A 41,599-nucleotide genomic window follows, 5' to 3' on the forward strand; every position below is an offset into this window, starting at 1 on the left:
ACCCGATACCAAGTTCGAAGGAGAACGCATGGACCTGACGAACGCCTCGGCCCTCGTCACCGGCGGCGCCAGCGGCCTCGGCCTCGCCACCGCGCGACGCCTCGCCGCAGCGGGCGCGACGGTGACCATCGTCGACCTCGCGACCTCGGCCGGCGCCGACGTCGCCGCCGAGCTCGGCGGGTCGTTCGCCCCCGCCGACGTCACCGACCCCGAGCAGGTGGCCGCGGCCGTCGCGGTGGCGGCGGCATCCCGTCCCCTGCGCGTGGTCGTGAACTGCGCCGGAATCGCGCCGCCCGCGAAGGTCCTCGACCGTGACGGCAACCCGTCGCCGCTCGACGCGTTCGAGCGCATCATCCGCGTCAACCTCATCGGCACCTACAACGTCATCGCGCAGGCATCGGCCGCGATCGCCAAGGCCGAGCCCACGGAGTCCGGTGACCGCGGCGTCATCGTGAACACCGCCAGCGTCGCCGCGTTCGACGGGCAGATCGGCCAGCCCGCATACTCGGCCAGCAAGGGCGGCGTCCACGCCATGACGCTGCCGATCGCGCGCGAGCTCGCCCGCTACGGCATCCGCGTCGTCACGATCGCCCCCGGCATCATGGAGACCCCGATGCTCGCCGGCCTTCCCGAGGCCGCACAGGAGAGCCTCGGCCAGCAGGTGCCGTACCCGCAGCGCCTCGGCAAGCCCGACGAGTACGCGCGCCTGGTGATGTCGATCGTCGACAACGGCTACCTCAACGGCGAGACCATCCGCCTGGACGGCGCCATCCGCATGGCCCCGAAGTGAACCCGGAGACCCCTATGAGCGACTCGATCCTCGTCACGCGCGACGGCGCCCTTGCGCGCGTCACGTTCAACCGCCCCGCGAGTCTCAACGCGATGGGCTTCGAGATGGGCCGTCGCTGGCGCGACGTCGCCCACGAGCTGACCTCGGACGACACGGTCGGCGCGATCATCCTGGATGCCGCCGGCCCGGCGTTCTGCGCGGGCGGCGACGTCATCGAGATGGCGACGTCCGGGGCTTCGGGCGCCGACGTCACCGGCGCCGCGCACACGATCCACGATGGCATCCGTAGGTTCGTGGAATCCGACAAGCCGATCGTGGCGGCCGTGCAGGGCGCGGTCGCCGGCGGCGGCCTCGGGCTCATGCTGACCGCGGACTACATCGTCGCGTCCGACCGGGCGAAGTTCGTGAGCCGGTACGCCAACATCGGCCTGACGCCCGACCTCGGCGTCTCGACGCTGCTGCCGGCCGCGGTCGGCCAGCGCCGCGCGCTGCAGCTGCTGCTGCAGGACGTCACGATCGACGCCGACACCGCCCTGGACTGGGGCCTGGTGACCGAGGTCGTGCCCGCCGACGACGTCGCCGCGCGCTCCGAGGCCGTCGCACGGTTCTGGCTCGACAACGCGACCGCCGCGTTCGGACAGGCCAAGCGTCTCGTCCGCTCGGGCGCCCATCGTCCCTTCGCCGAGAACCTGGACGACGAGGCCCGCTCCATCGGCGCCCGTTTCGACACCGACGAGGCCCGGGCGCGCGTGCAGGCCTTCGCCGCGGCATCCCGATCCCGTTCCTGACCCCTCCCACGTCGAGAGACCACGATCCCGACACCCGAAAGGACCCGAGATGAGCGACAAGCCCCTCGCCGGCAAGACCATCCTGATGTCGGGCGGCAGCCGCGGCATCGGCCTCGCGATCGCGCTGCGCGCGGCTCGTGACGGCGCCAACATCGCCCTGCTCGCCAAGACCGACACCCCGCATCCGAAGCTCGAGGGCACGGTGCACACGGCTGCGGAGCAGATCCGGGATGCCGGCGGCAACGCGCTCCCGATCGTCGGCGACGTGCGCAACGACGACGACATCACCGCGGCGGTGCTGAAGACGGAGGGCGAGTTCGGCGGCATCGACATCGTCGTCAACAACGCGTCGGTCATCGACCTGTCGCGCTCGCTCGACCTCGAGGCGAAGAAGTACGACCTCATGCAGGACGTCAACGTGCGCGGCACGTTCATGCTCTCGCGGGCCGCCGTGCCGATCCTCAAGGAGGCGCCGAACCCGCACATCCTGTCGCTCTCGCCGCCGCTGAACCTGTCGCCGAAGTGGCTGGGCGGCCACACCGGGTACACCCTCGCGAAGTACGGCATGACGATGGCGACGCTCGGCCTCGCCGCCGAGTTCGCGAAGGACGGCATCGCCGCCAACACGCTGTGGCCGCGCACGACGATCGCGACGGCCGCGGTGCAGTTCGCCCTCGGCGGCGACCGCATGATGAAGGTCAGCCGCACGCCGGAGGTGTACGCCGACGCGGCGTACGAGATCTTCACGCGTCCGGCGCGCGAGTACACCGGCCAGACGCTCATCGTCGAGGACGTGCTCGAAGCGGCCGGCGTGACGGACTTCTCGGGGTATGCGGCAGTGCCGGGGACGCCCGACTCGGAGCTGTTCCCCGACATCTTCCTGGACTGAGCGCGCCGACGTAGGGTGGGGCTCATGGCGGTGCAGAGCCTGTTCCCCATCCTGCTGACGCGAGAGCTGCCGGGGCTCGTCCGGTTCTACGTGGACGCGCTCGACGCGCAGGTCGTGTACCGGTTCGGCAGCGGAGACGAGGACGACTACGTCTCGCTGAAGCTCGGCGAGACCTCGCTCGGCATCGGCCGCGACCCCGACGCCCTGCCGCCGTCGGTCGGGGACCGCGCGGCGCTGTGGTTCTACGTCGACGACGTGGATGCCACCTACGCGGCGTGGCTCGCGGCCGGCGGCCATGCGGAGCAGCCGCCCGCAGACATGCCGTGGGGCGAGCGGGTGGCGCAGGTGCGCGACCCCGGCGGCAACCTCGTCAATCTGGGTGCTGAGACGCGGCGGCCGGCGCAGGGCTGAGAGCGGGTCAGGCGAGGCCGAGGCGCGCGAAGGCGTTCGCGATGCCATCGTCGAGCACGTCGGTCGTGACGAAGTCGGCGAGCTCCTTCAGCTCGGGGTGGGCATTGCCCATCGCGACCGCCACACCGCACACCTGGAACATCTCGATGTCGTTCCAGCTGTCGCCGATCGCGACGGCGTCCTCGGCGTCCATGCCGAGATGCGCCAGCAGCAGCTCGATCGCCGACCCCTTCGTCACGTCGGCCTCGTTGATCTCGCCGTTCGAGCCGCCCGGCAGCGGCATGCTGCCGGGAACGACGAGGAACTCGTCGCCGAGGTCGGCGCGCAGCTCGTCCATGCCCTCGGCGTGGTCGCTCACGAAGACGGCCTTGTCGATGCGTGTGAGGTCCGCCTCATCGGCGCTCGGGAAGGTGCGGTGCGCGAGCCCCACGAGCGAGTCCTCGGGCCGCACCGCCTCGCCGGCCGCCTCACGGGCGTCGAGCGCCGCGGCGTACTCGCGCATCAGCTCGGCCATGTCGTCCGACGCATAGACGCCGTCGCGCGTCTGCAGGAAGTAGCGGATGCCGCGACCCTTGAGCGCCGCGATCAGCCGGCCGGCGGCGGCCTCCGACAGGGGGCGGTCGACGACGACCTCGCCGCCCGAGGTCACCAGGGCGCCCGAGTTCGTCACCGCTCCGTCGAAGCCGATCTCGGCGACGCTCGGGTGGATGTCGGCCGCCGAGCGCCCGGTGCTGAGGTACACCAGGTGACCCGCGGCGCGCGCGGCGCGGATGGCGTCGGGAGTGCCGGGCGCCATGTGCGCACCGTGCTCGAGGATCGTGCCGTCCACGTCGAGGAAGATGATGCGCCGGCGGGGCGTGGGGATCATGGCGCGGTCCTTCAGTGCTTGTTGCCGGTGAGGAGGAGGATGCCGCCGAGGCCGATCATGAGACCGCCGCCCGTCGCTGACAGTGTGGCGATGCGCTTGGGCGAGCGGCCGAACCACGACCGCGCCGCCGCCGCGACGAGCGCCCACGCGCCGTCCGACACGAGGGCGATCGCGAAGAACACGAGGCCGAGCTCGATCATCTGCAGCGGCACCGAGCCGTGGTCGAGGTCGACGAACTGAGGGAGCACGGCGACGAAGAACGCGATCGTCTTGGGGTTGGTCACGCCGACGACGAACCCCTCGCCGAGCTGGCGCCAGGCCGACCGGGGGAGCGCCGCGGCGGTCGCGGCCGCGGCCGTGTCGTTGCGGTGCCGGATCGCCTGGATCCCGAGGTACATGAGGTACAGCGCGCCCGCGATCTTGAGGATCGTGAACAGCACGATGGACTGCGCCACGATGCCGCCCACGCCGAGCGCCACGAGCCCGATGATGGGGAGCAGTCCGAGCGCGTTGCCGAGCACGCTCAGCAGGCCCCCGATCCGGCCCAGTGCGAGGGCGCGGCCGATCGTGAAGAGCACGCTCGGACCGGGGATGACGATGAGCACAAGCGCGGCCAGCGTGAACGCCAGCAGGTTCTCGACGGGCACCACGAGTCGAGCGTAGCCGGGGCGGCGGATGCGCGCCGGGCGGCGGCATCCGTCCCGTCAGCCCGTGAGCAGGAAGCCGACGACGATGAGCGCCACGCCCACCCCCGCCAGGGTCATCGACAGGCGGATCGCACGGTACTTGCGCTGCACCACGGACGACAGCACGAGCAGCTGCTGGAACGTGCGCTCGGGCGGGTGGACTCCGCGCTCCGTGAGCGCCTTCTCGACGTCGGCGGGCGTGCCGAGCCCGCGGATCTGGCCCCAGTAGGTGATGGCGCCGGGACCGGGCCCGCGGCTGAGGCGCGGCCAGACGGCGGCCGCCGCCGCGACCACGGAGGCCCCCGCCGCGACGACGCCGAGCACCCACACCGTCGCCCCGAACGGGCTGAGGGTGCCGGGGGTCCAGTCGCCGCCGATCATGCCGCTCAGCAGGATCGTGAAAGCGATGCCGAGCGAGCCGATCAGCAGCGACGCCTTCTGGTCGGCACGGTCGATCTCGTCGCGCACCTCGGCCAGCATGGCGGCCGCGAGCGCGGCGGTGTCGGGAGCCGGTGTGCCGGCCGCGACCTCGTCGCCGGCCATCAGCGGAGTCCGAACGTGAGAGTAAGCGAGGTGCCGTCGCGCAGGTCGACGCGGTACGTGTACCGGTAGCCGCTCGCGAGCTTCGACGTCTGGATCGTGCCCGACCAGACGCCCGTCGCCTTCGCGTACGTGAACTTGTCAGCGCCGCCCGAGATCGGCGGAGTGAAGTTCTCGTTCGCCTTCGCCGACGGCTCCAGCGCCGTCTTCGACACCTGGGTCACCGACTTCACGAAGTTCTTCGTGCCGATCGGGCTGCCCGCGGCGTCGCACGCGATGAACCGGATCGGAACCCCGGACGGCCTGGTGAAGACGCTCGAGCCGTCGAGGTCGAGCGGGTCGAGGGCGACGCGGTCGAGCTGCCCGCCGCAGCGCGGCGGCTCCGGCGGGTTCACCGTGTAGTCCGCCGTGCCGGTCGCGCGGTTGCCGGCGACGTCGGTCGCCTCGCACGCGACGCTGCGCAGGCCGGGCGTCGACGTGTCGGGCGTGGCGCACGACTGCGAGGCGACGCCCGAGCCGGCGTCCGTCGCGTTCGCGGCCGCGGTGGCCGTCGCGCCGACCTGGACCGGGTTCGGCGTCACGACGGGCGCGACGACGGGAGCGGTGGTGTCGACCTTCACCGCGACCGCAACGGTCGCGGTGTGGCCGAGCACGTCGACGACCGTGCCGGCGATGGTCGTGCCGTCAGGGCCGGTGTCGTGCGTCTGGACCGGCGCCGGACAGGACGCGACACCGATGAGCGACGAGCACGTGAACGTCACGGTCACGTCGCTCCGGCTCCACGCGCCCTCGTCGTAGGGACCGTCGGCGTTCGTCGCGGCCGCGGTGATCGTCGGCTCGGCTGTGCGCTCCTCGACGACGACCGAGGCGCTCCCGGCGTGGCCGAGCGTCTTGCCGTCGTCGGGGGTGACGGTCACCGAGATCACGTCGCCCGGCTGGGCGATGCCGGTGAGGGCGAGTGTCTCCCCGGTCTGGCCGGGGATCGTGACGCCGTTGCGCTGCCACGTGAACGAGGGGGTCACGTGATCGTCGTCGTCGTCGGTGAGCGTGGCGTCCGCGGTGAGGATGCTGCTGGCCAGGGTCGGATCCGTGTCGGAGTGCAGCACGACCTCGGCGACAGGAGCGGTGTTGGGCGCCGGCGTGGCGAGGCCGAACGAGACCGTGGTGCACGCGCGGCTCCGGCAGACCGTGAGGACGACGGTGTAGCTGCCGGGCTGTGTCACCGGCTGGTCGATCAGCACCCTGGTCGTGCCGTCGGCGCCCCTCTGCACGACCGCGTCGGAGCGCGCGATGACCTCGTCGTCTGCGGTGCTCTCGGTGCCGCCGTCGGCGACGATCTCGGCCTTCGCCGACAGCCGCTCGCCCGGTGCCGCGTCGGTCACCTCGACCGCGCGCAGCAGGCGACCGCCGACGGCCACCGTCGCATCCTGCCCGGGGTCGCCGAGGGCCGGCGGGGGCGCCGCGGCGACATCGAGGTGCCCGCGGGCGGTGTCGACCGCGACGTTGCCGGCGGCATCCACCACCTGCACCATCCACCGGAACGGGGTCGTGGGCACTGCCGCCCTGTACAGGTGGCTGCCGGCCGTGGTCGGCGGTGTGACCGTCGCCCGCTGCCAGGTGGTCTGCCCCTCGGGCTGCACCAGCACGATGACCGCAGCGATGGAGCTCGCCGCGTCGGACACCGTCAGCTCCATCTGCGAGCCCCCGGGTGAGGGCGGCTCGATCGATTCGATGGACGGCGGCGTGGTGTCGGTCGAGGCGGCGTCGCCGTAGACGACCTGTGCGGTGAAGCCGGTGAACCGTTCGGTGCGTCCCGCGCCGCCGGCCGGCTTCTCGACGCGGGCCGGCGTCAGCACCAGCAGGTCTCGCGGCCCGTCGGGTGTGCTCTGGTGCGTGATCGTGCCGAACGACGACGGGAACGCCACGCCGGTGCGCGAGGCGGTCGGCTCGGGGACGCCGACGCCCGGCACCGCGACGGCGGGGGTGCCCTCGGTGTCGAACTCCGAGGTCAGCGCGGTGAGCACCACCCCGCGGGCGGCGAGCCCCGCCGGAGCCTCGGGCAGCGTCCGCACGATCGCCGGCAGCACCGGCTGGCCGGCGACGGCGAGCGGCCCCTGGTCGTCGACCGTGAGGTACTCGGTGCCGTCGGGGCCGCTGTGCTGGCCGAACGCGGGAGTGAAATCGAGGGATGCCGACGTCAGGCCGTCGGCCGTCGACACCGTGAGGTCGGGCGTCTCGGGGAGCGGCATGTCCTTGGCGGGCGCGGCGAACGTGTACATGGGCAGGCCGTAGTAGACCGCCTCCATGAGCGCCTTCTCGTCGTAGCCGGAGTACAGGCCGAGGCCGCCGAGGTAGGACTGCTTGGCGTAGGCCAGTGCGTCGGCCGCCGACACCGCCCGTCCGTCGACCTGGACGCCGATCCAGTCCGCATACAGCGACAGCAGGCGTTCGCCGAGCGCGGTCGTGGTGTTGTTCGCGAGCCCGTAGCCGGTGTTGCCGATGTAGCCGCCGGCCTGTGAGAACACGTCGACCCAGTCGGTGACGGCACCGTAATACGCGGCGGGCAGGTTGTTGCCGGCGTGGCATCCGATCCCGAACAGGAGCGAGCCTGCCAGTTGCGGCTGCGTCTCGTGGCCCGCCGCGACGAGCAGGTCGTCCTCGACGAACGAGCCGGTCTCGGCGCCGGGAACACCCGGGAGCATGCGGGTCTCGTCGGCGTGGGTGTTCACCGAGACGACGCGCGGGGTCTTCCCGGGCGCCGCGGGTGTCCCGGGGAAGAGGGCGCCTTCCAGCGTCGTCTTGTCCCAGTCGCCGGTGAGCATGTCGGCGGCGCCCGAACGCCATGCGAGGTCGTCGGTCACCTCCTGCGGCAGCTCGCTCCAGGCGCCGTAGCCGCCGGTGAGCGTCGAGTCCGCCGCGAGGATCCCGTCGGCCGACACGAATCGGCCGATCGTGGCGATCGTCGCCGCGGGATCCTGCGCGAGTCGTCCGGTGCCGACGGTCGGCACGTAGAGGCGGCCGCCCAGCGACTCGTATGCCGTCGCCAGCCCGTACGGGTCGTCCGTGAGGATCCGGGATGCCGCTGCCGCCGCCGAGAGCGGCGTCTCGCACGGGTCGACCACGGCCCCGACAGGGCACGGCTGGTGGTCCGGCGTCTCTGCGAGCCGAAGGTCGGCCGCATGGCTGGTCTCGGTGAACTGCGAGGTGTGCTGCGCGACCGGGGCCATCGGCACGATGTCGTCGCCGCCGACGATCACGACGGAGTGGATCTGCGATCGGTGCGGCCCGAGGGCGCCGGACACGAACGTGTTGATCGCGCTGGTGAGGGCCTCGCGGGCGGCCATGGAGCAGGGGTTGCCGTCCAGCGCCGTCCGCGCCGCGACGACCTCCGGCGACGAGTCGAGAGCCAGCACGGCGCCGTCGACCGCACCCGTGCCGACGTGGCCGGTGCCGGTGAGCGTCGCGAGCGCGTCGCGCACCGCCGCGGCGGCCGTGGCGCCGTAGGTGTCGCCGTAGCGCTTCTGGTCGAACAGGTACACGGTGTTCGTCGTGTCGGTGATCGGATCACTGGATCCCTGGATGCCGGGGTCCGCGGCCTGCGCCGGGCTCCAGCTCGTGCACTGCCTCTCGGCCTCCTCCTGGACGTACTGCACGCGCAGCGAGTAGAGGGCGGCACTGGGATCGCCGTTGCCGCTGGTCACCCGGACCAGCAGCGGCTCGCCGGGTGCGGCATCCATCGACGCGGCCTCGACCGAGGCCAGCCCGTCCCCGCCGACGACGGCCTGGTCCACGAGGGTCTGGCCGGCGACGGGGACCCCGGCGTCAGCACCGGCCTCAGCCGGCTGATCCGCGGTGCCGCTCTGCTCGGTGACGGGGGTGCCTGGTGCGGGGCCGGCACTCGCCGCTCCGAGCGCCGACGCGGCGCCTTCGGGCGCGTACAGCGACAGCGAGATCTGCCCGTCGGTGGCGTTCGTCGAGACGATGGCGCGCCAGCCCGCGGGGGGTGCGTTGACGATGTAGTAGTCCTCGTCCTGCGCCGCCCCCTCGACCATCTGGCCCGCCTCGTTCAGGTCGCGCCAGGCCGGCGAGATCCACTCGTAGTAGACCTGGCCCGCGGCCATCGCGCCCGGATAGGACTCCCACACGCCGTTGACGTAGTTGTGGGTGGGGTCGTCGAACGACGACAGGGGAGCGTCGCCGAACACCTGGTGCGATGCCGACAGCGTCCCGCTGGTGAGCTCGCCGGTCGCGGTCGTCTCACCGGGGAGGGTCGTCACCGAGTACCACGACATCAGGGTCATGACCGTGCCGCCCGGCGTCTCGGGCAGGGGGAGGCGCACGGTGGCGCCGTCGCGCTGCTTCGGGCCGGTGTACGGCGCGGTCAGCGTCGAGGTGCCTGCCGGACCCGAGCCCCACGCGTACTCGAGGTACGACCGCGTGCCCGCTGGGACGGTGATCGTCGCGGTGGGCGCCGCGAACACGTCGGGCTCACCCGGGCCCGGGTCGAACGTGTACTGGAACCGCACGTTGCGGCCGCAGTGCTCGGTGGCGCCGTCGCAGCCGGTGTCGGTGGTGCCCGACTCGGCGAGGTACGGGTCCAGCGAGCTGGCCGAGATCTGCTCCCACGGATACGACCGCGCGTCGAGCATCGACATGAACAGGATGCCGAGGGTCGCGCTCTCGGGTGCGCCGGCGGCCAGGTCGGCCACGGTGGCGCCGTCGCGGTACGAGGTCGACGGTGCGGCCAGTGTGCCGGTGACGTCGGCGGCGCCGAAGAGCGCCATCCGGGCCGATTCGTCGAGGGTGGCGACGTCGACCGAGCCGAGCGGGGTGCCGTTGAGGAACAGCTCCGACATCAGGAGGTACCGCATGAGGGTCTGCGCGACGGGAAGCGTGCGCAGTGGCACATCGGAGACCCCTGACCGCTCGATGTCGAGGCCGGCGAGGTCGAGGTCGGCGAGGTACCAGTCGGGCTCGACGGTGAAGCCCAGCCCCTGCCCGTCGACGAGCGACTGCCACCCGTCCAGCGTCGTGCCGGTGCCGGTGCCGGTGCCGGTGCCGGGGAGGGCGATTCCCGACACCGGTGCCGATCCGAGCACGTACGACGCGAGGGTCAGCGAAGAGAGGTAGCTGTCGTCCACGTCGAGGTCGCCCAGGGTGAGCCCCTGGATGCGCTGCGCGGCGGCCTTCTCGGCCTCGGTCGCGGTGGATCCGCCCGCGAGCGCCTGCGCCGCCCACGCCAGGACGTCGTTCAGCGTTACGGTCTGGATCAGGTCGCCGGCGAAGGGGGTGTCCGCGAGCACGTCCGCCCAGCCGCCCGGGTAGGCCAGCTGGTGGATCGGGAGCTGGTGGATCGGGAGCTGGTGGATGGGCAGCTGGTGGATGGGCAGCTGGTGGATCGGGAGCTGGTGGATGGGCAGCTGGTGGATCGGGAGCTGGTGGATCGGGAGCTGGTGGATCGGAGCGTTCGCGATCGTCGAGGCGTAGCCGCGCAGCGAGGTCAGGTCGATCGAGAGGGTCTCGATGGACGTCATGAAGCCGGGGTTGACCAGCCGACCCTGCGTGCTGCTGACCGAGAGGCCGTTGTTGCTGTGCGTGTCCATCGCGAAGACGGTCGATGGCGCGGGGCCCGGCGCCGCGAAGGCGACCGTGCGTCCCGACGCTGAGAGGACGGGCTGTGTTCCCACCGCGAGGTCCACCGGGTCCGGGGTGAACGAGGGGGCGCACTCGCCCTGCGTGGAGGCATCCAGCCACCCGATCCCCTGCTCCCGCACCACGGGAGCCGGAAGCTCCGTGGCAGGGGTGACCTTGTCGTAGGCGGGCACGGTCGTCTGCCACGTCACATGGCTGCCGTCGGCCGAGATGACCGGGTCGGCGACATAGCCGACCCGGCGATCGGTCTCGATCGTGCCGAGCGCCACGCGATAGAAGTTGCCGTCGAGCGTGGCGGCGACGACCGCCGGCAGCCCGGCGCAGAAGGCGTCGTCGATATAGGCGAAGGTGTCGCCGGTGGCGTCGATGGTCGGGTTGTGGGCGTTCGCGGCGACCAGGCTTCCCGTCCCGGGTGAGTTCGGGAACGTGCGGTAGACGTTCGTGGCATCGCCCGCTTCGTGGAAGCCCACGGTGGTCACGAGGATGCTCGCTCCGTTGCCGCTGATGCGAGCCTGCTGGGCGGTGCCCTGGATCACCTCATCGCTGAGCAGCCTGTGGATGGCCAGGTCGCCCAGCACGCCGTCGCCGTTCACATCGAGGTCGGCGACGAACGAGCTCGGGCCGCCGTTGCCGCCCGGCGGCAGGTTCGTCGCCATCGACGTGAAGACGAGATAGCGGCCGTCGTCGGTCATGTCGGGGTCGTACGAGGGACCGTCCGGCTCGACGCCGTCGTCGATGCGGAACGTGCGGCCCAGCAGCGTGTCGCGCACGTAGATGCTCGTGCGCCCCGGCGTCGCGCCGGCCGCGACCAGGTTCGTGGCGGCGCTCGTGAACGCGACGTAGCGGCCGTCCGCGCTCGACACCGGCTCCGTGCTCGGGCCGTCCGCCTGCGCCGCGCCGACCGCGTCGGCCGGCACGCTGACGAGAGACGCCGCGCCCGAGAACGGGTCGGAGCTGCCCTCTTCGGCGACCGACACGAAGACGTCCGATACGCCGTTGGTGTCGCCGGGGACGAGGTCGGACGCGGTCGACGCGAAGAACACCTGCTGCCCGTCGGGCGTGAGGAACGGGTCGGCCGACGAGCCCGACGACGTCTGCGACACGGTGAAGGTCTCGGCGGCGGCGAGCGGAGCGACGGCGGCGACCGCGGCCGTCGGTGCCACGGCGACGAGCCCTGCCGCGACCAGGGCGAGCACGGTTCCCGCGGCGATCGGGCGCGGCACGCGGGTGAGGAGGGGCCCTGCGTTCATGATGCCTGCTCCGCTTCGGTGAGGAGGGGGGAGAGATCGAGGATGCGGGCGGCGTTGGTGACGCCGAGCCCCGTGAAGAGCCGTTCGGCCTCGTCGCGCACCGCGGTGTCGGGCCTCAGGTGGTTGAGCTGCGCGAGCGAGAGACCCCGTTCGAGCGGCGTGGCGAGGGGATCGTCGACCGCCGCGAGAGTGAGCACGAGCGCCTGCGCGCTGTCGCCGCGGGCTGCGGAGAGGCGGGCGCGCTGCCGGGTGAGTCGCGCGCCGCCGGGCGCGCCGGCGAGCGTGTCCGCGAGCGCGGCCGCCTCGTCGACGAGACCGGCGTCGAGGGTCGCCTCCAGCAGACGCACGCGGGCGTCGAGCGCGGCATCCATCTCGTCCAGCCGCTCGAACCCGTCGACCGCGACCCGGAACGCGGCTCGGGCCGCCGCAGCATCGCCGGTCTGCTGCGCGATGCGCCCCGCGAAGCCTGTCGTGAACGCGACGAGATAGGGATTCCCGGATGCCTCGAACACGCGCAGGGCCTCGCTCACGAGCGGGCGCGCCTCGTCGACGCGACCCTGGTCGATGAGCACCTCGGCGGCATTGGCCGACTCGATGGCGGCTCCGACGACGTTGCCCGCCGCCTCGTGCGCGGCGCGGGCCTGGTCGTACAGCGCCGCGGCCGTGGTCCAGTCGCCTCTGTAGTAGGCGCGGATGCCGAGCAGATTCAGGACCTTCGACTTCGACAGCTCGTCGTGCGTCTCGTCGTAGAGCGACAGCGCCCGCGAGAGGTGGACCATGCCGGCGTCGCCTTCCAGTTCGCTCGCCGCGATGTCGTGGTAGCGCAGCGCATCGGCCAGCACGCGCTTGGCGGTGTCGTCCGGGGTGTTCCCGTCGATGAGTGCGATCGCCTCCTCCGACAGCGCGCGCGCGTCGGTCCAGCGCGACTGGCGCAGCCGCAGCCCGGCCTCGGTGACGGCGACCGCGGCGAGCACCCGCCTGCCGGCGTCGCCGGCGCCCGTCAGGGCGCGGCGCGCGGTGCGCAGGGCTCGCATCGCCTCGTCGTGCTGGCCGAGGATGTTCAAGGCGTACGCGCGTTCATGGTCGAGACGGGCGCGGTCGACGGCGTCCGAGATGAGCTTGCGGGCGCTCGAGAACGCCTCGAGCCCCTCTTTCGCCCAGCCCCCGGCCACCGACACTCGGCCCAGGGCCTCGAGCAGGGCGGGCAGATCGCTCGTGTCGCTGGAGCGACGCGCCGACTCCACCGCCAGCCGGTAGTTGCGCACCGCCTCTTCGAGCGCGAACGCGCGTTCGGCGGCCGTGGCCGCGGCGACCGCCGCACGGTGCGCCGCCTCCCAGTCTCCGGCGGCCTCGTAGTGGGCGGCCAGCATGACGTCGCGCGCGGAGCCGCCCAGCGCCGGGTCGGCTTCGAGCACGGCCGCGGCGGTGCGATGGAGCTCGCGACGCAGCTGGAAGCTCAGCTGGTCGTAGGCGACGTCGCGGAACAGCTCGCTGCGGAACGCCACGCCGTCGGGCCCCAGTTCCAGGAACGCGCCGAGCCCGCCCGCGATGAGCGGCATCCCGACGCACTTCACATACAGCCCGAGGGGGATGCGGACGCCCAGCACGGCCGCGCGCCTCAGTGTCGTGCGCTCCGCCTCGCTGAGGGCGTCGATGCGCTCGCCGATGAGCTGTTCGATGCCGAGCGCGTCCTCGCCCGAGTCCAAGCCGGTCGCGAGCTCGATCGCGTACAGCGGGTTGCCCTGGGCGCGCGAGAGGAGCGGCCGGGCGTCGGCCGGCAGCAGGCGGCGTCCGGCGACGGCCTCGACGATGTCGCGGATCGCGGAGTCGGCGAGTCCGTCGATGACGAGCTCGTCGCCCAGCGGACCGAGCCCTCCCGAGCCCGGACGCCGCACGATGATGACGGCGTGGCGCGTGTCGCGGCCGACGAGGTCGGCGAGCACGGCGGCCGATGCAGGGTCGATCCACTGCGCGTCGTCCAGCAGCAGGCAGCCGGGAGCGTCGGTCAGCGACCCGACGAACTCGGCCACCACGTCGGCCGTGCGCTCGGCGCGGAAGGCGTCGTCGAGCGCGAGGCTCTCGGGCGTCGGCTCGGCCCGGGCCCCGACGGCGGGTGCGAGCAGCGGCAGCCACGGCATCAGGTGCGGGAACCGCTCGGCGACGGCTTCGCCCAGTCGCACCCCCGCGTCGACGGGCGTCGCGGTGGGCTCGATCCCCAGCATCGGGCGCAGCAGGGTCTGCATCGTGCGGTACGGCGTCGTCGCGCCGTACAGATCGCCGTATGCCCGCAGCACCGTCAGCGGCGTCTCGGCGAGTGCGTGCTCGACGAGGCGGGTCTTGCCGATACCGGCGGCGCCGCTCACCGTGAGCGTCGAACCGGCGCCGGCGGTGGCGTCCGTCAACATCGCCCGCAGTCGCTCTAGTTCGTCCTGTCGACCCACGAACGGGGTGCGCTGCGTCGCGAGCGTCGTCGCGCCCCCGTGCCCGGTCACGACCGCGACCGGGATCCCGGCCGCCTTGCCCTTGACCGTCATGACGCCCGCGTCGTCCGACGCGAACGGGCGCGCCGTGCGCTCCAGCACCGACCGGGCGGCCAGCACCGTCCCGGGCTGCGCGCGGGCCGCGAGCCTGGCGGCGAGGTTCGTGGGATCGCCCATGACCGTGTAGGTCTGCCGGTACGTCGCGCCGACGAAGCCGGCGAACACGCGGCCGCTGGTGACCCCGGCGCGCACCGCGTAGTCGCCGGCGCCCTCCTGCACGATGCGCAGCGCCGCCGTGACGAGTCGACCTTCGGGGTCCTCCAGGGTGGTGGGCGCGCCGGCGGTCAGGAAGTAGCGATACCCGCCGGGCGCCGGGTCGACGTCCAGCAGCGTCGCTCCGGTGTCGGCGCACGCCTCGTCGACGAGACGCGTCAGACGGTCCATGCGCGCCAGGTCGGCGGCATCCGGCTCATCCGGCACTCCCGACACCTGCACGAACGCGATGGCAGCCCATCGGTGGTCGGGGTCGGCGCCGAGCAGGTCGGGGCGCTGGGCGAACGCCCGCGGCAGGAAGTGCTCGGCGGCCTCGCCGCGTCCGGCATGGAGCGAGAGGAGGGATGCCGCGGCCACCGAGCCGCCCTTCACGAGACGCCGCGCGCCGGGCGCGGCGTCCGACGCCGCGGCTGCCACGAGCGAGGCGGGGAGCAGCGCAGCGGTCTCGTCGCTGACGAGGATCTGGCCCGGCCGGGCTGCGGACTGGAGCTCGAGGACGCGCCCGACGTCGCGACCGGCGAGCACGACGCTCATGGATCCCTCTCCGGTGAGGAAGAACGCGAACGTTCCCGAGTGGCCCCCGACCGACATGCGCAGGCGCGTCCGGGCGAGGGGGAGGTGGATGTCGCCGATCGCGGTGAGCACGCGGTTCATGTTCCAGGCGGCATGGGCGGCATGCCGGGCGTGGTCGGCGCCCGTGAACAGAACGAAGAGCGCGTCGCCGGCGAACTTCACCACATCGCCGCCGTCGTCGGTCGCCGGCAGCAGCACGGTGAAGATGCGCGACAAGGTCGCGATGAGCTGCTCGGTGCCCTCGCGGCCCGCGGCCGCCAGCTGCTCGGAGAGCGTCGTGAAGCCCGAGATGTCGACGACGACGGCCGTGCCGTCGACGCGCAGGACACGCTTCGCCGGGTCTCCCAGGCCATGCAGCAGGCGGGGCGTCAGCGCCGCCGCCGTCACGTGCGCGCTCAGTGCCGTCCCCTTCCCCAGCGCGGGTCCGGTGCCGTCTCCCCGGACGGCGTCCCCAGGCGGACCGTTGGGGTCAGGATGGCACCAACTCGCCCCGTGCGCCAGAGGCTGCTCACTGCAGCATCCCCTTCTCGGATTCGTCCAGACTGCCCGCGTACGCTTGATGGCATGACCGAGTCCTCGCCCGTGCGTTCCGCCAAGCCGAAGCAGGTACGCCCGGCGACCGAGGGCTGGACCCAGCAGAAGGATGCCGAGGGGCGTCCGCTGCTGCAGTTCGCGAGCCCCAAGCGCGGCAAGCCGCCGGTGCACCTCGCCGACCTCACCCCCGAGCAGCGCGTCGAGAAGGTGAAGGAGCTCGGCCTTCCGGGGTTCCGGGCGAAGCAGCTCGAGAAGCACTACTTCCAGCACTGGACCCATGACCCGGCGGACATGACCGACCTCCCGGCCGAGGGGCGCGAGGAGCTCGTCCACGGGATGCTGCCTCCGCTGCTCACCGAGGTGCGGCGCCTGGAGACGGACCGCGGCGACACGATCAAGTTCCTGTGGAAGCTGCACGACGGCGCGCTCGTCGAGTCGGTGCTCATGCGCTACCCGGGCCGCATCACCCTGTGCGTGTCGTCGCAGGCGGGATGCGGCATGAACTGCCCGTTCTGCGCGACCGGGCAGGCCGGCCTCACGCGCAACATGTCGGCGGCCGAGATCGTGGAGCAGATCGTGCGCGCCAACCGGCTCATCGCCGACGGCGGGCTCGGCGGCAAGAAGAAGGACGACCACTCCGCCGAGCGCGTCTCGAACATCGTCTTCATGGGCATGGGCGAGCCGCTCGCCAACTACGCCCGCGTCATGCAGGCCGTCCGGGTCATGACCGACAAGATCCACGGCCTGGGCATGAGCGCCCGCGGGATCACGGTGTCGACCGTCGGCCTCGTGCCGGCGATCACGAAGCTCGCGAACGAAGACATCCCGGTCACGTTCGCGCTTTCGCTGCACGCGCCCGACGACACGCTGCGCGACGAGCTCATCCCGGTGAACTCGCGCTGGAAGGTCGACGAGGCCCTCGACGCCGCACGGGCCTACTTCGACAAGACCGGCCGCCGCGTCTCGATCGAGTACGCGCTCATCAAGGACATGAACGACCACGCCTGGCGTGCGGACCTGCTGGCGAAGAAGCTCAACGACCGCGGTCGCGGCTGGGTCCACGTGAACCCGATCCCGCTGAACCCGACGCCCGGGTCGATCTGGACCGCGTCGGAGGTGAGCGTGCAGAACGAGTTCGTGCGCCGCCTCAACGACGCCGGCATCCCGACGACGCTGCGCGACACCCGGGGCAAAGAGATCGACGGCGCATGCGGCCAGCTCGTCGCCACCGAGGAGGACGAGGCGGTCGCCGCGGTCACCCCGCTCGAGGTCTGAGCCGGGGCCCGCTGCCGCCGCTCCGCCGGGCTGCGCTGGGCATTCACCCACCTGTCGTCCAGGTGGCCCTCATACGGTGTTCGGATGTCTTACTCCGCACACCGGCCGGGCAGGTTCGGGTCCGACGGCCGCATCGAGTTCGAGACAGCCGACTCCGAGACCGAGGAGCTGTACGTCGACGACGTCCGCGCCGCACAGGCGCGCGCCGCCCAGGACGAGGCCGCTGAAGCCCCCGACGCCCCCGCCGAGACCGAGGGCCCCGAGGACCCGTACCCCGTCACCCAGGACCTGCTCGACGACGCCCTCGCGATGAACCCGACGCAGCCCGTCGCCGTCGCCGCGCCCGCCGCCGCGTCGCAGGACGACACCCTCGTGATCCCGGCCTCGGCCGAGTGGGGCGCGATGGGCGAGGCATCCGCTCCCGTCGCCGAGCCCGTCGAAACCGTCGAGGCCGCACCCCCGGTGGCTCCGACGAAGCCTCCGAAGGCGCCCAAGCGGCCGCGGGTGAAGCCGGCGCGCGTGCCCGGCTCGGGATGGCGGCGCCTGGCCATCCTCGGCGGCGCCGACGGCGTCGTGCTCGACGAGGTGCCGAACGAGACGCCGCGCTTCGTGCAGATGTTCTTCGTCCTGGCCGGCACGGCCCTCGTGTCGGCCATCTCGATGATGTTCGCCCTCATGACCGGTGTGCGGGTCGCGGCGTGGTTCGCGGTGCCGCTCGCGGTCCTGTGGGCGCTCATCATCTTCAACCTCGACCGGTTCCTCACCTCGACGATGCGCTCGACGCGCAACGTGTGGAAGCTCATCGGGATGGCGATCCCCCGGGTGATCATGGCCGCCATCATCGGCCTGGTCGTGGCCGAGCCGCTCGTGCTGCAGATCTTCCACAACGACATCGCCCGCGAGGTGAACGCGACCAACCTCGTGCAGGCCCAGTCCGATCAGGACGCCGTGACTTCCGGCCCCGAGAAGAAGGCGCTGGATGCCGCGAGCGAGCGCGTCTCGGCGCTCGAGAGCCAGGCGGCCAGCGGCGTGGTCGCCGGTGCCGACACGACCTCGGCGGCGACCTCGTCCGCGCAGGCGACCGTCGACGACCTGACCGCCAAGCTCGCCGCCCAGCAGAGCGTCATCGACCAGGCCCGCGCGATCTACCAGTGCGAGCTCACCGGCCAGGGCGCCGGCGAGGTCCCCGGCTGCACCGGCGTCGCGGGGGAGGGCGCGAGCTCCGACGCGGCGAAGGACCAGCTCGCCGCCGCGCAGGCGTCGTACGACGACCTCGCCGCGAAGCTGAGTGCCGCACAGGCTGACCTCGCCGATGCCCAGGCGGCCGGCACGGCCGACGCCGGGACATCCGAGGCGCAGAACAAGAAGCAGGCGAAGGACGAGCTGCCCGCCGCCCGCGAGCAGTACCAGTCCGCGCTCGCCGCCTACAACGCGCGGGCCGCCGAGATCGCAGGCGGCAACGCCGGGGCGACCGGTCTGCTCAGCCAGATCAGCGGGCTGGAGCGGCTGTCGCAGCGGGAGCCGACTCTGCTGTGGGCGCACTACCTCATCGCTTCGCTGTTCTTCATGATCGAGCTGCTGCCGGTGCTCGTGAAGGTGCTGACGAGCTACGGCGACCCGACGCTGTACGAGAAGGCCGACGCGCTGCGCAAGCAGGTCGCGCTCGACCGCGTCACCGCCCGCAGCTGGCGCGAACGCGCCGACATCGCGCAGGGCGGCGGGGCCTGACGCGCTGACGCCGTGAGAGAAGGGGTGCCGCGAGTCGCGGCATCGCTTCTCCCGTCCGTTCGTTCGTCGTGAATGCGCGCCGAATCCGTGATTCCGCGTACATGTTCGACGAACGAGCGGGGACAGGGGGTGGGGCCGGAGGTGCCGCCGGTCAATCGGTGGGGGAGACGAGCCAGCCGCGCACCCGGGCGAGCACGTCGGGGCCGGAGTCCTGGTCGACCGTCGCGACCAGGTCGGCGACCGTCACACCGCGCAGCGACGTGCGCCATGCCTGCTCGGCGGCGAGCATCGCGCGGTGGACGGCGCACGCGCGCAGGCAGTCCTCGGGGGATGCCGCCAGCGGGCCGCGCTGGCGGACCTCGGTGCAGGTGAACTGCGGCTCGGGCCCCTCGATCGCGAGGACGACATCGAGCACCGAGATCTCGTCGGCGGGACGCGCGAGCACGTAGCCGCCGGACTTGCCCTGCACGGAGTGGACGAGGCCGGCACGCGCGAGGGCCTGCATCTGCTTGGCGAGGTAGGTCATCGAGACGTCGTTCAGGCGTGCGAGCGTCGCCGCGGGGACGGGCTCGGTCACGCCCGTGAGGGCGACGCAGCAGTGCACCGCCCACTCGACTCCGCCCGACATCTTCATATCCGTCACACTACTTGACTCGGACAGTAGTTGTCCGAGTAGATTTAACCCGGACAACATCAATCCGGGTTTGGAGAGACGTATGAAGATCGTGGTGCTGGGTGGAACGGGTCGGATCGGCGCACGCGTGGTGGCGCTGCTGGCGGAGCGCGGCCACGAGGCCGTGGCGGCCTCGCGCTCGACCGGAGTGGACGCCGTCGCCGGGACGGGTCTGGACGCCGCATTCGCGGGAGCTGATGTCGTCGTCGACGCGACCGAGTCCTCGGCATGGGACGAAGCGGGCGTGATCGACTTCTTCACGGCCGCGACCGGCAACGTGCTGGCCGCCGAGGAGCGGGCGGGCGTCGGCCACCACGTCGCGCTGTCGATCGTCGGGATCGACCGCAACCCCGAGGCCCGCGGGTACCTCGCGGGCAAGGTCGTGCAGGAGCGGCTGATCGGCGGGGGCGCGGTGCCGTCGACGATCGTGCGCGCGACCCAGTTCTTCGAGTTCCTCCCGCAGATCGCCGACGCGAGCACCGTCGACGGCGAGGTGCGCATCGGCACGGCGCTGATGCAGCCCGTCGCGGCAGAGGCCGTCGCGCGCGCCCTCGCCGACGCGGCGGAGGCGCGGACCGCCGGCGCCGTCGAGATCGCCGGACCCGAGCGCGCCCCGCTGGCCGAGTTCCTCCGGCGCGACCTGTCGGACCGCGGCGACGCGCGCGCCGTCGTCGTCGACCCGGCTGCCGGCTACTTCGGCCGCGTGGTCGGCGAGACCAGCCTCGTGCCCGTGCGCGACGACGCGGTGATCGACGCCGTCGGCTACGAGGCGTGGCGCGCGGCGAGCTGACGTGGACGACAGGATGCCGCTTCCCTGGGCGCACGCGGGGCCCGGGGAAGCGGCATCCGGTCTTCTCATGACACGATATATCGTGTTACAGTGACGGGCGGATGCCACCGGGAAAGGGCATCCCGCGTCCACCGTCCGCCCTCCGCGAACGAGCCTGCCGTGATGTCGGCAGCCCGTGCCAGGGTGAGATCACACCTTCTGCGCGCTCGTCCGCGTGCCCTAACGCGCCTCAGGGGAACCTCGTGCTGGCAAAACTCCTCGTCCGATATCTCAAACCGTACGGCTGGCTGCTGCTGGGGGTGCTGCTGTTCCAGTCCGCCTCCGCCATCGCCTCGCTCTACCTGCCGAGCCTCAACGCCGACATCATCGACAACGGCGTCTCGAAGGGCGACACCGACTACATCTGGCGCACCGGCCTGGTCATGCTGACCGTCTCGCTCGGCCAGATCGTCGCCTCCATCATCGCGACCTGGTTCGCCGCGCGCGCTGCGATGAAGCTCGGCCGCGACATCCGCGATGACATCTTCGAGCGCGTCTCGGGCTTCTCCGAGCGCGAGGTCACCGGGTTCGGTGCGGGTTCGCTCATCACCCGCAACACGAACGACGTGCAGCAGGTGCAGATGCTCGCGATGATGGGGGCGACGTTCCTCGTGACGGCGCCGCTGCTCGCGATCGGCGGCATCATCCTCGCGATCGAGCAGGCCGCGAGCCTCGCATGGATCATCGCGATCGCGGTGCCCGTGCTTCTCGTCGTCGCGGGCCTCATCATCGCCCGCATGGTGCCGCTGTTCCGCAGCTACCAGGGCAAGCTCGACGGCGTGAACCGCGTGATGCGCGAGCAGCTGACCGGCATCCGGGTCATCCGCGCGTTCGTTCGCGAGCCCATCGAAGAGGAGCGCTTCCGCGAGGCCAACACCGACATCATGGTGGTCGGGCGCAAGGTCGGGTCGCTCTTCGTGGTGCTGTTCCCGGCCGTCATGCTCATCCTCAACATGACCGTGATCGGGGTGATCTGGTTCGGCGGCCAGCAGGTCGACAGCGGAGAGATCCAGATCGGCACGCTCTTCGCCTTCATGCAGTACGCCATGATCATCCTCTCGGGCGTGATGATGGCGAGCTTCATGACGCTGATGATCCCGCGCGCCGCCGTCTCGGCCGAGCGCGTCGGCGAGGTGCTCGGCACGGATTCGTCGCTGGCGCGGCCGGCCGAGCCGGCGTCGGAGTTCCCCGCGCCGGGCACCGTCGAGTTCCGCGACGTCGCGTTCACCTACCCCGGCGCCGAGCATCCGATCCTCTCGGGCATCAGCTTCCGCGCGGCGCCCGGTGAGACCGTCGCCGTCGTCGGCTCCACCGGCGCGGGCAAGTCCACCCTCGTGTCGATGATCCCGCGCCTGTTCGACGTCACGGACGGCGTCGTCGAGGTCGGCGGGGTCGACGTGCGCAAGGCCGACCTCGAAGCCCTGTGGAGCACGATCGGCCTCGTGCCGCAGCGTCCCTTCCTCTTCACGGGGACGATCGCCTCCAACCTCCGGTTCGGCCGGGAGGATGCGACGGACGCCGAGCTCTGGCGCGCCCTCGAGATCGCGCAGGCCAGCGACTTCGTGAGCCAGATGGAGGCGGGGCTCGATGCGCCGATCGCGCAGGGCGGCACCAACGTGTCGGGCGGGCAGCGTCAGCGGCTCGCCATCGCGCGCGCCATCGTGCACCAGCCGCAGGTGCTCGTGTTCGACGACTCGTTCTCGGCCCTCGACCTCACCACCGACGCGCGGCTGAGGCAGGCGCTGTGGCGGGAGCTTCCGGACGTCACCAAGATCGTCGTCGCCCAGCGCGTCTCGACGATCACCGACGCCGACCGCATCGTGGTCCTCGATGACGGCGGCATCGTGGGGATCGGCACGCACGAGCAGCTGCTCGAGACGAGCCAGACCTACCGCGAGATCGTCGAATCCCAGCTCGGAGCGGAGGTCGCCCGATGAGTGCCGAACAGCCCCAGACCGAGAAGAAGGCCCGCCGGCGGGCGCGCCAGGCAGTGGCCGAGCTGAGCGCCGAAGAGAAGGCCGAGATCGAGCTCGGCGAGCAGGCGCGCATCGCGGCCGACGACTGGAGCGGCGCCGTCGCACCGGGCAAGGCCGCGCACTTCTGGCCGTCCTTCCGCCGTCTCATCGGCCTGCTGCGTCCGAACGCGTGGGCGTTCGTGTTCGTGTCGATCCTCGGCTCGATCGGCGTGGTGCTCGCCGTGCTGTCGCCCAAGGTGCTCGGCGAGGCCACGAACATCCTCTTCGAGGGCGTCGTGTCGTCGATGGTGCCCGCGGATGCCACGAAGGAGCAGGTCGTCGCCGGCCTGGAGGCGCAGGGCCAGCAGGACCTCGCCAACATGGTGTCGGCGATGGAGCACTTCGTCCCCGGGGCGGGCGTCGACTTCATGGCGCTCAGCCGGGTGCTGCTCATCGTGATGGCGCTCTACTTCGCGTCGTCGCTGCTGATGTGGCTGCAGGGCTACGTCATCAACGTCATCATGGTGCGCGGCATGTGGCGCCTGCGCGAGCAGGTCGAGGCGAAGATCAACCGCCTGCCGTTGCGCTACTTCGACCGCGTCCAGCGCGGGGAGCTCATCTCGCGCGTGACGAACGACATCGACAACATCACGCAGATGATGCAGCAGTCGCTGTCGCAGGCGCTCACGAGCGTGCTCACCGTCATCGGCGTGCTGATCATGATGCTGACGATCTCGTGGCAGCTCACGCTCGTCGTGCTGGTCAGCTTCCCGCTCATGGGGGTGCTGTTCGGTGTCATCGGCCCTCGGTCGCAGAAGGCGTTCGGCATCCAGTGGCGCAAGGTCGGCCGTCTCAACGCGCGGGTGGAGGAGTCGTTCTCGGGTCATGCCCTGGTCAAGGTCTACGGCCGAGAGCAGGCGTCGCGCGAGGCGTTCCGCGACGAGAACGAAGAGCTCTACCAGGCCTCGTTCAAGGCGCAGTTCCTCTCGAACATCATGATGCCCGCGATGATGTTCATCGGGAACCTGACGTACGTGGGCATCGCGGTCTTCGGCGCGCTCATGGTCGCGAGCGGCCAGCTGCGACTCGGCGATGTGCAGGCGTTCATCCAGTACTCGCAGCAGTTCACGCAGCCGCTGGCAGAGCTCGGCGGCATGGCCGCGGTGGTGCAGTCCGGCACCGCATCGGCCGAGCGCGTGTTCGAGCTGCTCGACGAGCCCGAACAGGAGCCCGACGCCGAGGACGCCCCGGCACCGGTGGAGGGCGACGGCACGATCGAGTTCCAGGACGTCGCGTTCTCGTACTCGCCGGACCGGCCGCTCATCCACGACCTTTCGTTCCGGGTCGAGCCCGGCCAGACGGTCGCGATCGTGGGCCCCACGGGCGCCGGCAAGACGACGCTCGTCAACCTGCTGATGCGCTTCTACGAGTTGGACGGCGGTCGCATCCTGCTGAACGGGCAGAACATCGCCGACCTGACACGCCGCGACATCCGCGCCGAGACGGGCATGGTGCTGCAGGACCCGTGGCTGTTCGCCGGGACCATCCGCGAGAACATCCGTTACGGGCGCGCCGACGCCACCGACGACGAGATCCTCGCCGCCGCCCGGGCCACGTACGTCGACCGCTTCGTGCACTCGCTGCCCGACGGGTACGACACCGTCCTCGACGAGGACGCGTCGAACATCTCGGCCGGCGAGAAGCAGCTGATCACGATCGCCCGTGCCTTCGTGGCGCAGCCCTCGGTGCTGATCCTCGACGAGGCGACCTCATCGGTCGACACCCGCACCGAGCTGCTGCTGCAGCACGCGATGGCGGCGCTGCGTGAAGGACGCACGTCGTTCGTGATCGCGCACCGTCTGTCGACCATCCGCGACGCCGATCTCATCCTCGTGATGGAGAACGGCGGGATCGTCGAGCAGGGCACGCACGACGAGCTCATCAGCAGCCAGGGCGCGTACTACCGTCTGTACAACTCGCAGTTCGAGCAGGCAGCGACCGACTTGGACGAAGAGGCGCGTGCGCTCGCCGAGACCGCGCAGGCAGACGAGTCCGGAGAACCGGTCGAGGACGCCACCGAAGGTGAGACCGCTCCGGTCGGCTGATCCGCATCGGATCCTCGCTACCCGCCCCGGCTCTCCCGCCGGGGCGGGTAGCGTTTTCTCATGGTCAACTACCGATATCTCGGAAACAGCGGTCTCAAGGTCAGTGAGATCACGTACGGCAACTGGGTCACCCACGGCTCGCAGGTCGACGACTCCGCGGCGATCGCGACCGTGCACGCGGCGCTCGACGCCGGCATCACGACCTTCGACACCGCCGACACCTACGCGAACACCGCCGCCGAGGTCGTGCTCGGCAAGGCCCTGGCCGGGCAGCGGCGAGAGTCGCTCGAGATCTTCACGAAGGTCTACTTCCCGACCGGCCCGCAGGGCCCCAACGACACCGGCCTCAGCCGCAAGCACATCTTCGAGTCGATCAACGGATCGCTGGGGCGCCTCGGCACCGACTACGTCGACCTGTACCAGGCGCACCGTTTCGACTACGAGACGCCGCTCGAAGAGACTTTCCAGGCTTTCGCCGATGTGGTCCGCCAGGGCAAGGCGCTCTACATCGGCGTCTCGGAGTGGACGGCCGAGCAGCTGCGCGAGGGCCACGCGCTCGCCAAGAGCTACGGCGTGCAGCTGATCTCGAACCAGCCGCAGTACTCGGCGCTGTGGCGCGTCATCGAGGGCAAGGTCGTGCCGACGTCGGAGGAGCTCGGCATCTCGCAGATCGTGTGGTCGCCGATGGCGCAGGGCGTGCTGTCGGGCAAGTACCTTCCCGGGCAGCCCGTCCCCGACGGGTCGCGCGCGACCGACGAGAAGAGCGGCGCGAACTTCATCAAGTCGTTCCTGCGCGACGAGGTGCTCGAGGCCGTCCAGCGCCTGAAGCCCATCGCCGAGCAGGCCGGTCTGTCGATGCCGCAGCTCGCGATCGCGTGGGTGCTGCAGAACAAGAACGTGGCGTCGGCGCTGGTCGGGGCATCCCGTCCCGAGCAGCTGGCCGAGACCGTCAAGGCCTCGGGCGTGGTGCTCGACGCCGACACGCTCGCCGCGATCGACGCCGCGCTCGGCGATGTCGTCTTCAGCGACCCCGAGAACACCTACACGGTGTCGCCGAAGTCGCGTCTGGTCTGACGCCATGGTGACGACCAGCGCCGGCATCCTGCTGTACCGGCTCGTGCCCGACCTCGAAGTGCTCATCGCGCATATGGGCGGGCCGTTCTGGGCGAGCAAGGATGCCGGCGCCTGGTCGATCCCGAAGGGCGAGTACGCCGAGGGCGATGAAGGCGCGATGGATGCCGCGCGGCGCGAGTTCCGCGAAGAGCTCGGCATCGATCCGCCGGAGCCGCCGTACGCCGAGCTGGGCACGTTCGCCTATTCGTCCGGCAAACGGGTGACGGTGTTCGTCGCCGACGGCACGGACCTGTCGCTCGAAGGCCTCGAGTTCGGCGAGTTCGAGCTGGAGTGGCCGCCGCGCTCGGGGCGCACAGCACGGTTCCCCGAGGTCGACCGCGTCGAATGGACCCGTGTGGATGCCGCCCACGAGCGTCTCGTAAAGGGTCAGCGCCCCGCGCTCGACGCGCTGCGGAAGCAGCTCGACGAGGCCTGAGCCCCCTTGTGCCCCTCCCGGCGGAGGCGGAGACTGACCGGGTCGAACCGCACGAGAGGACCCACCATGGCTCACGGCGACATCACCCACATCGACATCCCGGTCAGCGACTTCGCGAAGGCCTCGGAGTTCTACTCCGGCCTGTTCGGCTGGCAGATCGCGGAGATCCCCGGCTACGAGGGCTACCCCATGTGGCAGGCGCCCAACAAGATCTCGGGCGGCGGTCTGGCGCCCCGCGAGGAGGGGTTCACACAGCCCCGTTCCTACGTCGAGGTCGACTCGATCGACGAGACCCTCGCGAAGGCCGAGGAATCCGGCGGCAGAGTGGTGAAGGGCAGGACCGAGATCTCACCCACGAGCTGGTGGGCCGTGATCGAGGATCTCGACGGCAACACCATCGCCCTGTACGAGGGCGTCACCGACGCCGGCTGACGGGCCGGGTCGAGGCATCCGGTCCACGCAGGTCAGCGCGGGCTCTGCCACTGAGCCGGCGTGCCCGGCTCAGGAGAGGATGCCGCCGCCCGCGCCACGACCGTGTGCCGGGGTGCGCGCGATGCGTGCGCCGCGGTCCGGCCGGGTGCGACGTCGCCCACGCGCCGCTCGCCGGTCGCGGGCTCGGCCCGCAGGCGCGCGGCGACCGCCCGCACGAGGGCCACGGTCGACGTGGGGCGGAGCAGTGAGCCGGGCCGCGCGGATTCGGCGACGGCGGTGAGGACGGGCCGGAGCGTCTCGTCGTGGCAGCGGGTGTCGTCGGCCGCGATCCACGCCATGAGCTCGCGAATGGTCCAATCGGGAGCAACTGGACTGACCGTCTGCGGAACGCTGGTGTGAGTGCGGAACATTGGACCAGAATGCGATGTCATGACGACGATCGACAGGGCCAATGAGCGGCTGGTGGACCACCGGGTGGCCCTCGGCGGCACGGTGGAGGCATCCCGTCTCGTGTCCCGGCTCGGCAGATGGGCGCACGGCGAGGGGACGCTGACTGTGCGGCTGGCGCAGGCGATCGCCGCGCTCGTCGAAGGCGGCGAGCTGCGTCCCGGTGACCGGCTGCCGCCCGAGCGGGGACTCGCCACCGCGATCTCGGTCTCGCGCGGCACGGTGGTCGCGGCGTACGCGCTGCTGGCGGAGGACGAGCTCGTCGAGCGCCGCCAGGGGAGCGGCACGCGCATCGCCGGGCACCTGGGTGCGGCGCTGCCCGCGAGAGAGCGAACGGCACGCGGCGAGAGCCTGTTCTCGGCGCTCCCGTCGGGGATCGACCTGCTGCGGGCGGTCCCCGCCATGCCGCAGCTCGCCCTCGACATCGTGAGCGCCCACGCGCCGACTCTCGATCCGGTGACGCTCGCCGAGACGGACCCGGCCGGGCTGCCCGTCCTTCGGGCGCGCATCGCCGCACTCTTCGAAGAGGAGGGTACGCCGGCCACGGCGGCGCAGATCCTGGTGACGCACGGCGCCCAGCAGGCGATCAGCCTCGTCGTCGACGAGCTGGTGTCGCCGGGCGACGTGGTGCTCACCGAATCCGTCACGTGGCCGGGCCTCGCGGACTCGGTGCGGCGTCGGGGCGGTCGCGTGCACGGCATCACGATCGGCCCGGACGGGATCGACGTCGATGAGCTCGAAGCGGCCGTCGCGGCTCTGCGCCCCGTGCTCATCGCCGTGAACCCGCATCACCACAACCCCACGGGCACGCGCCTGCCCGGACCCGATCGGCAGCGGCTCGCCGACCTCTCGGCCGAGTACGGCGTGCCCGTGCTGGAGGACCGCGTGCTCGCGCACGTCTCGTTCGACGGCGTCGTGCCGCCGACGCTCGCGGCGCTGCGACCCGATGCGCCGATCATCGTGGTCGACTCGCTGTCGAAGTGGTGCTGGTCGGGCCTGCGCGTCGGCTGGCTGCGGGCGGACCCCGTGCTCGTGCGCCGCCTGCGCGGCGTGCGCCAGCTCGTCGATCAGTCGACGAGCGTTCCGGCCCAGCTGCTCGCGCTCGACCTCGTCGAGCAGGCGCGGGTGCTGCGCCTCGACGTCAGCGCCACCCACGCGGCGGCCGCCGGGCAGCTCGCGGACGCGATCGCCGCGCACCTGCCGGGGTGGCAGGCCGTCCCGCCGCGCGGCGGGCTCGCGATGTGGGCGCGGCTGCCGGTGGGTTCGGCGACGGCGTTCGCACGGGCCGCGGCGATGCGCGGCGTCTCTGTCGCCGGCGGCACCGAGTTCACGGCATCCATCACCTACGACGACCACATCCGGCTCCCGTACACGGCGCCCGAGGCGGTGCTGCACGAAGGCGTGCGCCGCCTCGGCGAGGTGTGGCGGGAGTACCGCGCGCAGCTCTGAGGCGTCAGCGCCCGTTCTTGGGGCGCGTCGACACGTCGATGCGGTCCTGGGCGCCGAGCGACGACCAGGCGCTCGCGATGCCCTTGGCGGCGTGCTCGGACGCGCGCACGGCGCGCTCGTCTGCCCACGCGTTCAGCACGTGGCCGGAGTGGCCGCGGACGTGCTAGAGCCCGACGTCGGGGAGGACGGCGGCCCCGCGGGCATCGCGGGCGGCGATGAGCTGCTCGAGCAGGTCGACGTTCTTGGTGGGCGCGCCGGTGGTGGTCTTCCAGCCGCGGCGGCGGTGACCGTCCATCCACTTCGTGTAGGTGTCGATCGCGTATTTCGAGTCCGCCTGCACGACGAGGTCCCCGACGTCGGAGTGGTCCTCGATGGCCTTGAGCAGCCCCATGAGCTCGCCGATGTTGTTCGTGCCGACGGGGATCGACCCGGCCGCCCAGTGCCCGTCCTCGCCGACCCACGCCCACCCGGTGGGACCTGGGTTGCCCTTGCAGGCTCCGTCGGTGGCAACGATGTAGGGCGCGTCTGTCACTCGGGCAAGGCTACCCGGTCGCGGCGTCGGCCCTGGGCGACGGCGTCTCGCGCCCTGCCCGCCATTCCTCCACGAGCTCGGGCATCCGCGTGGCGAGGTACCTCATGAGGTCGGCGATCTCTCTCGCCCGCTCGACGGATGCGGGCGCCTCGGGGTTCTCGTCGGCGATGCGCTCCATGAAGCCCGCGAGACTCGCGTACAGGGGCGCGTTCGACGTGATCATGCCGTACCAGGCGTCTCCCGTCAGGTCGTAGCGGTCACGACGGTCGCCCGGTCGCGACAGTCGGTGGATCAGCCGCATGGACGTGAGATAGCGCACCGCCCCCGACACTGCGGCGGCTGAGACGCCCAGCCTCTCGGCGAGCTCGGCCGCGGTGTAGCCCTCGTCGGGCGAGCCGACGAGGGCCATGAGCACCCGGGCGGGCATCCGCGGCATGCCCGCCGCCGTCAGCATGGCGGCGGCCTGCTCCGCGGGTTCGATGCCGGGGTGCTCCATCGTCATATCGTCGCCTATCCGGCGGAGGCCAGTTCGCGTCGACGCATGAATGCCAGGGATGCCGCAGCCCCGACCCCGATCGCCAGCACCAGCCACCACATCCCGCGGAGGTCCACGTCGCCGTTGCTCGGAACAGGTGCCACCGAGAACGGCGACAGGTTCGTCACCCACTCCGGAAGGCCCAGCAGGGGCCCGAAGAGCCCGAACACGATCGCCGCGGTGACGAGGGTCCAGCCGAGCGGAATCGTCCACCGCGGCGCGAGCGTGAAGATGAGGGCGGTGAGCACGAGGAAGACGGATGCGGCGATCACCTGACCCCATGCGGCGACGAATGCGTCAGAAGTGAGGTCGGACCCGTTGTCCTTCCCGGCGGCGCCGGCCCACGCCCCGACGAATGCGGCCATGCAGGTCAGCACGATCGCGACGAACCCCACGACCACGAAGTCCGCCAGCCACCGCACCCTCTGCACCGGGCTCGCGAGGACTGGCTCGGCAGTACCGTGAGCCTCCTCCTGCCGGGCGCGCGCGACCGTCTGGACGCCGGCGCACGCGGCGAGCAGGCCCACCATGGTGAAGAACACGACGACGACGGCCTGTTCGAGGTCGGCCTCGGCAGACAGCGCCTTCAGCATCTCCGCGACGGCCGGGTTGTCAGAGCCCATCTCGTTCACCACGGACCCGAGCGACGTCGAGAGGGCGCCGGCGAAGAACGCGCCCGCCATCCAGCCGATCGTGGAGCCGGTCGCCAGTCGCGTGACGAGCGCTGTCGGGGAGGACAGTGCCGGGCGCGCGGCGGCACGGCCGCGCCTTTCCGGGATGATGCTCGCGTCGAGGTCGCGGGCGGTCTGGAGCGCCAGTGCGGCCCCTGCCAGCACCACGAACGCGGCGAGGCACAGCAGCGCCGGCCACCAGAGGTTCTCGTCGAAGGCGCGGGTGTTCTCGGCCCATCCGAAGGGGGAGAGCCAGGTCAGCCATGAGCTCTCCATGTGGGTGAGGTCGTCGCTGGGGGTGCCGAGGGCATTGCCGATCCCGGCGATGAAGAACGTCACGACGAGCACCCACACCGCGAGGGAGTTCGCGCCCCGCGACGTGCGCATGAGCTGGGCCGCGAAGAGCGCCACGCCCAGGAACGCGAGGCCTCCGCAGGCGGCGGTGAACCCTGCCAGCAGCGAACCCTCGGGGGGCGCGCCGCCGCCGAGGAAGGCGACCGCGACGAGAACGCCCAGCACGACGTTCGCGAGGAGGCCGTGGACGATGGTGGCGACCGTCGGCAGGGCACGCCCGGCGGTCGTGGCCGAGACCAGCTCCAGGCGCCCGGCCTCCTCGTCGCCGCGGGTGTGGCGCACGGCCAGGAACGAGCTCATGAAGGCGGCCATCATCACGAGGAACGGCATGAGGAGGAACACGATGAAGGCGTGCTCGTCGGGCCCTGACGGCAGGCCGCGGAACAGCAGGATCACGGGATTCGCCATGACCGTCGCGAGCAGCGCCGTGCGCTCCTGTTCCGAGCCGTACGTGCTCGCGGCGCCTGACAGGCCGGCCAGCGCCAGTCCCATGGTGCCGACGATCCAGAGCGTCAGCTGCAGCCAGTCCCTCCGGAGTCGCTGCCAGAGCAGCGTCATGAGCCGGCTCATCGCCCGTTCCCCTCCAGTGCGGCGAGGTCGTCGCCGTAGTGGCGCAGGAAGAGCTCCTCCAGCGAGGGCGGAGCCACCCGGAGTCCCGCCACGCCGAGACGCGAGAGTTCCGGCAGCACACCCGCGATCTGATCGCTGTCGACCGTGAAGCGCACGCGGCCGTCCTCGACGAGCGCGTCGTGCGCGGCCGGCAGAGCGGCGACGGGTGCGGCATCCGTTCCCTCGTACGAGACCTCCGTGCGGGTGAGGTGACGCATGTCGGCGAGGGTGCCGCTCTCGACGATCCTGCCCGCACGGATGATCGAGACCCGGTCGCACAGCTGCTCGACCTCCGAGAGGATGTGGCTGGAAAGCAGGACGGTCGCTCCTGCGGCGTGGACGCGCGCGACCTCACGGCGGAACATCACGTCCATCAGGGGGTCCAGTCCGCTGGTCGGCTCGTCGAGGATGTACAGATCGGCCGGCACGGCGAATGCGGCGATGAGGGCCACTTTCTGGCGATTGCCCTTGGAGTAGGCGCGACCCTTCTTGCGCGGGTCGAACTGGAACGCCTCCATGAGGCGGGACTTCTCGGCGAGGTAGGTCTCGTCGTGCCGCGAGGCGCCCCGCAGGCGCGCGAGCAGATCGATCGACTCGCCGCCGGACAGGTTCGGCCACACGCTCACATCGCCGGGGATGTAGGCGACGCGGCGGTGGATCTTCACGGCGTCGCGCCACGGTTGGAGGCCGAAGACAGATGCCTCGCCTCCGGTCTTGCGGGCGAGACCGAGCAGCACGCGGATCGTGGTGGACTTGCCTGCGCCGTTGGGACCGAGGAAGCCGTGGACCTGACCCTCCTCGACCGTGAGGTCGAGACCGTCGAGGGCGTGCACGCGGCCGTAGTGCTTGGTGAGGCCGCTCGTGGCGATGACTGTGGACATGGCGCTGACGCTACGCCCGTTTCACAAATTCGTGAATACTCCTCACGCTTTCCTCACGCGCCCGGACCGGTTGTATACGGTGACTGCCCTGGGGAGCTGCAGTTGGCCCAATCGCCGATCTTATGTATACACTGATCGGAGTTCCTGACGAGGAGGTGCTGCGGATGCGTGCCAGCGATCGCGCCTACGCGACCCTCCTCGACGAGATCCAGTCCGGCGTGCTCCGCCCCGGCACCGTCCTCGGCGAGGTCGACCAGGCCGCCCGCCTCGGCGTCAGCCGCACCCCGCTGCGCGAAGCCCTCGGACGCCTCGGCGCCGACGGCCTCGTCGCCCAGCAGTCGCCGCGCGTCACCGTCGTCACCGCGATCGACGCCGACGACATCCGCGAGATCTTCGAGGTGCGGCGCGCGCTCGAAGAGTCCGCCGCGCGGCTGGCCGCCGAGCGAGGGGATGCCGCCGCCTTCGCCGCCCTGGCGCACGACTTCGCGCGGGTCGACCTCGCCGCCGCCCACGGTGCCGAGGGCTATTACGGCCTGATCGCGCGCTTCGACGCGGCGCTCGACGCAGCCGTCGCGAACGACTACCTGACCGCCGCCCTGCGCACCGTGCGCACGCACCTCGTCCGGGTGCGCCGGCTCTCGCGCGACAACCCGGCTCGGCTGGCGGCATCCATCTCGGAGCACCGGCTCATCGCCGCGGCCATCGCCGCACGTGACGCGGACCTCGCCGCGCACGCCACCCACGTCCACCTGCACAACGCGCTCGAGAGCATCCTCGGCGCCCTCGACGCTTCGGCAGGCTCAGCGACCCAGAAAGGCGCATCATGACCGTCACCCACCACCTCCGCGTCCACCGCAGCGACGAGAACCTCGCCCGTGAGGGCCAGCTCGCCTGGCACCTCGCCGAGATCGCCGCCGACCCCGTCGAGGTCGACGCCGACGTCGTCGACATGATCATCAACCGCGTCATCGACAACGCGGCCGTGGCGGCGGCATCCCTCACGCGCGCGCCCGTCAGCGCGGCACGTCAGCAGGCCCTCGACCACGCCGTGTCGGTCGGCGGCACGGGTGCGACGGTCTTCGGGTGCGCGCTCGACCGCAAGACCTCGCCCGAATGGGCCGCGTGGGCGAACGGCGTCGCCGTGCGCGAGCTCGACTACCACGACACCTTCCTCGCGGCCGAGTACTCGCACCCGGGCGACAACATCCCGCCGATCCTCGCGGTCGCCCAGCACGTCGGCGCCGACGGCCACGCGCTCGTGCGCGGCCTCGCGACCGGCTACGAGATCCAGATCGACCTCGTGCGCGCCATCAGCCTGCACAAGCACAAGATCGACCACGTCGCCCACCTCGGCCCGTCGGCCGCAGCCGGCATCGGCACACTGCTGGGCCTTCCCGTCGAGACGATCTACCAGGCGATCGGCCAGGCCCTGCACACCACCACCGCCACGCGTCAGTCCCGCAAGGGCGAGATCTCGACGTGGAAGGCGCACGCCCCCGCGTTCGCCGGCAAGATGGCGATCGAGGCCGTCGACCGCGCCATGCGCGGCGAGACCTCGCCGTCGCCGATCTACGAGGGCGAGGACGGCGTCATCGCCTGGCTGCTCGACGGCCCCGACGCCACGTACGAGGTGCCGCTGCCCGCGGCGGGCGAGCCCAAGCGCGGCATCCTCGACTCCTACACGAAGGAGCACTCGGCCGAGTACCAGGCGCAGGCGTGGATCGACCTGGCCCGCAAGCTGCACGGCTCCCACCCCGAGGCGGCAGACCCGGCGAACGTCGAATCGATCGTGCTGCACACCTCGCACCACACGCACTACGTCATCGGCTCGGGTGCGAACGACCCGCAGAAGTACGACCCGACCGCATCCCGCGAGACGCTCGACCACTCGATCCCGTACATCTTCGCCGTCGCGCTGCAGGACGGCGGCTGGCACCACGTCGACTCGTACCTGCCGTCGCGGGCGGGCCGCGAAGACACGGTGGCGCTGTGGCACAAGATCACGACGGCCGAGGATGCGGAGTGGACCCGCCGCTACCACTCCGAGGACCCGAACGAGAAGGCGTTCGGCGGCCGCGTCGTCATCACGCTCAACGACGGCACGGTGATCGAGGACGAGATCGCCGTCGCCGACGCGCACCCGCTCGGCGCCCGTCCCTTCGCCCGCGAGGACTACGTGCGCAAGTTCCGGCTGCTGGCGGAGCCCGTGCTGACCGCCGACGAGATCGAGCGCTTCCTCGGCCTCGCCCAGCGCCTGCCCGAGCTGACCCCCGCGGAGGTGCAGCAGCTCACGATCGTCGCCGACTTCGGGGTGCTGGCTGGTGCACCGGCGCCGAAGGGGCTGTTCTGATGCTGTACTCCACCGTTCCCGCGCACGAGAAGCGCCGGCTGTTCCGCGAGCGGCTGGCCTCGGGCGAGCTGCTCCGCTTCCCGGGCGCGTTCAATCCGCTCTCAGCCCGGCTCATCGAGCGCAAGGGCTTCGAGGGGGTCTACATCTCGGGCGCCGTGCTCTCGGCAGACCTCGGCCTGCCCGATATCGGGCTCACGACGCTCAGCGAGGTCGCCGCCCGCGGCCAGCAGATCGCGCGCATGACCGATCTGCCGGCGATCATCGACGCCGACACCGGCTTCGGCGAGCCGATGAATGTCGCCCGCACGATCCAGACGCTCGAGGACGCGGGCCTTGCCGGCACGCACATCGAGGACCAGATCAACCCGAAGCGGTGCGGCCACCTCGACGGCAAGGCCGTCGTCGACGAAGACACCGCGATCAAGCGCATCCGCGCCGCCGCCGACGCGCGACGGGATCCGAACTTCCTGATCATGGCGCGCACCGACATCCGCGCCGTGGAGGGATTGGATGCCGCCGTCCGGCGCGCGCAGGCGCTCGTGGATGCCGGAGCGGACGCGATCTTCCCCGAGGCGATGCGCACGCTCGACGAGTTCGAAGCGGTCCGCAAGGCCGTGGACGTGCCGATCCTCGCCAACATGACCGAGTTCGGAAAGTCCGACCTGTTCAGCGTCGACCAGCTGCGCGATGTGGGAGTCAACATCGTGATCTGGCCGGTGTCGCTGCTGAGGATCGCGATGGGTGCGGCATCCCGCGCACTCGATACGCTCGTCGAGGACGGCCACCTGACGTCGAAGCTCGGCGAGATGCAGCACCGCGCAGACCTCTACGACCTGATCGACTACGAGAAGTACAACCACTTCGACACCTCGGTGTTCAACTTCACCATCACGAAGGACTGACATGACCGAACCCGACATCAAGAAGGGCCTCGCCGGCGTCGTCGTGGACTACACCGCGATCTCGAAGGTCAACCCCGAGACGAACTCGCTGCTGTACCGCGGGTACCCCGTGCAGGAGCTCGCGGCGACGCAGCCGTTCGAGGCCGTCGCGTATCTGCTGTGGAACGGCGAGCTGCCCGATGCCGAGCAGCTCGCGCAGCTGCGGCTGACCGAGCGCGCACACCGTGCCATCCCCGACGACGTGCGCACCACGATCGACCTGGTGCCGCTGGACGCGCACCCGATGGACGAGGTGCGCACGGCGGTGAGCCTCATCGGTGCGCGGGACCTCGCCGGCACCGGCTCGGTGCTCGACGCGAGCGGCAGCGCCGAGCAGAACCTCGAGCGCAGCATCCGCCTGTTCGCGGTGCTGCCGGCTATCGTGGCGTACGGTCAGCGCCGCCGCCGGGGGCTCCCGCCGGTCGCGCCGCGGGACGACCTGGATTACGCCGCCAACTTCCTGTGGATGACCTTCGGCGAAGAGGCCGACGAGGTCGTCGTCGACGCCTTCAACCGCTCGATGATCCTCTACGGCGAGCACTCGTTCAACGCCTCGACGTTCACCGCCCGCGTGATCACCTCGACCCTCAGCGACCTGTACTCGGCCGTCGTCGGTGCGATCGGCGCGCTGAAGGGCCCGCTGCACGGCGGCGCCAACGAGGCCGTGCTGCACATCTTCGACGAGATCGGCGACGCGTCGAACGTGAGCGACTGGCTCGACACCGCGCTCGCCGAGAAGCGCAAGATCATGGGCTTCGGGCACCGCGTCTACAAGCGCGGCGACTCGCGCGTGCCGACGATGAAGGCGGCTCTCGACACCCTCGTCGAGCACTACGACCGCCCCGACGTCGCGGCCCTGTACGACACCCTCGAGTCCGAGTTCGTCGCGCGCAAGGGCATCTACCCGAACCTCGACTACCCGTCGGGTCCCGCGTACAACCTCATCGGCTTCGACACGGAGACGTTCACGCCGCTGTTCGTCGCGGCGCGCATCACGGGGTGGACCGCGCACATCATGGAGCAGCTGGCCTCGAATGCGCTCATCCGCCCGCTGTCGGAGTACAACGGCCCGGACGAACGCCATATCGACGGCTATGTGCCCGACACGGCGGCGCTCGCGGTGGCCGATCGGGCAGAAGAAGCGGCCGGATGACGCTCTGGTTCGGCGATGTCGCCGCCGTCGATCTGCCGGCGATGGCGGACGGCACGCTGATCGAGAACCTCGGCATCGAGATCGTCGAGATCCGCGAGGACGCGCTGGTCGGAAGGATGCCGGTCGACCGGCGCACCGTGCAGCCGGCGGGCGTGCTGCACGGCGGCGCGTCGGTCGCCTTCGCCGAGACGCTCGCCTCGTGGGCGGGCTACCTCGCCGTCGACCGCGAGCGGTTCCACGTCGTCGGCCAGGAGATCAACGCCAACCACATCCGTCCGATCTCGTCGGGCTGGGTCACGGCGACGGCGACCCCGGCCAGCATCGGCCGTCGCGCGCACGTGTGGGAGATCCGCATCGTCGACGACGCTTCGCGTCTGGTGTGCATCTCGCGGTGCACGCTCGCGGTCATCGAGCAGCGCAGCACCTACGCGACGCCCGACGCCCGTCCTCTCCCGCAGACGTAGGCTCGGAGGAGGAGGCTCTCTCATGCGCAGCGCGGTCATCGTCGACGTCGTCCGAACCCCGTCCGGGCGGGGCAAGCCCGGGGGAGCGCTGAGCGGCGTCCACCCGGTGGACCTCGCCGCCGGCGTGCTCACCGCCGTGCTGGAGCGCAACGGGCTCGAGTCGACGCAGATCGACGACGTGCTGATGGGATGCGTCAGCCAGGTCGCCGACCAGTCCCTCAACGTCGCACGCCAGGCCGTGCTCGCCGCCGGGTTCGCCGAGACGGTGCCCGCCGTCACGATCGACCGGCAGTGCGGGTCGAGTCAGCAGGCCGCGCACTTCGCGGCCCAGGGAGTGATCGCCGGCGCCTACGACATCGTCATCGCCGCCGGCGTCGAGTCGATGAGCCGCGTGCCGCTGGGTTCGTCGGCCCACGGCGGCACCGTGTCGCAGGGCGTGATGCGCCGCTACCCCGAGGGTCTCGTCAACCAGGGAGTGTCAGCCGAGCTGATCGCCGCACGCTGGGGCTTCGGGCGCGACGAGCTCGACGCCTTCTCGGCCGAGTCGCATCGGAGGGCGGCGGATGCCTGGACCCGCGGCCGCTTCGACTCACAGGTGGTCCCCGTCCTCGGCGGCGACGGCGAGGCCGTGGCCTTCGATGAGACGGTGCGCCCCGGCACCACGACGGAGGGCCTGGCCGGACTCGGCCCGGCGTTCCGCACGGATGCGCTCGCGGAGCGCTTCCCTGACCTCGACTGGCGGATCACCGCCGGCAATTCGTCACCGCTCACGGATGCGGCCTCCGCGGCCCTCATCATGAGCGAGGAGAAGGCGGCCGAGCTGGGGCTCACGCCGCGCGCGCGGTTCCATGCGTTCGCCGTCGTCGGCGACGACCCGATGATGATGCTCACGGGTCCCATCCCCGCCACTCGCCGCATCCTCGAGCGCAGCGGCCTGTCGATGGACGACCTCGACGCGTACGAGGTCAACGAGGCGTTCGCGTCGGTGCCGCTGGCCTGGCAGCGCGAGCTCGACGCCGATCCGTCCCGGCTCAACCCGTGGGGCGGTGCGATCGCCCTCGGCCACGCGGTCGGCGCCTCGGGCACCCGGCTGCTCGGCACCCTCGTCGCCCACCTCGAAGCGACCGGCGGTCGCTATGGTCTGCAGACCATGTGCGAGGGCGGCGGCATGGCGAACGCGACGATCATCGAGCGCCTCTGACGCCTCCGCGGTCTACGATGGGCCGAGACCTGACGACGACGGAGTCGCCCGATCGCCATCGCTGATCCGCATCCGGGGGCATCATGTCTGAGACCCGTCTGTCGTCCGAAGAGACCGCTGCGCCGGTCATGACCCACCGGGCGATCCTGTTCGTCATCTTCGGACTCATGGCCGGCATGTTCCTGTCGGCGCTCGACCAGACGGTCGTCGGCACCGCGATCCGCACGATCGGCGACGATCTGCACGGCCTCAGCCAGCAGGCGTGGGTGACGACGGCGTACCTCATCGTCTCGACGATCTCGACGCCGATCTACGGCAAGCTGTCCGACATCTTCGGCCGGCGTCCGCTGTTCATCTTCGCGATCGTCGTGTTCGTCATCGGCTCGATCCTCGCCACGTTCTCGACGTCGATGCTGCAGCTGGCGGCGTTCCGCGCGGTGCAGGGGCTCGGCGCCGGTGGCCTGATGTCGATGCCACTCGCGATCATGGGCGACATCCTCGCTCCGCGCGAGCGTGCGAAGTACCAGGGCTACTTCCTGGCCGTGTTCGGCATCTCGAGCCTTCTGGGGCCGCTCATCGGCGGCCTGTTCGCCGGCGCCGACACCATCCTCGGGATCGACGGCTGGCGCTGGGTGTTCCTCATCAACGTGCCGATCGGTCTCGTGGCGCTCGGCATCGTGCTGCGCTTCCTGCACATCCCGCGGCATCCCGTCCATTCCGTCCGCATCGACTGGTGGGGCGCGACGACCGTGATCGTCGCGCTCGTGCCGCTGCTGCTGGTCGCGGAGCAGGGGCGGGTGTGGGGCTGGGACTCGCCCCTGGCGATCGGATGCTACGTCGTGGGCGGGCTCGGCGTCATCGCGTTCGTGATCGTCGAGGCCCTCATGAAGGACGACGCGCTGATCCCGCTGAAGCTGTTCCGCTCGTCGACGTTCTCGATGGCGACGGTGATCGGCGTGTTCGTCGGCTTCGGCATGTTCGGGGCGATGCTCACGATCCCGCTCTACCTGCAGCTCGTCCTCGGGTCGACGCCCACCGAGAGCGGTCTGCAGATGCTGCCGATGATCCTCGGCATGATGATCGCGTCGATCGGCAGCGGCCAGCTCATCGCCCGCACCGGCCGATATCGGATCTTCCCGATCCTCGGCACCGCGTTCCTGTCGATCGGGTTCTTCTGGCTGACCCACCTCCAGTACGACACGTCGTACTGGTTCATGGCCGGCGGCATGCTGCTGATCGGCCTCGGACTCGGGCAGCTGATGCAGACCCTGACGATCGCGAGCCAGAACTCCGTCGGGCTGCGCGACATGGGCGTCGCCACGAGCTCCTCGACGTTCTTCCGGCAGATCGGCGGCACGCTCGGCACCGCGGTGCTGCTGTCGCTGATGTTCGCCCTCATGCCGCAGAACATCCAGGCCTCGTTCGCCGACGAAGAGACGCTCACGACGGCGCTCGACGCCGCGTTCGACCCGGACGTCGCCGACGCCCCCGAGAACGCCGACATCATGGCGAAGATCTACACGCCGATCGTCACCGAGACCACCGACGCCACGACGCAGAAGCTGCAGGCCGGCGTCGACAAGGCCGCCACCGCCGCGACCGACGCCGTCGCGGCTCAGGTCGACGCCGGGCAGATCCCCGCGTCGCAGCAGGATGCCGCCACCGCCGCGGCGGTCTCGCAGGCGCAGCAGGCCGCGCTCGCCGAGATCCAGAAGCAGGTGCCGGCCGCCCGGCTGTCGGACGACGGAACGGTGACCCTCGACTTCTCGGACCCCGACGACCGGGCGGCCTTCGTCGACACCCTCGTGCCGACGCTACTCGACCGGTTCGCCGACGGCGGCGGCGACTCGTCGATCGACGACAGCACGATCGACGACACGTCGTTCCTCGTCGGTGCGGATCCGCGGCTGAGCAAGCCGCTCCTGGTCGCCTTCAACGATTCGGCGGTCGCGGTCTACTGGGTCGCGATGTGGGTCGTGATCGTGGCCTTCATCCTGTCGCTGTTCTTCCGCACGCCGCCGCTGCGCGAGAAGTCGGCGCTGCAAGAGGCCGTCGACGACGACACGGCGCTGTCGGCCCAGCGTGCGGCCAACCAGGCGGGCGCCCCGGTCGAGGTCGACACGGGCGGCATCCGCGTCCCCGCCGAGACCGCGCCACTCACGCGCCGCCAAGCACGCGAGGCGCGCACCGCCGAATAGTCGCGCGCCTGCAAGCGGTTGCGCGAACGGGGAGCGAGCGGATGCCGGCGGCCGCGGCATCCTCTGTATGAAAGGGTTCTCATACTGTAAGCGCTTGCACTTCTTATGAATCCGCTGTTAGGGTCGGCGCACAGCTCATCGGCACGTCGTCGTGCCTTCTCCCCAACCAGGAGCCCTGATGTCACAGCCGACACCTCCCCGAGCACGCACGCTCGTCGCCAGTCTCGCGGCCGCGGCCCTCATCGTCACAGGAGGAGCCGTCGCCGTCGCGCCGGCCGCCGCCGCCGAGCGCACCTTCGCCCTCGTGGGCAGCCTGCAGTCCGAGCTCGGGTGCTCGGCCGACTGGCAGCCGGACTGCGCGGCGACCGACCTCGCCGCCACCGACACGGCGGGCGTGTACGCCGCCGAGTTCGACGTGCCCGCGGGTTCGTACGAGTACAAGGTCGCCGCGAACGACACGTGGGACGAGTCGTACGGGCTGAACGGCGGGGGCGACAACATCCCGCTGACGATCGCCGGCCCCTCGACCCTGCGGGTCGTGTTCGACGACAACACCAAGCGCGTCGGCGTCGAGGCCAAGAGCCTGCGCGCCGGCTACACCGCCGATGACGACGCGCTCATCGCCCCGCCGGTGCGAGAGCCCGGCAGCCAGGAGCAGTTCTACTTCGTCATGACCGACCGCTTCGCCGACGGCGACGCGTCGAACGACCAGGGCGGACTCGTCGGCGACCGCCTGACGACCGGGTTCGACCCGACCGACAAGGGGTTCTACAACGGCGGCGACATCGCGGGCCTGCGCCAGAACCTCGACTACATCGACGGCCTCGGCACCACCGCGATCTGGCTGACACCGAGCTTCAAGAACAAGCCGGTGCAGGGCACGGGCGCGAACGCCAGCGCCGGCTACCACGGCTACTGGATCACCGACTTCACGCAGATCGACCCGCACCTCGGCACCAACGCCGAGCTGAAGTCGCTCATCGACGAGGCGCACGCCAAGGGCATCAAGGTCTACTTCGACATCATCGCCAACCACACGGCCGACGTCATCGACTACTCCGAGAAGCAGTACGGCTACATCGACCAGAAGACCTCGCCTTACACCGACGCGAACGGCGTCGCGTTCGACCCGCACGCGTATGCGGGCACCGACACGTTCCCGACGCTCGACCCGGCCACGTCGTTCCCCTACACGCCGGTCATCGCCGACGCCGACAAGGACCTCAAGGTGCCGGCGTGGCTGAACGACCCCACGCTGTACCACAACCGCGGCAACTCGACCTGGTCGGGCGAGTCGGTCACCTACGGCGACTTCGACGGTCTCGACGACCTCATGACCGAGAGCCCCACCGTGGTCGACGGCTTCGTCGACGTCTACTCGAGCTGGATCGACCTCGGCATCGACGGCTTCCGCATCGACACCGCCAAGCACGTGAACTTCGAGTTCTGGCAGCAGTGGACGACCCGCGTGCTCGACTACGCGCACGCGAAGGGCAAGCCCGACTTCTTCATGTTCGGCGAGGTGTACGACGCC

General features: G+C 71.1%; 31 protein-coding genes and 1 pseudogene. 21 read left to right on the forward strand and 11 right to left on the reverse strand.

The annotated features are described in order from the left end of the window. Positions 1-28 precede the first annotated feature (28 nt). The 4 genes from ACTHNQ_RS05550 to ACTHNQ_RS05565 are packed head-to-tail and all read left to right on the forward strand — an operon-like array spanning position 29 to position 2,878. A complete protein-coding gene (locus tag ACTHNQ_RS05550; protein ID WP_440331832.1) occupies positions 29-790 on the forward strand; it encodes an SDR family NAD(P)-dependent oxidoreductase in 762 nt (253 codons plus the stop codon). A 14-nt stretch (positions 791-804) separates the two neighbouring features. Continuing rightward, positions 805-1,578 carry an enoyl-CoA hydratase/isomerase family protein gene (locus tag ACTHNQ_RS05555; protein WP_440331834.1) on the forward strand — a complete coding sequence of 258 codons (774 nt, stop codon included), beginning with the start codon at positions 805-807 and terminating at the stop codon, positions 1,576-1,578. 49 nt (positions 1,579-1,627) lie between these two features. Further along, positions 1,628-2,467, forward strand: a complete 840-nt coding sequence (locus tag ACTHNQ_RS05560; protein ID WP_440331836.1) for an SDR family oxidoreductase — start codon at positions 1,628-1,630, stop codon at positions 2,465-2,467. 24 nt (positions 2,468-2,491) lie between these two features. Then, the gene (locus tag ACTHNQ_RS05565; protein ID WP_440331838.1) at positions 2,492-2,878 is read left to right on the forward strand and encodes a VOC family protein; all 387 of its coding nucleotides are present in this window, start codon (positions 2,492-2,494) and stop codon (positions 2,876-2,878) included. Between the two features lie 7 nt (positions 2,879-2,885). On the opposite strand, the gene ACTHNQ_RS05570 is transcribed toward ACTHNQ_RS05565, so the two are convergent. The 5 genes from ACTHNQ_RS05570 to ACTHNQ_RS05590 are packed head-to-tail and all read right to left on the reverse strand — an operon-like array spanning position 2,886 to position 15,587. After that, on the reverse strand, positions 2,886-3,746 hold the full coding sequence (locus ACTHNQ_RS05570; RefSeq protein ID WP_440331840.1) for an HAD family hydrolase: 861 nt from the start codon (positions 3,744-3,746) through the stop codon (positions 2,886-2,888). An 11-nt stretch (positions 3,747-3,757) separates the two neighbouring features. Further along, complete coding sequence (locus ACTHNQ_RS05575; protein ID WP_026305801.1) at positions 3,758-4,396, reverse strand: LysE family translocator; 639 nt, start codon at positions 4,394-4,396, stop codon at positions 3,758-3,760. 54 nt (positions 4,397-4,450) lie between these two features. Next, on the reverse strand, positions 4,451-4,975 hold the full coding sequence (locus ACTHNQ_RS05580; RefSeq protein WP_440331843.1) for a Pycsar system effector family protein: 525 nt from the start codon (positions 4,973-4,975) through the stop codon (positions 4,451-4,453). Continuing rightward, a complete protein-coding gene (locus ACTHNQ_RS05585; protein WP_440331845.1) occupies positions 4,975-11,874 on the reverse strand; it encodes a hypothetical protein in 6,900 nt (2,299 codons plus the stop codon). The genes ACTHNQ_RS05580 and ACTHNQ_RS05585 overlap by 1 nt, the downstream gene beginning before the upstream one ends. Beyond that, on the reverse strand, positions 11,871-15,587 hold the full coding sequence (locus ACTHNQ_RS05590; protein WP_440331847.1) for an AAA family ATPase: 3,717 nt from the start codon (positions 15,585-15,587) through the stop codon (positions 11,871-11,873). Before ACTHNQ_RS05590 ends, ACTHNQ_RS05585 begins: the two co-directional genes overlap by 4 nt. Before the next feature lie 177 nt (positions 15,588-15,764). Here ACTHNQ_RS05590 and rlmN point away from each other — a divergent pair, with 177 nt between their 5' ends. Both rlmN and ACTHNQ_RS05600 read left to right on the forward strand, forming a co-directional pair. Further along, positions 15,765-17,009, forward strand: coding sequence for a 23S rRNA (adenine(2503)-C(2))-methyltransferase RlmN (gene rlmN, locus ACTHNQ_RS05595; RefSeq protein WP_440331849.1), 1,245 nt, complete (start codon positions 15,765-15,767; stop codon positions 17,007-17,009). Between the two features lie 84 nt (positions 17,010-17,093). After that, positions 17,094-18,737, forward strand: a complete 1,644-nt coding sequence (locus ACTHNQ_RS05600; RefSeq protein WP_440331851.1) for a DUF4407 domain-containing protein — start codon at positions 17,094-17,096, stop codon at positions 18,735-18,737. A gap of 151 nt (positions 18,738-18,888) precedes the next feature. Here the strand turns inward: ACTHNQ_RS05600 and ACTHNQ_RS05605 are convergent, their stop codons facing one another. Then, positions 18,889-19,365: an RrF2 family transcriptional regulator gene (locus ACTHNQ_RS05605; RefSeq protein ID WP_440331853.1), complete on the reverse strand. Its 477-nt coding sequence runs from the start codon at positions 19,363-19,365 to the stop codon at positions 18,889-18,891. An 88-nt stretch (positions 19,366-19,453) separates the two neighbouring features. Here ACTHNQ_RS05605 and ACTHNQ_RS05610 point away from each other — a divergent pair, with 88 nt between their 5' ends. The 6 genes from ACTHNQ_RS05610 (at position 19,454) to ACTHNQ_RS05635 (ending at position 26,280) form a co-directional block, all read left to right on the forward strand. Further along, on the forward strand, positions 19,454-20,200 hold the full coding sequence (locus ACTHNQ_RS05610) for an SDR family oxidoreductase (protein ID WP_440331854.1): 747 nt from the start codon (positions 19,454-19,456) through the stop codon (positions 20,198-20,200). 242 nt (positions 20,201-20,442) lie between these two features. After that, the gene (locus ACTHNQ_RS05615) at positions 20,443-22,176 is read left to right on the forward strand and encodes an ABC transporter ATP-binding protein (protein WP_440331856.1); all 1,734 of its coding nucleotides are present in this window, start codon (positions 20,443-20,445) and stop codon (positions 22,174-22,176) included. Next, entirely contained in the window at positions 22,173-24,299 is a 2,127-nt protein-coding gene (locus ACTHNQ_RS05620; RefSeq protein ID WP_440331857.1) for an ABC transporter ATP-binding protein, read from the forward strand. Before ACTHNQ_RS05615 ends, ACTHNQ_RS05620 begins: the two co-directional genes overlap by 4 nt. A 60-nt stretch (positions 24,300-24,359) precedes the next feature. Continuing rightward, on the forward strand, positions 24,360-25,373 hold the full coding sequence (locus tag ACTHNQ_RS05625) for an aldo/keto reductase family protein (RefSeq protein WP_440331859.1): 1,014 nt from the start codon (positions 24,360-24,362) through the stop codon (positions 25,371-25,373). Positions 25,374-25,377: 4 nt separating this feature from the next. Beyond that, positions 25,378-25,848, forward strand: coding sequence for an NUDIX domain-containing protein (locus tag ACTHNQ_RS05630; protein WP_440331861.1), 471 nt, complete (start codon positions 25,378-25,380; stop codon positions 25,846-25,848). A 66-nt stretch (positions 25,849-25,914) separates the two neighbouring features. Next, a complete protein-coding gene (locus ACTHNQ_RS05635; RefSeq protein ID WP_440331863.1) occupies positions 25,915-26,280 on the forward strand; it encodes a VOC family protein in 366 nt (121 codons plus the stop codon). A 32-nt stretch (positions 26,281-26,312) separates the two neighbouring features. On the opposite strand, the gene ACTHNQ_RS05640 is transcribed toward ACTHNQ_RS05635, so the two are convergent. Continuing rightward, positions 26,313-26,618 carry a hypothetical protein gene (locus ACTHNQ_RS05640; protein ID WP_440331865.1) on the reverse strand — a complete coding sequence of 102 codons (306 nt, stop codon included), beginning with the start codon at positions 26,616-26,618 and terminating at the stop codon, positions 26,313-26,315. A 91-nt stretch (positions 26,619-26,709) separates the two neighbouring features. Between ACTHNQ_RS05640 and yczR the strand changes: the two genes are divergently transcribed. Then, complete coding sequence (gene yczR / locus ACTHNQ_RS05645; protein ID WP_440331866.1) at positions 26,710-28,176, forward strand: MocR-like transcription factor YczR; 1,467 nt, start codon at positions 26,710-26,712, stop codon at positions 28,174-28,176. A gap of 4 nt (positions 28,177-28,180) precedes the next feature. Here yczR and ACTHNQ_RS05650 read toward each other — a convergent pair. The 4 genes and pseudogenes from ACTHNQ_RS05650 to ACTHNQ_RS05665 form a co-directional block, all read right to left on the reverse strand. Then, positions 28,181-28,708: pseudogene (locus ACTHNQ_RS05650) on the reverse strand (ribonuclease H family protein). Between the two features lie 10 nt (positions 28,709-28,718). Beyond that, entirely contained in the window at positions 28,719-29,210 is a 492-nt protein-coding gene (locus ACTHNQ_RS05655; RefSeq protein WP_440331868.1) for a GbsR/MarR family transcriptional regulator, read from the reverse strand. Positions 29,211-29,218: 8 nt separating this feature from the next. After that, complete coding sequence (locus ACTHNQ_RS05660; protein ID WP_440331870.1) at positions 29,219-30,826, reverse strand: ABC transporter permease; 1,608 nt, start codon at positions 30,824-30,826, stop codon at positions 29,219-29,221. A gap of 8 nt (positions 30,827-30,834) precedes the next feature. Next, positions 30,835-31,758, reverse strand: a complete 924-nt coding sequence (locus tag ACTHNQ_RS05665; RefSeq protein ID WP_440331872.1) for an ATP-binding cassette domain-containing protein — start codon at positions 31,756-31,758, stop codon at positions 30,835-30,837. Positions 31,759-31,922: 164 nt separating this feature from the next. On the opposite strand from ACTHNQ_RS05665, the gene ACTHNQ_RS05670 reads away from it, so the two are divergent. From ACTHNQ_RS05670 to ACTHNQ_RS05705, 8 genes are all read left to right on the forward strand, one after another. Continuing rightward, a complete protein-coding gene (locus tag ACTHNQ_RS05670) occupies positions 31,923-32,585 on the forward strand; it encodes a GntR family transcriptional regulator (protein WP_440331874.1) in 663 nt (220 codons plus the stop codon). Next, positions 32,582-34,108, forward strand: coding sequence for an MmgE/PrpD family protein (locus tag ACTHNQ_RS05675; protein WP_440331875.1), 1,527 nt, complete (start codon positions 32,582-32,584; stop codon positions 34,106-34,108). Before ACTHNQ_RS05670 ends, ACTHNQ_RS05675 begins: the two co-directional genes overlap by 4 nt. After that, on the forward strand, positions 34,108-35,010 hold the full coding sequence (gene prpB / locus ACTHNQ_RS05680) for a methylisocitrate lyase (RefSeq protein WP_440331877.1): 903 nt from the start codon (positions 34,108-34,110) through the stop codon (positions 35,008-35,010). The genes ACTHNQ_RS05675 and prpB overlap by 1 nt, the downstream gene beginning before the upstream one ends. 1 nt (position 35,011) lies before the next feature. Continuing rightward, on the forward strand, positions 35,012-36,202 hold the full coding sequence (locus ACTHNQ_RS05685; protein WP_440331879.1) for a bifunctional 2-methylcitrate synthase/citrate synthase: 1,191 nt from the start codon (positions 35,012-35,014) through the stop codon (positions 36,200-36,202). Continuing rightward, complete coding sequence (locus ACTHNQ_RS05690) at positions 36,199-36,666, forward strand: hotdog fold thioesterase (protein ID WP_440331880.1); 468 nt, start codon at positions 36,199-36,201, stop codon at positions 36,664-36,666. The genes ACTHNQ_RS05685 and ACTHNQ_RS05690 overlap by 4 nt, the downstream gene beginning before the upstream one ends. 22 nt (positions 36,667-36,688) lie before the next feature. Beyond that, positions 36,689-37,867, forward strand: coding sequence for a thiolase family protein (locus ACTHNQ_RS05695; RefSeq protein WP_440331882.1), 1,179 nt, complete (start codon positions 36,689-36,691; stop codon positions 37,865-37,867). A gap of 83 nt (positions 37,868-37,950) precedes the next feature. Next, positions 37,951-40,065, forward strand: a complete 2,115-nt coding sequence (locus ACTHNQ_RS05700) for an MDR family MFS transporter (protein ID WP_440331884.1) — start codon at positions 37,951-37,953, stop codon at positions 40,063-40,065. Positions 40,066-40,243: 178 nt separating this feature from the next. Then, on the forward strand, positions 40,244-41,599 hold a 1,356-nt coding region (locus ACTHNQ_RS05705), incomplete at its 3' end, for an alpha-amylase family glycosyl hydrolase (RefSeq protein WP_440331886.1).

Origin of the sequence: Microbacterium sp. (assembly GCF_051953575.1) — a bacterium.
Lineage (GTDB): Bacteria > Actinomycetota > Actinomycetes > Actinomycetales > Microbacteriaceae > Microbacterium.

What these genes read in the sequence shown, in the direction of transcription:
- rlmN (WP_440331849.1), top strand. Translation starts at nt 15,765, where the DNA reads ATGACCGAGTCCTCGCCCGTGCGTTCCGCCAAGCCGAAGCAGGTACGC.
- ACTHNQ_RS05640 (WP_440331865.1), bottom strand. Translation starts at nt 26,618, where the DNA reads ATGGCGTGGATCGCGGCCGACGACACCCGCTGCCACGACGAGACGCTC.
- ACTHNQ_RS05555 (WP_440331834.1), top strand. Translation starts at nt 805, where the DNA reads ATGAGCGACTCGATCCTCGTCACGCGCGACGGCGCCCTTGCGCGCGTC.
- ACTHNQ_RS05600 (WP_440331851.1), top strand. Translation starts at nt 17,094, where the DNA reads ATGTCTTACTCCGCACACCGGCCGGGCAGGTTCGGGTCCGACGGCCGC.
- ACTHNQ_RS05550 (WP_440331832.1), top strand. Translation starts at nt 29, where the DNA reads ATGGACCTGACGAACGCCTCGGCCCTCGTCACCGGCGGCGCCAGCGGC.
- ACTHNQ_RS05690 (WP_440331880.1), top strand. Translation starts at nt 36,199, where the DNA reads ATGACGCTCTGGTTCGGCGATGTCGCCGCCGTCGATCTGCCGGCGATG.
- ACTHNQ_RS05695 (WP_440331882.1), top strand. Translation starts at nt 36,689, where the DNA reads ATGCGCAGCGCGGTCATCGTCGACGTCGTCCGAACCCCGTCCGGGCGG.
- ACTHNQ_RS05565 (WP_440331838.1), top strand. Translation starts at nt 2,492, where the DNA reads ATGGCGGTGCAGAGCCTGTTCCCCATCCTGCTGACGCGAGAGCTGCCG.
- ACTHNQ_RS05560 (WP_440331836.1), top strand. Translation starts at nt 1,628, where the DNA reads ATGAGCGACAAGCCCCTCGCCGGCAAGACCATCCTGATGTCGGGCGGC.
- ACTHNQ_RS05605 (WP_440331853.1), bottom strand. Translation starts at nt 19,365, where the DNA reads ATGTCGGGCGGAGTCGAGTGGGCGGTGCACTGCTGCGTCGCCCTCACG.
- ACTHNQ_RS05665 (WP_440331872.1), bottom strand. Translation starts at nt 31,758, where the DNA reads ATGTCCACAGTCATCGCCACGAGCGGCCTCACCAAGCACTACGGCCGC.
- ACTHNQ_RS05660 (WP_440331870.1), bottom strand. Translation starts at nt 30,826, where the DNA reads ATGACGCTGCTCTGGCAGCGACTCCGGAGGGACTGGCTGCAGCTGACG.
- ACTHNQ_RS05675 (WP_440331875.1), top strand. Translation starts at nt 32,582, where the DNA reads ATGACCGTCACCCACCACCTCCGCGTCCACCGCAGCGACGAGAACCTC.
- ACTHNQ_RS05610 (WP_440331854.1), top strand. Translation starts at nt 19,454, where the DNA reads ATGAAGATCGTGGTGCTGGGTGGAACGGGTCGGATCGGCGCACGCGTG.
- ACTHNQ_RS05585 (WP_440331845.1), bottom strand. Translation starts at nt 11,874, where the DNA reads ATGAACGCAGGGCCCCTCCTCACCCGCGTGCCGCGCCCGATCGCCGCG.
- ACTHNQ_RS05655 (WP_440331868.1), bottom strand. Translation starts at nt 29,210, where the DNA reads ATGACGATGGAGCACCCCGGCATCGAACCCGCGGAGCAGGCCGCCGCC.
- ACTHNQ_RS05635 (WP_440331863.1), top strand. Translation starts at nt 25,915, where the DNA reads ATGGCTCACGGCGACATCACCCACATCGACATCCCGGTCAGCGACTTC.
- ACTHNQ_RS05685 (WP_440331879.1), top strand. Translation starts at nt 35,012, where the DNA reads ATGACCGAACCCGACATCAAGAAGGGCCTCGCCGGCGTCGTCGTGGAC.
- ACTHNQ_RS05670 (WP_440331874.1), top strand. Translation starts at nt 31,923, where the DNA reads ATGCGTGCCAGCGATCGCGCCTACGCGACCCTCCTCGACGAGATCCAG.
- ACTHNQ_RS05625 (WP_440331859.1), top strand. Translation starts at nt 24,360, where the DNA reads ATGGTCAACTACCGATATCTCGGAAACAGCGGTCTCAAGGTCAGTGAG.
- ACTHNQ_RS05620 (WP_440331857.1), top strand. Translation starts at nt 22,173, where the DNA reads ATGAGTGCCGAACAGCCCCAGACCGAGAAGAAGGCCCGCCGGCGGGCG.
- ACTHNQ_RS05570 (WP_440331840.1), bottom strand. Translation starts at nt 3,746, where the DNA reads ATGATCCCCACGCCCCGCCGGCGCATCATCTTCCTCGACGTGGACGGC.
- yczR (WP_440331866.1), top strand. Translation starts at nt 26,710, where the DNA reads ATGACGACGATCGACAGGGCCAATGAGCGGCTGGTGGACCACCGGGTG.
- prpB (WP_440331877.1), top strand. Translation starts at nt 34,108, where the DNA reads ATGCTGTACTCCACCGTTCCCGCGCACGAGAAGCGCCGGCTGTTCCGC.
- ACTHNQ_RS05630 (WP_440331861.1), top strand. Translation starts at nt 25,378, where the DNA reads ATGGTGACGACCAGCGCCGGCATCCTGCTGTACCGGCTCGTGCCCGAC.
- ACTHNQ_RS05700 (WP_440331884.1), top strand. Translation starts at nt 37,951, where the DNA reads ATGTCTGAGACCCGTCTGTCGTCCGAAGAGACCGCTGCGCCGGTCATG.
- ACTHNQ_RS05580 (WP_440331843.1), bottom strand. Translation starts at nt 4,975, where the DNA reads ATGGCCGGCGACGAGGTCGCGGCCGGCACACCGGCTCCCGACACCGCC.